This is a genomic window from Neptuniibacter sp. 1_MG-2023 (assembly GCF_030547185.1).
In the GTDB taxonomy this organism is placed as follows: Bacteria; Pseudomonadota; Gammaproteobacteria; order Pseudomonadales; family Balneatricaceae; genus Neptuniibacter.
In genome coordinates this window covers 57,672-115,342 of sequence record NZ_JAUOQR010000005.1, presented here as the reverse complement: position 1 = coordinate 115,342, position 57,671 = coordinate 57,672, and the positions used below count along the sequence as shown (strand labels likewise).

Below are 57,671 nucleotides of genomic sequence, written 5' to 3'. Positions count from 1 at the left end.
GCTGTACAGTCACTGTCATCTCTTCAGCGTTACTGGCTATTTGTGCTACCTCTTGCACTTGGTTGTCGAGCTGAGCTTTAAGAGTATCCGCCGAGAAGGATACCTCCGCGGCCGAAATTGCATTAGCATTTGCGCTGTTGGATAGTTTACCGCTGATATTTTCGGTATTTGCTAGCTTTGTAAAAAAGTCACCAAAAAAATAAGGTAGAAGTTTTAATTGATCAAATTTAGCCTCTTTTGCGTGCGTTATTTCATTTGCCATAGGCCCTAATAAAGTTTTGTGTATAACCAATATGGACGTTAGGGAGGCTAAAAGCGCGCTACAAGTTAAAGCTATTAACGATCGGTTATCCGCTCCTGTGGCAAAAGCAGCACCAGCAGCTAATCCAGTAATAACTAGAGCGGATAAAAAACTTTTAGTGTAAAAACCAAACAAGGAACCGTTCATGTACTTTCCTTAGTAGCTTAGTGGATAGATATTATTTATTGCTAATAAAACAATGACGTATATGGAATATAGCATTAGGCATTATCTGTAAATGCTCTACTTTGGTATTGGCTGTTTGGATCAGGAGTATTAGATAGAGGAAATGTCAGGCGCTTGTTTTAGATCGACTTTTTTAGAGATACTCGCTTAGTGATCGAATTCAAACCCTAATTGGGTTTCTTGACGAGCAACATGGCGAAATCCTTGGCTCTTGAGTTGTTTGCGAATTTCCCTGACGATCAGTCGTGCATCTTGATATGATGTACTAACTGTCTGGTTGCAGGCACTTGTATTCTCGGCGTTGTTGCCCCAGCTTTGGCTGACAACCCAATCGCCGATCAGGTCTTGGTACATTCTTACAATGTAATATTCCTGATGTTTTTTCCAACGAATGATCAAGTGCGTGAGATCCAATCAATATAAGTGGCTTGAGCCACTATTTTTGTTCATGTATGTAATTTAAAACCGCGAATTGAGCCTGAACTGAGCCTGTTTGTAAAGTCTGGAGATTGATAAATTGCGTAACAGAAAACTAAATATTTTAGCGGATGAAAATATGCCTCAAGCTGAGGCCATTTTTTCTCGTTTTGGTAAGGTTATTCTGAAGCCCGGCCGAGATTTATCGCCTAAAGATTTACATGATATTGATGTACTGCTTGTCCGTTCAATTACACAAGTTAACGAAGCGCTTTTAGCCTCAAGTCCGGTTAAGTTTGTCGGCACGGCAACTATAGGTACTGATCATATTGATCAGCAGTATCTGGAGAGTAAAGGTATAGCTTTTAGTAATGCGCCGGGCTGTAATGCTGATGCCGTCGTGGAATATGTGCTGAGTTGTTTGTTTCTTACTGCTGAATGGCAAGGCTTTGATCCTAAAGACAGAACTTATGGCATTGTTGGCGTAGGAAATGTCGGAGGACGTTTACAGCGACGTTTACAAGCACTGGGTTATAAAGTGCTTGTTAATGATCCTCCTAGAGCGAGTTCAGAAGAGGGCTTTATTCCTCTGCATAGTTTGTTAAAACAAGCGGATGTTATCTGTTTGCATACGCCGCTTACGCAAGAGGGCGAGCACCCAACAGAGCATTTGATTTCTGATCTTGAGCTAGGGATGATTCAAGATCATGCTATCGTTTTGAATGCAGGGCGTGGCCCCGTAATTGATAATCGAGCCTTGCTAGATATAGGGAAAAAGCGCCCAGGACTCACATTTATCCTTGATGTATGGGAACATGAGCCGGCAGTTAATGCCGCGTTAGCTGAGCGTTGCGCTATTGTGTCACCACATATTGCCGGTTATAGCTTTGATGGTAAAATTCGTGGCACATTTATGCTTTATCAAGCCTTGTGTGAGTATTTGGATCAGCCTTGCGAAGAATCACTCGAAGCGTTTTTACCTCAGTCTGAGTTAGCCTGTGTCGAGCAGGGGGATCTGAGCATATTGGAGTTGATGGAAAAAGTGTATGACCCGCGCATTGATGATTATATGCTGCGACATACTCTGACGTTACCCGAAGCGGAGCAAAAACAGGCCTTTGATCAATTGCGAAAACAGTACCGTGCAAGACGAGAGTTTTCTGCGCTTAATGTTGCGGGTGCAAAGGACCCAGATCAAATTGAGGCTATAGGTTTCAAGTTAGCCGCTAAAGGTTAACTCACTTAAGTTATTTACTTAACGTCCTCGTCATCTATTAGAGAGACTAAGAAACACTTTAATGACAAAAGCATTAGAATCACTTGATACATCGCGCTCGCTAGCTGAACTTAATCCACGTATAGGTGAGAAAGTTCAGATTGAAACCCGTGCGCCGCGTGCCCGCTATTCTGTTCAGTTATTAGGCTACCGTGAAAACGGTAGTTTAATGGTCTCAGCGCCGAAAAGCTCAGTCGTTAATGCCGGGGCACAAGTGACCGTTCGCTTGATGACCGGCAATTTTATCTGTGCATTTAGCGCTAGGATCCTGAAAATTCAAACCTCGCCTTTTGCTTATTGGCATTTAGAATATCCAAAAACGACGGAAGTTAGGCGTATCCGGAGTCACACACGGGTTCCCGTTAATTTGTTGGTTTCAATTGATGAATTTGAGCAAGGTAAAGGGCTAAGGCATGACTGGCCTATTAATGCTTATTGCACTGATATTAGCTTGAGTGGTGCTTGTGTTGATGCACCTGTAGCTTTAGGTAAGCAGGGCGATAAGCTGTTTATGACAACCCGTTTTTCTGTGGCGGGTGTAGATCAGGTTATTTTAACAACGGCGCTCATACGTAGTGTGCAACCCCAAGAGGGAAGTGTCAGTACAGTAGTAAGTCATGGACTAGAGTTTTTAGATTTGGATGATGATACCCATCTAATTTTAGCGGGTTTTGTGTACCAACAGTTTTTAATTGAAACGGGTAATTTGGAGATCTTAAGTGTTTAAGCTTGGCCTGATCATTAACCCTTTGGCCGGTGTCGGCGGTAGTGTCGCGTTAAAAGGTAGTGACGGTGAAGAAACCGCGCGTGAAGCCTTAGCTTTAGGTGCGGAACCTAAAGCGGGTTTAAGAACACTGCAAGCCCTTGAGGTACTCAAAGGTTTAGATATAGAGCTAGTGACCTATCCCGCTGAAATGGGCGAAACCGTTGCCCGTCAGGCGGGCTTCATTCCTCAAGTTATCGGTGAGATTCAATCGGGTAATACGTCTGCAGAGGACACTATCCAGGCCGCACAAGATCTTGTTAATCAGGGTGTGGATATTGTTCTATTTGCCGGTGGAGATGGCACCGCACGTAATATTTGTGCAGCGATTGCAGAGGACGTGCCTGTGTTAGGTATTCCCGCTGGCGTTAAGATCCATTCAGGGGTTTATGCGGTAACGCCGAAAGCAGCGGGCGAAATTATTGCCATGTTAGTTAAAGGTGAGTTAGTCACATTAGGTGACCAAGAGGTGCGCGATATAGATGAAGTGGCGTTCCGTGAAGGGCGTGTTCGCGCCAAATATTATGGTGATCTGTTGGTCCCTCAAGAGCATCGTTATCTGCAACAGGTCAAAAATGGCGGTAAGGAATCTGAAGAGTTAGTCCTTGATGATATAGCCGCTGATATTATTGAACGAATGGAGCCGGATACCTTTTATGTGATGGGGTCTGGTTCTACTGTTGCTGGGGTTATGGAGCAGTTAGGGTTGCCTAATACGCTTTTAGGTGTAGATCTTATTAAAGATAATCAACTTATAGCTGCTGACTGTACTGCAAATCAGTTATTAGAATTGACTCAAGGTCATCCCTGTCAGTTAGTGATTACGTTAATTGGTGGCCAAGGACATATTATTGGCCGCGGCAATCAACAATTAAGTCCTGCGCTGTTAAAGCGTTTAGGCAAACAAAATATCAATGTAATTGCGACTAAAACAAAACTTAAAGCCTTAGAGGGGCGTCCATTAATTGTGGATAGTGGTGATCCTGAGGTTAATAAATTACTGGCAGGTGTTATTCCGGTGAATACAGGTTATCACGACTCAGTTCTGTATAGAGTTGCTGATTATTAGTGAGCGGTTTACCTCCTCTGCTTGGCGGCTCAATGTTATTAGTTCGATTCCTTTTATTTAGTTTTTTAGCTGAATAAAAATGACATTATTTTGTAATATTTCCTAAGTAAAGTGCCTCTTAATTTTTATTGATCAATTAATGAGGCTCTCCATGAAAAAACTGATTGCTAGCGCAGTGTTTGCAACTGCAATGTTCTCCCTAACTGGTTGTCATACGCACCAAGTTCAACAGGAAGAAACTCAGTCTGCCGCGGCTACTCAGCTAAATAATGATGACTTGTATGAAGTAATGCATGAAGGTCGTTATTATGTTTTTGATGATTTCAAAACGTATCAACAGTTTTTGACTGTAGGTGAGACCTCTTTCCGTAAGGTTTTCATTGGTGGTGGGCCTAAAGGCGCAACCCTTGTTTATGGTTTAACCAGTGAAGACAAGAAAAAGTCATCAGGCATTGCTAGCATCGATATGTTTAATGGCAAGCTTGAAGCCGCAGATGATTTCTATGGCGAAATGCGCGGTGAAGATGGTCGTTTGTATGTGTTTAGCACATTACAAGATATGGAAGATGTTCGTCTTGTCGGCGAAGCGCCATACCGCTTTACACAAATCGCTGCTGGCCCACAAGGTCAAACTGTCGTTTATGTTTTAAATAAAAGCAATAAGAGTGAACAGCCTGTTGAATTGATGGCTAAGTTCAAAGCAATGAACGGCATGATGTAAATAGAAAAATCACTCTCTTTCAGGGAACTAATATTCAGAGTGGCAGTCTATTGTTCCTCCTGAAAGACGGTAGACCTTACAATTAAGTTAGTGGAAATTGGGTTCTGTTGGTTGAAAGGTCTGTTTGAGCACTACTCTCTAATTAGAAAGTGGTGCTTTTTTTTGCCTGTCATAAATCAAATCCTTTGATATGACGTAATATGATGGGGCAGAGCTGGTTTAGTTGTTTATTTATTGAAAAGTATTGGTTTATAAAAAGCCCGCAGATCAACTATCAGTGATGTGCGGGCGTTTTTTTAGGTCCGAATAATGGGCCCTAGATAGACGAGATTAGGGCTATCCGTAGATCTCTACTTAAACTTCTGCGTTATGGTAGATGTTCTGTACATCATCCAGATCTTCTAGCATATCAATGAACTTTTCGAACATTGGCATATCATCTTCAGAAACGGGTGACATATTTTGTGGCACAAACTGAATCTCATCGACTTCTAGATCAAGTCCTTCGATATTATCTTGTAGCGCTTTTTTTGCCTTGAAGTAGTCAGTATGTGGTGCAAAGACAGTAATTTTTCCCTCTTCGCATTCAATGTCAGTTACATCAACATCTTCCATCATCAGTGCTTCAAGTACTGCATCTTCGTCATCACCGGCAAACACAAAAATAGCACTGTGATCGAACATGTGGCTAACGCTGCCTTGGCTACCAATTTTACATTTGGTTTTGTTAAAGCAGTTACGTACATCGCCAAAAGTACGGTTAGGATTATCCGTTAAGCATTCTACGATTACCATGCAGCCACCCGGGCCAAATCCTTCGTAGCGCGCAGGGGAGAAATCTTCACCACCGCCGCCTTTTGCTTTATCAAGTGCTTTATCAATTACATGAGCGGGTACTTGAGCTTTTTTGGCTCGTTCAATTAGACCCAATAACGCTAAGTTACCTTCTAACTCGACACCGCCAGATTTAGCACATACATAAATCTCACGGCTGAATTTACTGTAAACCTTAGCCTTGGCATCCGATGTTTTCGCCATTGACTCTTTACGGTTTTGATAAGCACGACCCATTGCGATATTCCATACACTGATAAAAAGAACAAAATTTTACAGATAAGCGCCGCGTTATTAAACCACCAATTAAGATTTGATGGAGGTGATTGCCTAAATGGCGGAATGAATTGTACGAATTTTGTTCTGTTTGGGGTGGTTGTTACCTTATCTAGACTCTTTCTAAGGGAGCTTTCTCTTTTCGAGGATCTATTGTAAAGGGCTCTAGTGAAAGGATTATCTGTTATATTTCTGTTCAGATTATTTCACCTCATACCAACCGTTAAACGGATTTAACGTAAAGGACGACTGATATGGATTTACAACCAGCTTTACAGCAATATTTTGCCTTTGATTCTTTTCGAGAGGGACAAGAGCAAACGATTAAGCAGCTTCTCTCAGGTCATTCTACGCTCTCTATTTTTCCGACTGGGGCAGGGAAATCCCTGTGCTACCAGTTTAGTGCGGTCCATCTTCCCCATCTGACACTGGTGGTCTCACCCCTACTTGCTTTAATGAAAGACCAATTGGCATTTCTTAAATCGAAAGGAATTGCTGCTGCGAGTATTGATTCCACCTTAACACCGCAAGAAAACCAAACGGTTATGCGCGATATTCGTCAAGGTAAGATTAAAATTTTGATGGTATCTGTTGAGCGTTTTAAAAATGAGCGTTTTCGCGAGTTTATCGCTTCTATCGACATCTCAATGCTGGTGGTTGATGAGGCGCACTGTATCTCTGAATGGGGTCATAACTTTCGCCCCGACTATTTGAAGCTTCCACAATATCGACAGGAGCTAAATATCCCCTTAGTACTTTTGCTGACAGCAACGGCAACGAGAAAAGTCAAAAAAGATATGGCGCAACGTTTTGCTATTGCACCTGAGCATATAGTCCAAACTGGTTTTTATCGGAATAATCTTGATTTAACGGTGTTGCCGGTGGCAAGCCAAGATAAAGATAAGCAATTGGTTGATCTAATTAAGCAGCAGAAAGGCCCCGGCATTGTGTATGTTACTTTGCAGCAGAGTGCTGAGCAGGTTGCTAAGTATTTAGCGACCCAACAGATCTCGGCTACAGCCTATCATGCGGGTTTAGATAACGATCTTCGGCATCAGATTCAATCTGACTTTATGGCGGGTCAATGCCAAGTTGTAGTTGCAACGATCGCTTTTGGTATGGGTATAGACAAAGCGGATGTACGTTTTGTTATCCATTATGATCTACCTAAGTCCATTGAAAACTACAGTCAAGAGATCGGTCGAGCCGGGCGTGATGGGCTCGCGTCGAACTGCATTACCTTAGCGAATTTGGATGGGATCAATACTGTAGAAAACTTTGTATATGGTGATACCCCAGAACCTGAAGGGATTGCGGTAGTGGTGGATAATATCCGTAAAGAGGTCTCAAACGGGCAGTGGGAACTGCAAATTCTAAGTTTATCTAATGATGCCAATATTAGACAGCTTCCCTTAAAAACCTTACTCGTTCAGTTAGAGCTCAATAAAGTTATTAAGCCGCTGTATGCTTATTTTGCTGAATATCGTTATAAATTTATGACCGACCAAAGGGAGCTGTTAAAACAATTTAATGGTGAAAGGTTGGAGTTTTTAAAGGCTATTTTTGATCATACTCAGTTTAAAAAAATCTGGGGTAGCTTAGATATAGAGAGTCTCTATCAACATTATGGTTGTGAGCGCAGCCGTGTTGTCGCAGCGTTGGATTATCTACAAGAGCAGGGACATATTGTACTGGAGAGCAAAAAGATCACTGAAGTGTTCTCTGTTGATGAAGAGGCCCTGTCTCAACCGGAACTTGTGCACGTTTTAAGTGATTACTTTTTAGATAAAGAGCAAAAAGAGATACAGCGGATTGCTGCTTTAGTCAGGTTTTTTGAATTAGATCGATGCCTTACCGCTAATTTAGCTCGATATTTTGATGATCAGAACGCACCTGAACAGTGTGGTCACTGCTCAGTTTGTCGAGGCCAAGTTGCAAAATTAGCCTATTCACATCAGCCTCAACTGCCAGAAGATCGACGTTTGCAAAGCGTCTTGAATGGATTTAAACAACATATTGAAACAAAGACGAAACGATCACCGAGTGTTGGAACGTACTGCCGTTTTCTGGCCGGGATCAGTATTCCGCTATTTAGTCGTAATAAAGTTAGGCAGTTGGATGGATTTGGTTGCTGTGAACAGGTTCGCTTTCAAAGCATCAAAGATAAAGTGGTAGAGCTTATTTGAAATAGAGTGGATTTAACGGCAGAGCCCCACCCATGAGGATGAAGCTCTGTCGTTAGTTGGTTATGCGTTTTCGTTAACCATAATGATTTTACGGTGTGGGAATGGAATCTCGATTCCGTTCTCATCGAGCGCTTTTTTGATCAGTTCAGGTACAGAATAAAGAACATCAAAGTAATGCTCACCTTTGCAGAAAGGACGTACCAAAAAGTCCACAGAACTGTCATTCAAGGTTTCTACTTCAACAAAAGGTGCCGGATCTTTCAAAATATGAGGGTGATTAGCTAATACACTGTCAATCACTGCGCGAGCAGCATCGGTGCTTTCGCCATAAGCTACGCCAAAGTGCATATCAACACCGCGCACATCATAGTGAGAGTGGTTAATGATCTTCTCGCCCCAGATCTGGCTATTAGGGATAATGACCTGCTGTTGATCAAATGTTTGTAGAATCGTAGTAAACATATCGATCTCAGTTACATTACCAAAACAACCGGCCGCATCGATAAAATCACCTACTTTATAAGGTCTAAAGATGAGGAGCATGACACCGGCCGCTAAGTTTGACATAGCGCCCTGTAAGGCTAAACCAACAGCTAAACCCGCCGCACCTAATAAGGCAACGATAGAAGCGGTTTGCACACCGAAACGGTTTAGAACAGCAATAAAAACAAAAGCGAGTATTAAGTAGCGAGCAAAGCTACCTAAAAAACGGAAAAGCGTATCATCTAAATGTTTGCCTTTACCTATGTTAATAATCAGTTTGTTTACACTGCCTGCTATCCAAAAACCAATAATCAGAATGACTATTGCTAATAAGATATTGGTTGCCCAAGCGATCGCCGCTGGCAGGTGTTGATTTATATCGATACTGTCGAGAAATTCCATTTTTTATGCCTTGTTATTAGTTATGGTGCTTAGGGTAAATTTTTGTAGCTTAATAAGGGATTAAGAATAGTTGTCAGTGTAGTTGAAAACTCAAATTCTTATCTGTGTTGTTTTCGTACATCTGAGAGTGCAGATGCAACAATGCCTGTAGGAACTGCAATTAAGCCAAGACCTATCATAAGGATAACAAATGTGAATATGCGCCCGCCGATAGTGATTGGATAAATATCACCATATCCGACGGTAGTTAATGTTGCCACTGCCCACCATAAGCAATCAAAGATCGAGCGGAATACTGCGGGCTGTGCACTATTTTCGAAATGGTAGATACCTACAGCTGAAAGATAAAGCAAGACTAAACTGGCTATAGAAAAGATAATGAGTTCTTCTTTGACTAAAAATAACGCTTTGCTAAATCGTAATAAGGCTTGGTTGTACCTAGCCAGTTTTAAAAGTCTAGCTAATCTTAAGAGCCGCATCAGCCGTAAAGTGCGCAGATCTATGGCGGTAGCCACATAAAATGGCAGAATAGCTAAGAGATCAATTAAGCCATAAAAGCTAAAAATAAATTTAGTCTTATTTTCTGCAAGGTATAGGCGATACAAATATTCAACTGTAAAAATTGATACAACAATTATTTCTGAATAGTACAAAAATGTAGTCGTAGATTCATCTAAATCAGGAAGAGTATCTATTGAAAAACAAATGACTGAATAGATTATAAGTAAGGTAATTGACCATGCAACGATCGGTTGGTTAAAGAAAGTTTTTTGATCATCTTTAGCTACTTGCATTGTATCGGCCTATTGTTATTTTCTATGGTTGATACCTGATTCATTTAACCAATGTGTTTCTGTGATTATAGAGATAGGGATACCAGAATCACGATATTCGATAGCTTTCTCTATTTTTCGCCCAAAGCTTTCATGTATCCAACTATCGGTAACATAAGTTCCAATGACGAGGTAATCTAGAGTTTTAGTGACTGTTTTTGCGTTAATCCCGCCGAGAGTTTGAATTGCCGATTGGCAGTCTTTTCGTGTCCCGTAAGCACAAGTACCCGTAAATAAGAATGTTTTTTCATGGAATTTAATAATAGGTGGCGGTGAACAAAGGGGAAGGGTAGATGTTTTTGAAAGCTCACCCAGTTCTGATTTGTTGCCAGAGATACTATGTAGTATTGAAAAAAGCTCAGAAGATTCTTCGTTATCTAAAATACCATCTTCCAGCATATCGCTGACCTTTGAGAGCAGGTTTAATATTATTGGGTTATCGGAGTGACTGTTTTGTATAAGCCATGTTTGTAGAAATTCTGCTTCAGGTAAATCAACAACACCATTGGCGGTAATTCCTTTACTTAGACCGATTAAAGTATCTATTTGACGGTCTTGAATGTTTTTTCTATTAAATTTGGTAAATATATCCATATCATCATCCCTGTTTGTCCTAATTGCTAATTATTCCTATATAAACATTATATCGAATTGAGGCCATTGGTAAAAACCTCAGAGTACTTATCGTTAGCTGGTAGGTTTTAACCTAATTTTAAAGTTGCAGTATTCATAACAAATAGGGAAAGTTTTTCCTATAATTGGGCAGAATTTGAGAGTAGGTTTCGTGTATGCTTCTGCTTGCTCTACCTTTTTTAAACCTGTTCTTAATATCAATTTTCATGGGACACTTCACATTAACCCACTGCACTTATGCGGTAGGTTATTTATTTAAAGTCCTTTGAGTGCTTCGCGTATGTGCCCAACCATGGTGTCTGTCCTAAAAAATGAGGTTTTTTGTGACTAAAGATTTCGGAACTGATCGCCGTACCAACTTGATCGGTAGTTTCTGGATGGTAACTGCGATGGCTATCTTTGCTGCTGAAGATGCTTTTATAAAAATAGTTGCAGAGACTCTACCGATCGCACAAATTCTGGTGATTTTTGGGTTAAGTGGTGCTTTTCTATTTGCCGGTGTAACCCTAGTTAGAGGGGAGGGTTTGTTTCATTTAGATGTGATCTCCTGCCCGATGAGGTTTCGGGTACTGTTCGAGATTATAGGGCGGTTGTTTTACGTACTGGCTATTACTTTAACCCCCTTATCATCAGCTACAGTGATTCTTCAGGCGAGTCCCATTGTTGTAGTGGCAGGGGCGGCATTTATCTTTCGTGAAAAAGTAGGGTTAAAACGATGGGTGGCCATTTTTGTTGGTTTACTTGGCGTTATTATTATCATTCGCCCAGGAACGGATAATTTCTCTTTCTTGTCAATTTTTGCCATTTTAGGGATGCTCGGTTTTGCCTGTCGTGATTTAGCCAGTCGGGCGGCTCCGGCATCGATCAGTACATCCATTTTAGGTTTGTATGGGTTTCTTGCGGTTGTTGTGGCAGGCATGCTCTTCTCGGTGTGGGAAGCGATACCTTTTTTAGTCCCCGATTTTAAAACATCAATCTACCTAGTAGGTGCGGTATTAGCCGGTGTTACAGCTTATTCCTGTTTGATGAAGGCGATGCGAACAGGAGAGGTCTCTGCAGTGACACCGTTTAGATACTCGCGGTTGTTGTTTGGTATAGGTTTAGGCGTGTTGCTGTTTAATGAAGAGATAAGTTTTCCAATGTTGATTGGCTGCAGCTTTATCGTTGTTTCGGGGCTGTTTATTCTTTGGCAAGGTAAACAGACTGCACGTTATAAAATAAGCCAGTCACGGTGACTTATTTTTTATAGGGTTTAAGAGCCAAATTACTTAATGGCTCTTAAACGCTAATTGTAGTGATTGCACCCAGCGGTTGATCATAGCTTGCTAACCGCCTAGAAAAGGGGGGTAAATATGACGAAGAGTCTAGTGAGTCTTCTGTTTAATTTTTTTCATAAATGCTGAAAAGTGCGGAAACAGGCTTACAAATAGATCATCATTTTTATTAGCTAACATTAGGCCACCGAATAGTTTGATCCCTAGCGTTAAAGGGGCTGCTTTTGCTGGGCCTATATCTGTCCTAGCTTTGAGCTTTTCTATGATAGTAAAAAGTTCATCATGGCTGGAAAATTCGAAGGCTAGGCTGCTGTCTTCAGGCACTGAACCATCAGCATTTTTTAGATGCTCAATGTTTACTTTGTACAAATGCTGTTTCTTCATAGTCGTTATCTCAATCAATTAGCGTGTATGTTAGGGGAGTTATTAACTTTTCAGAAAAAGCTCAAGCTTAGGTTTAATTGTCATCGACATAATGACCATGAAAGTTAGTCCTAAAGGCAGAGCTGCTAGAGTGCTCGTTAGCCAAGCAGATAAAAACTCGGTCGAGGTTGAATATCCAATATTCGTTGTGGTTGTACTGAAAGCCATTATGGACTCCATCACGCAAGCCATAATCGCGCCTACAATAAGGTTACGTTTGTGCTCATTTGTATTAGGCATCTGTTGTTCAACAAACTTGGTAATCAAGCCCATAAGCAGTAAGCCTATAGGCATTAGGATGAAAGCAGATAGAAATGAGCTGAGCCAATCAGTTAAAAAAGTATTGGAGTAACCGACATTCATATAGGTCATAACCCCTGTTAATGAACCCGCTATAACACTCATTATGCTCAATATGATTAATACCTTATAAACCAAAGGTGTTTTCCTGCCGCTTTGACTCGGTAATGGCAGTTCAGTAGGGGTGTTCATAATGGCTTTCCTGTTTTGAAGCAAATTGCTGTATAGTTGACAATAGCAACTATATTTCTTAATGGTTGATATTGTCAACTATATTTAAAAGAGTAGTCGAGATGTCTAATCAAAAATCGTTAGAGAACTTATTTCGCTTAGTCCATGGATTAAAGCGCCAAATGTATAAAAAAACAGAGCAACTAAGTTTAGATCTCACGCCTATGCATATTCGAGCGCTGAAGATTGTTGATAGGAAAAAACCGTGCACAGCGGTGGATATAGCGGGTATTCTTGGACGCGATAAAGGGCAGGTGACACGATTAATTAACACTTTGATTGATAAAGGTTTAATCGAAAGAGAACCCAACCCTAATGATAAGCGAAGCCATTACCTAAGTATCACTGATGCGGGTATGACTGTAGTTGAGGAGGTGATGAAGATTGATGCTGATACGGTCAATAAGATGACACAAAACCTAAAGCGAGAAGAGCTAGCGGAATTTGAGCGTATTTCTGAGTTAATGGCAAATAACCTTTATGAGGAGAATAATTAATCCAGTGAGATTGGATCCTGTGTAAGACAAATATTCACCATAGCCCTTCGTTCACGGGGTGAACTCCTACAGGAATCGGTAGTGTAGGAAGCCAACCTTTGGCCTATTGTGTAGATAAGTTGAGTGTTGTCGGCGCGTATGTCTTGCCACTTTATGTCCACCGTTTAGCTGCCTTAATTATTTTTCTATTCGAATAAGTAAAATGGCTTTCTTTGCTGTCAAATGGAAATAACTTACCACGCTCGTTATTCTGTACGCGTGTAATGAGCAATGCTAACAGGAGCTATATTGTGAAATGGATCATTATAATACTCGCTGTCACTTTGTCGCTGAATGTAAATGCTTCCCGCTTTAAAGGGAAAGATGGTAATTACATTGTACGGGGCGATACGGCGACAAAGCTATTTCTTGCAGCAGGTGAACCACTTCGGAAAAGAAGCGAGAGGGTTTGCTTAGATAAAAAGCGAGATTATTGTAAACGCTGGGGTCGTACAGAGTACTGGTACTATCAAGATCGCGAGGAGAGTAGTGTGATCTGGACCATTAAAATTGTCGATGACAAAGTCGTTGAATTTAGCTGGAGCCGTTGAAGGATTATAGGGTTAGAAGGTTTAGCTTCGAGCTTTATACGCTCAGGGCAAGGTATAGTCGGTAAGCAAAATAACTAGCGCCAGCTAAAACGATGACGGTCATAATATGATTATTGAAGCGACTGAAAGAGTTGCGGCGCTCTTGTTTAGTTTGTTCGATAAATTGTCTGTATTCAGCAATGTTTATAGGTTTAATCGGTGTATAAGTTTCATCTTCTAAGGCTTTAAATGCACATTGACCTTGAGAATCAATCTCTGCCCATATCGTGTAGCTGTCAGCAAAAGGGGGCATTCCAGATGTTGGCCCTGTATTCTCGCTGCCGATAAAGATCGGTATACCTAAGCCTTCTAGTCGGTATTTAATGGAGATAGCTTCATCTTTGTCGGCAATTTTTGCGATTAATTTCATAATAATAAACTGAAATACGGGTTGTATTTGTCCTTGTTTAATTGGGCCTATTGATCAATTTTGCTCAGGTTAATGACTTTGCTAAACAGATGTTTTTTGGGGTAATTAATTGTGAGCTCAAAGCTATCAACTGTATTAAATATTAATTTATAGTGATTGTCTGATAGTTCTATAACGTCTTGTAAATGGTAGCTATTGTAGGCTGCGTTAAAGCTATAGTGAGCAACCCTTTTATGTTGTTTATTGAGCACTATAATTTCACAACCTTCCTCAAAAGGGCAATCCCAACTTAAAAATAGGAGAAAGTATTGGGTAAATTCAAACTGTTTATCAATAATATAGCCGGGGACTTTTATACCTAGTGCTCGACCCTTGTAATATAGCAACGATTTTAAAGGGCGGTTTTCGTATTTACCTTCATGTTTTTGTAATGAAAATTTATCGATAAAGTTCACAAATATCCCTATTTGTTGATAACGCTAAGGTTTAGCTGTTGGCTTAGGCAAGATGCTTAATGAGCGTTTTTATCCGATCCGTTTCAGCATCGGTTGTGTTGTCTGGTAGTGGTTCATTCGCTCTGCTATACCAGTATTGAGCATTTGAAATATCACCTTCAATTCTATGTAGTAGGCCGTGTATAAGGTAGTAATATTTATTATTACCATCTTGCACTAAGTTGTGAGCTTGATCCCATTCATCCTGCTCTATAAGGTCGATTGCACGCTGTAATTTATCCATTATTGAGCTTCATCTAATTGATAGATCCACTACTTTACCATTTAGATATAGGAAGGTCTGTGCCTAAGCTATATGAGAAGCTGATCTATAATCTATCGTCTCTCTATAGATTAAAGTGCAGTGGGCTGTAGCAATTGCTTCTGGAGCGCAGGCCGTTAAAAGGGTTTCTTGCAACGGTTGTAGGAACAGCGCATAAGGGTTCAGTGTGTACTTTAACGGCTTAATGTTTTTATATTGCGATAAACCGTTTTGTGTTTCTCTATTTCCAAGTAAAATAGCGCTATTCAGCAGTGACTCTTCTCTGCTTATCATCTAAAGAGATATCCCTTTGCTAAGTTATAGACACTCCTTTCATGCAGGTAACTTTGCCGACATTCTCAAGCATATTGTTGCGGTTGAGGTGTTAGAACATCTGACTAAAAAAGATAAACCCTTTGAATATATTGATACCCATTCTGGGGCAGGGCTTTTCAACTTTAAGTCGGCACATGCCCGTAAATTAGAGGAGCATGTGAATGGTATCGGTAAGCTGAAGGAAGCCGATTATCCAGAACTTGCGAGCTATTTTAAGGTGATTAAATCTTATAACGAAGCGGGAAAGAGTAATCTTTATCCAGGTTCGCCCTTGTTAGCGAAATACTTTTTACGACCACAAGATCGTGCTTGGCTGTTTGAGTTACATCCAGAAGATTTCCAATATCTCTGTCTGAATACCAGTCGACAGCGGAAGATTAAAGTGACCTGTAGTGACGGCTTAAAAGGGATGGATGCGCTTATGCCTCCTGCAAGTCGTCGAGGCTTTATTTTAATTGATCCATCTTATGAGGTTAAAACTGAATATGATGAGGTGGTTAAAGCCATAGTAAAGGCACATAAAAAGTTTGCTACAGGAACGTATGCTCTCTGGTATCCGGTGGTCGATCGGGCAACGATTAATAAGATGAAGAACAAGTTTATCCGCAGTGGGATTAAAAATATCCAGTGCTTTGAGCTAGGTGTTTCACCTGATTCGGATGAGCATGGCATGACCTCATCGGGCATGATTGTAGTGAATCCACCTTGGGGACTCTTTGATAAAATGACCAAGTTACTACCGAAGTTAGCGCGGACTTTAGGTGAAACTGATGAGCCCATTTTCCAGTGTGATCAGTTAGTCGAAGAGTAGCTTGAGCAAGCTCTATATTATCAATATAAGGAAACGGTTTTGTCTGTATTAGATGCCTGCTCTAGAACTGATCCTGCGCTGAAAAGTCAGTTTGATGCGTTGACCTCAGAGTTACAAGCTCACCTTGATCATGGGGCTAAGCTAATTGATTGTCCTCAATGTGGCTATCATGCGGCGGTCGAAGAACAAGGCTTTGCGCCCATCTATTTTAGTCACTGTCTGCTGTGTCGAACACGGGTACGTTTTGTACGTATGCTTTGTCAGTGTGGCACTGTGAGTGCCTATGATGGAGCTAAGTATCAGCACTGTATTAGTTGTTCACATCCTTTCACTTATACTGAGGTAGTTAAGCAGAATGAGCCGAAAGTGTGTGGAGAGGAGCCCGCTGATCATTATGAAGGCGCACAGGCTTTATGCCATATCTGTTGTAAAAGCCATGACACGGTGTTTGAATTTGATGAACAGTGGTTATGTTTAGGCTGTTTAGAGGAGCATCGCCCCCCCGGTCGCTGTGAAACATGTGAAACGGTACAGACCGGTGATCTTGAAGATAGCTTTGAGAAAGGTTGTATGCTGTGTGCTGGCCGTATAACCTGGGATTAAAGCGCTATAGGGTTAAGAGCAACCTACAGCCCTTTAGGCGTGTAGGTTGCTGATTTCGGCTATTGATTAGGTTTTAAACAGGTTCACAACACGCTGTAGTTCTTTACCCGCATTATCTAATTCGTAGATCGCATTGGCCATCTGTTGACTTGATTGAGCGGTTTCCATCGCGATGTTACTAATATTTTCAACGTTGCGACTGATATCTTCACTCACGGCAGTTTGCTCTTCAGCGGCCGATGCGATCTGCATACTCGAATCTGAAATATTGGTAACTGAGGCGGTAATAGCGGTCAGTGCTTCCCCAGCTTGAGAGGTCATATCAACACTGCACTTAACTTTATCGTTGCTTAGCTCCATTCGCTCTACAGCATTACGAGTGTTGCCTTGTAGACGCTCGATCATCTCTCTGATTTCGGTAGTGGAGTTGGCTGTTTGCTGGGCAAGGTTACGCACTTCATCAGCAACAACCGAGAAACCACGTCCAGCATCACCTGCTCGTGCTGCTTCAATCGCCGCATTTAGGGCCAGTAAATTGGTTTGTTCAGCTATATTCTGAATCACATCCATCACTGTGCCGATTGCGTTACTATTAGATTCAACTTGCTCAATCATGCCGGTAAGTTCATTCACTTCACTAGAGATGCTTTCGATTGAGCTAACGACCTGTTGTACTAACTGATCACCATTTTTAGCTTCGTTATTGGCTAGCTGTGTTTGTTGAGCAGCAGAGGCTGCATTACTTGCAACCTCTTCGGAGGTTGCTGTCATTTCAGATATAGCGGAGGCGACCATCTCTGTTTCTTGTTGTTGGCGATCTAAATCCCCATTTAAGCGGGTGATACCGCCTGACACTGTATTGAGGTGTGTCGTTATTGTCTGCATAGTGTTGTTTAACTGTTGAGTAACATTACGTAACCCTGCAACGGTGGCTTTGGCGCTGCGGCTGAGTAAGTGGATCTCATTTTGACTGTTTTCGGAACCCATATCTGTACTGATAACAGTGGTTAGATCCCCTTTACCAATCGCCTGCATGTAGTTGCATATTTGAGCGATAGGTTGAAGACGAGTACGTAAGGTAATAAGTAGAAGTAGGGTGATCACAATGGCGCTGATAACCGAGATAACGGTCATTTCTACCAGTAAAATGTCTTTAGCTTGAGTTAACTCGGCGGTGTCACTTTGAACAACCACGCCCCAATTCCACTGTGTGTTTTGTGTAAAAGCGATCAGTTGATTTTGTATTGTTCCATCAGGGGCTTTTACTGAGAACTGTCGAGTACCACGTGGGTTATTTTTTATGATCTCTAGCAGTTCATTACCATGTTCAGAGATCTCAGATATTTTGTTTACTTTATTGTTCGGATGTAAAACTAGCTCACCAAAGTGTTCGCCTTCTTCTAGATTAACAATGTAAGCGTAACCTTTTTTACCAATACTAAGTTGAGTAATAGATTCTTTAAGAGCATCTAAATGTGAGGTGTAATCTAAACCGACATAAAAAAGACCCGCTACGTCGCCATTCTCATTTTTAAAGGGGACATACTTGGTCATGTAGTGACGGCCGAAAATATATGCAGGGCCTATATATTCATCGCCGCTAATAAGTTGTTTATATCCAGGGTGAGTCTTATCGAGCATCGTGCCTATGGCGCGTTTTCCATCAGCCGTACGAAGAGAGGTGCTCACTCTCAAAAAGTCATCACCTACACGCATAAATATAGTCGCAGTAGCACCGGTCAGTTCGCTAAATTGGTCCGCTTTGCTGAAATCGTTGCTAATAACCTCTCCATTATTTACCAATAGAGGTACTTCGTATTGACCTACATAGTCTTTAAGAAAGTCATCTGTAGTGATTTCACCGGGGAACATACTGATAAAAGCTGAGCCAAGTTCAGCGGTTTGTTGGCGCAGAGTTTGATTAAAAAAATCAATATTATGAGATAGGTGGTCCACCTGCTGCTCGACTGATCGCTCAACGGTTTCCATGAAAGCATTATCAACTTCACGGTTTATAAATACGTTTAATGTTGTAAATATAACTACAACGATGACTAACATTATGTAGGTAAGCTGTTTAACTATAGAGGAATCACGGAAAAATGAGGGCATTGTAAAGACAACCTAAAGTGATGAACTTTTATTTTACGATGTAGCGAAACTACTTAACTACATTATGAAAAGCAATATTAAAATCAGTAAAATCATATGCTTGATACTTAAGTTCTGCTTATTTGATCTAAAACAATACATATTGATAAGTTTCTGTAGGTTCGGTCTAGTGAAATTTGCTAATTCGAGATGAGTTATAGTCCTGTGAAGGGAAGGCTTTTTGTGCGGCTGTACCTCGATATTTAAGATAATAAACCTTGGTAGATTACACACTAGAAAAATACGCGAAGGCTTTGGTTGGTGGTGGGCTAAGCTTATTGTTTTTTAGGGATGTAAAACAAAAAAACCAATTCCCATCTCGGAAATTGGTTTTTTATTATTCTCTCTTTGTATTTATTTGTTCTTTTTGGATTCTTCAAGAAGATAAGCAATAAAATTCTTAATGCTATTCAAATTGAACTCCGCACTGCTCATGTGGTGCTCTAAATCTTTGATCTCATGCTCTTGTTTGAGATGTTCACGACGAATCACTTCTTGCTTTAACTCTTGCAGTGTTAGCTGTGTTTCATCGATTAATTTGTTTAGTCTCTCAGTGGACAATATTTGTAAATTGCTCATAGGATTCCCCTTAATTAAAGTTGGCTGCTAATGCCCAAACAAAGGGCTGGGGCGACAAAGAACACGCCTAAAATATAACCTAGCGCGGCAAGTTTATTTTCAGCCGCTATTCCACCTAATGCTTCCGCACATTTAACCGGTATATTTCTTAGTAGTGGTAGACCATAAATTAGCACGACACCTAGAATATTATAAACAAGGTGAATAAAGGCGATTTGTAGTGCCGCTTGTGCGTTACCTGTCACAGCGGTGGCTGCAAGTACGGCTGTCACACAAGTACCAATATTTGCGCCCAACGTGAATGGATAAATATCCTTCAATTTGAATGCGCCAGAGCCTGCAAGTGGCACCATTAAGGATGTGGTTGTAGATGATGATTGGACAAAAATAGTGACTAAAGTACCTGATGCAATACCCGATAAAGGTCCGCGACCAATCGCTGTGTGCATAATATCTTTAGCTTTGCCTACCATCAGCTTTTTCAACAACTTACCGACCATGGTAATGGCAATAAAGATGAGACCAATACCAATTAAGATCAACGCAATACCGCCAAGTTGGTCGCCGAAAGAATGGGTTACATCTTTAACTGTATTAACGACTGGGGCTGTTGCTGTTTTTACAAAGTTAAAGCTCTTAATCGATGAGTCACCAGAACCGTAAAATAGGCTTGATAACCAACTGCCTATTTTCTCTAAAAGACCAAAGGCGATTTCCAATGGTAAGAAAATCATTACAGACAGTAAATTAAAGAAGTCGTGTACGGTTGCGGCTGAAAAAGCGCGCTTGAATTCTTCTTTCGCACGGACGTGACCAAGGGAGACGATCGTGTTCGTGATAGATGTACCTACGTTGGCCCCCATAATCATAGGAACCGCAAGCTCTACAGGAAGGCCACCAGCCACAAGCCCCACAATAATGGAGGAGACGGTAGACGATGACTGAATTAATGCTGTGGCTATGATACCAACGACAAGCCCTGCAAAAGGATTGCTAGCGAAAGAAAAGAGTTCACTCGCATGACCGGCTGAGGCCATTTTAAATCCACTACCTATCATGCCAACAGCACAGATCAATAAGTAGACTAAAAAGCTAACCATTATCCATTGTAGATAGTTTTGATACTCGTTTTGCTTGGGAAGTACCGCTTGATTATTTTCCATGTTGGGGTTCTACCTAATAGTTGAGAGGCAAATGGATAGTACCTCTGGAACTTTGCAGAAATATGACTAACGATAAGTTAAGAAGAAAGCTCCCCCCTCAAAAAATAGAGTAGGAAAAGGGGCGTGTTCAAAAGATATGCGTGTTACCTAAAGAGAAGTAAGGCGTGAAAAGCATTTCTTGAGTAGTACGTCTATAAAGGCGCTCTATTGTTAATCTAATGGTTTTTAGTGCAGTACTAGCGACATGTTATTTATGACCTAATTATCTGACTCTATATAAAGTGGATCAAAGGTATAAGTTGCTCAGTGAATTCATCATCCCTGCTTCTTTCACTTAAAACGGAGCAGAGTGATTGTTTTTCACAAATATAAAGCATAAATATTTAATAATAGGGGAGGCCCGCCGGCAATTTTTATACGTATAATTGTGTGTTTCTTGTACGATTTACCTCGACATTTCGGGCATAAATCTTTATAGTGCGCCTCCCATATTTAGGCCTTTTGTAGGGGCCTGTGTTCTTCATATTATCTCTTAGGTACCTCTCTTTTGATTTCTACCGCAAACATCACCATGCAGTTTGGCTCTAAGCCTTTGTTCGAAAACATTTCAGCCAAATTTGGTAATGGTAACCGTTACGGTCTTATCGGTGCGAATGGCTGTGGTAAGTCAACGTTTATGAAGATCCTCAGTGGGGAGCTGGTACCCACATCCGGTAACGTCTCCATTACACCGGGTTATACCGTTGGCACACTGAGCCAAGATCAGTTCGCTTTTGAAGAGTACAGCGTTATTGATGCCGTTATCATGGGCGATGCTCCTCTATGGAAGGTTAAGCAAGAGCGTGATCGTATCTATTCTTTACCTGAGATGTCTGAAGAAGATGGAATGAAGGTCGCCCACCTTGAAGGTGAGTTTGCTGAAATGGATGGCTATACCGCAGAAAGTCGTGCTGGAGAGATTCTTCTTTCAGCTGGTATTGCAGAAGAGTTGCATTGGGGCCCAATGAGCCAAGTTGCTCCCGGTTGGAAACTACGTGTTCTTTTGGCGCAGGCGTTGTTTGCTAATCCAGATATCCTGTTATTGGATGAGCCGACCAACAACTTGGATATTCATACGATTACCTGGCTTGAAGAGCTATTGAACCAGCGTAAATGTACAATGATTATCATCTCCCATGACCGTCATTTCTTGAATTCAGTTTGTACCCATATGGCTGATATAGATTATGGTGAGTTGCGTATATTCCCAGGTAACTACGAAGACTTTGTTGCAGCATCTACGCTTATTCGTGAACAGCTTCATGCGGACAATGCTAAGAAAGCGGCTGAAATAGACGATCTTCAGCAGTTTGTAAACCGCTTCTCTGCCAATGCATCAAAAGCTAAACAGGCAACATCCCGTGCTAAACGCATGGAAAAAATAAAACTAGATGAAGTTAAACCATCCAGTCGTGTTGCGCCTTATATTACGATGAAACAGCATCAAAAATTGCACCGCCAAGCGTTAGTTATTGAAGATATTTCCCATGGATTTGATGGCGAAGTACTTTTTTCTGGCGGCCATATGATTCTTGAAGCGGGTGCTAAGTTAGCGGTGATCGGTGAGAACGGTGTTGGTAAAACAACCTTATTACGTTGCTTGCTTAACGAACTTAACGTGAATCATGGTGAAATAAAATGGGCAGAAAATGCAGAGATCGGTTACTGCCCACAAGATAGTAGTGATGAATTTGATAATGACCTGACTTTGTTTGAGTGGATGTCGCAATGGCGTACACCAAAACATGATGATCTAGCGGTACGTGGTATGTTGGGGCGTTTGCTCTTCACAGCAGATGATGCCAACAAAAAAGCAAAAGTATGTTCAGGTGGAGAGAAAAACCGTCTATTGTTTGGCAAACTGATGATGTCAGATACAAACGTTTTGATCTTAGATGAGCCAACCAACCATTTAGATATGGAATCTATCGAGGCGTTGAATAATGGTTTAGCGAATTATGATGGTACGATTATATTTGTTAGCCATGACCGTGAATTTGTATCATCACTTGCGACGCGTATTCTTGAGATAAAGGATCATAAAGTGATCGACTTCCAAGGTACCTATGATGAGTACTTAACGGATCAAGAGAAAGCCAGCAAGGTTGCTTAGTTACAACGACTAAGGGCATTGTTGAAGGAGGCCATTAGGTTGGCCACCTTTTAAAATAAAGCTGAACAGCTGTTTGTTGACGATAGTGGGACCGCTTAAATGGGGTTGAGTCTATCTATTCACAGGGTTCAGCTTTTTTTATGTGTGTTTTTCGGCAGAGAGGATATATCTAACACCGCATTATTTGCATTAGTTTATAAATTGATCCCTCACTTCCCTGCATTTATCCGGCGTCATATCTAAGTCAACGGTAGGAAGTCTATCGGTTACGCGCCGACCTTCTGGATTAATACGTCTTGAATAGATGAGTTCCATATCGGGTGAGCTGGATTTATAAGCTCGTCTACGACGGTCTGTTGTCGATTTTCGTCGCTCGGTGTTTTGATATTTTTTAGCTTGGTAGTCAACTAACCATTCACTTGCATGCAGTAAGGTTGGCAGATTAGGGCTGATTTGGCCGCTATGAGGGCAAGCCCAGTAATAGATGAATTTAAAATCATCTAAATCTTTAATGAGTTTTAAGGATACGCTGGACATAACTTTCTACATTCCTTGTAGAGGAAAGGTTATCAATAACAGCTAAATATTGAGTTAACAGGATAGGCCCAATCATACGGTTAATTAGCGATGGTAAATATAAGAAAAAGTCTTAATTTAACCTTAGCACTGTAGGAGTTTTTTATCGGCTGAGCTGGCCGCCTAGTTGGCGGCGCGTTTTTTGGTGTAGCTGTGTTATTTATTCGTTGGGGGCGTAAAGGTGAGCTCCTAAATAGAACCCCAACCTTTGGCCGAAGGTTTTATAAAATCACAGCGGCGAGCCCTAAGAATATTAAAAAGCCCAATGTATCGGTAGTACCTGTGATGATAACGCTGCTGCCTAAGGCGGGATCTTGTCCAAGACGTTTTAATGCAATGGGGATCGCTACTCCGATAAGGGAGGCAAACAACATAGTGCTTAACATAGCGAGCATCATGACTAAAGAAAGGTAAATATTGCTATAGAGAAGATAGGTAATAAAAGCGGTAATGCAGCCCCACATAAGGCCATTCATAAGGGAGATGGAAAGCTCTTTTCTTAGTAGTTGCAGCGTGTTGCTTGCAGTTAATTGTTTTGTAGCTAAACCGCGTATAACTAACGCAACCACTTGATTTCCTGCATTACCGCCAATATTAGCGGTGATAGGGAGTAGGGCTGCTAGTGCGACGACTTGGGTAATTACAGTTTCAAACTGATCAATAATACGTGAAGCAATAAAGACAATTAAAAGGTTCAGGGCGATCCAAGGCCAGCGGTTTTTTGCGGACTTTGATATAGGATCAAATAGGTTTTCCTCTTTATTCAAACCCGCATTAAGGAGTAGTTTTTTATGGGCCTGTTCCGCTATTAAATCCATTAAGGCGGTGACACGCAGTATACCTACGAGCTTGTTATGGGCGTTAACAACCGGTGCGACAATTAACTCGTAGCGCTCAAAGCTGCGAGCAGCCTCTTCGGCAGAACTATTCGTGTGAAACGTAATGGGCTTATCGTCGAGAACATCGGCTATAGGTAGGTCGCCACTATGGGTTAATAGATCCTCTAATGCGAGGGTTCCTTTTAGATGCCCATAATCATCAATGACCATGATCTGACCCGAGTTATCAGGCAGAGATCCTTGGCGTCGAAAAAACCTTAGTACGACATCGAGTGATATATCATCACGGACAACGGGCATATCAAACTCCATCCAAGCGCCAACGCACTCTTCAGGAAAACTCATAGCGGAACGGACGCGGTCACGCTCTTCGCTTGATAGGGAGAAGAGTAAATCAGGGGCCACATCTTTTGGCAGATCTTGTACTAAATCGGCGATCTCATCACTTTCAAGGTGCTGGGCAGCGGCGGTTAGAATCTGAGTGTCAGAGTGGTTAATGAGCTCATGTTTTACTGAATCAGACAGCTCAAGTAATACAGCACCTGCTTTCTCTTCATCAATTAAATGCCAGATCAAAGGGCGCTGTTCTGGTGGAATAGATTCAAGGAGTAGAGCGGTATCTGCAGGGTGTAACCGATTAATGAGCTGGCCAAGTTCGGTTAAATGCTGTCTGTGGGTTAATGATTCCACGAGCGAATGTTTAGGCTGTTTGTTCTGGCTATGCAACCAAGCTTCAATTACCTCTTTTCGATTGATAAGTAACTGAATACGCTGGATCGATTGTGATAAATGTTGAGAGTGAGAGTCGGACAAGGTCTTGCTCCAGCTATAGATATTTAAGCATTATGTTTGCACATTGTTACAGGCGATACGCGGTTTGCTTTAAAGGGGATAGCTACATAAGTATTTAAAGGAGGAGGTAGCTATCCTTAATCATAGGGTCAATAAACAGCCGTTTTATGATTAGTATTATTCTGCTGTTGTTAGTTTACTAGGGATAATTGCTTTAATGGCCTGAACAAGGATAAGAACAAGTGCACCAGCAATAACACCACTTAATGCCTCTAATAGTGTGGAGACAATGACCATTAATATAGCGTCGGAACCGTCCGTTACCTGCTCGATAAAATGATGCAAGAAAGGTAAACCATGAACAAGTATTCCACCACCCACCATAAACATGGCGATAGTGCCGATAATTGAAAGCGCTTTCATCAATTTTGGCGCGGCGGATAAGATTCCTCGACCTAAGGCTTTCTGAAAACGGCCGCTATCAGGGTTACGAATTAAATAGAGCCCCATATCATCTAACCTAACAATACCCGCCACTATGCCATATACACCTACGGTAATAATAAAAGAAAGACCAATTAATACGGAGAGTTGGGTGAGTAGTGCAGCGCCCGCCACTGTGCCTAAAGTAATAACGATTATCTCTGCGGATAAGATAAAATCAGTTCTAATAGCGCCTTTTATTTTCTGTTTCTCAAATTCAACAATGTCTACATCTGTATTTTCAATCGCCGATTTAAGTTCTTTATGATGGGCTTCTTTTGATTCTTTCGAGTGGAATAGGGCGTGGAATACTTTCTCAAACCCTTCAAAGCATAAAAACAGTCCGCCGAGCATCAATAAAGGGGTGATCAGCCAAGGAATAAAGTAACTAATGGCCAGAGCAGCAGGCACAAGAATCATTTTATTCAGCAAAGAGCCTTTTGCTACCGCCCAGATAACGGGTAGCTCCCTATCAGCTTTAACACCGGAGACTTGCTCAGCATTTAAAGCTAAATCATCACCTAATACGCCTGCGGTTTTTCGTGCGGCGACTTTTGTCATACTCGCTACGTCATCCAGCAGGGTTGCAATATCATCAATTAGCGCGAAAAAGCTGGAGCCAGCCATGTTATATATCCTTAATAAGCTGTTGATTTAGGAGCGAGTAGTATAACGAGTTTATATGAATATGCTCTGACTCGTCGTTGATCAGATTTAGAATCGAGCCTGTTATTCAATCTTACTTACAGTGATAATAGATGCCAAATCTTAGGAGCATGTATGGCGAAGAAATTAAAGGTATCGGATGAAGTGGTTGCTGAAGCGATGCAAGTGGCGAAGGCGACACAAAAGCCAGGCCAGACAAAAGAGCAAACCAAGTTGATCGCCCAAGGTATTCAAAAAGGGATTGAGGAGTATAAAAAACGCAATAAGGAAAAAGCGCGCGCTTTAGATAAACAGAAACGTAAGTTGAATGAAAAAGCGAGCAGCCTGACTGCGCAGCAAGCGGACGACAGCGCCCTTACACCAGACGTTATCTATCAGCAAAGCAAACTCCCTTGGGCGCTTTTACTCCTGAGTTGGGTGGCGTTTATTGCGTATATTTATCTGGTGGCATAGCCAACGACTCATTCGTTTTTTGGTCTGTTTTTTCGACATGAGAGCACTAAAGCCCAAAATTCAGAGAAGTCATTTACAACGACATCAGGTTTGTATGGGTAACGTTCAGTACCGGGGAAAATCTTATTTAACCAAGGTAGATCCCATTGAGCACCGTTAAAAAACACACTAGTAATCCCCGCTGATTTGGCGGCAATCACGTCAGTGGTACTGTCGCCTACATACCAAATGTCGGCGCCGAGGGGGATATTTAAGTTCTCGGCTGCTTTTAGTATTTGGTCGGTGTGGGGTTTACGCTCAACCGTATCATCGCCACAGATCTCGGTATCAAATAGATGGGCCCAACCGCCATCGACGGTGTTGAGTTCATGGACAAAAAATTCACGATCTCTATTGGTGATAACACCAACAATAAGGCCTAATTTACGCAACCCTTCGAGCATGTTTTTTACTTTAGCTTCAAAGGGAAGGGCGGTTCCATAGTATTTACGGTAATGCTCTGTGAAGCCCTTGTGAGCTAAGGTTTTTGCCACATGGTTATCAGCAAAGAGAATCTCAAAAATATCAGTACGGGATATTTTACGGTCGATTTTTATTTTCGGGTGAAGGCTTAAATTATCACGGACATATTCGACGAGGCGTTGATCATCAGGGGATTTGCACTTAGCGGTATCAACCAGGTGCTCTAATAACCCCAGCTCTTTTAACTCTTTCAACATATCATCTACGGCGTGGTACATCGCATCTAAGGTATCCACCAGTGTGGCATGCCAATCAAAGAGGATCACTTTAGGGTAGGTCAGTTTTGCAACCGCAGGGTGCCAGTCAGGTTTTTTGTGTTCCGCTTTAGGTTGGCGGGGCGGTAATCGAGCAGGGCGTTCAGAAAGTAGCGTTGGAGATAGCTCGGTTTTCTTACTAGCTAACACTAGATCGAGTAGTTCATCAAAATCATCAATAATAATATCTGGATCGTAGCGATGGTGGGCGTGCTCGGCAAAAACCTGCTCAAACCAATGGGGTGCCCAGAGTGCGCCGTTATAGAAAACACGAGTGACGCCGGCTTTAGTCGCGGTCATCATATCGGTGACGCTATCCCCTACATACCATAAGTGCTCATCAGCCTTTAAATTAAGCTGTTTTGCGGCTTGTAGCATAGCATCCGGCGCAGGCTTGTAGCGCTGCATCTCATCGCCGCATAAGGTTACATCGAAGAAATCTTTCCATCGACCATCCTCAACTAGGGCTAATTCAGGGTCGAGAAATTCACGACTACGGTTGGTGACCACCCCAATTTTTATCCCAAGCTTTTTAAGATAGATGAGATATTCGTACATTCCATCTTGGAACGGTTTTACGCTGCCATAGTGATGACGGTAGCAATCGTTATAGGCTTTGTGAGCGATCTGGTTGGCTTCATCATTATCACCAAATATGGCATCGAAAACGTCTGTTCTAGAGATGCGCTGTTCAGCTAATACACGGGGATGAAGGTGGCGATAGATACGTATATAACGGATCAGTTTTTCATCATCTTCTGTTTTGGCATCTTCTTCAGGTAGGAGGTGACGTACTAAGTCCAACTCATCAAGTTTAGCTAGCATCTCTTCAATGGCTTGATACATCGCTTGGTGAGTATCAACTAGCGTACCGTGCCAGTCGAATAACATCAGATTAGGGCAGGGGAGTAGAACGCTGTTTTCAATGCGCGCCTGTGTTGTATTAGGCATACCGGATCTCCTTATACATCATGAACTATGTAGAGAACAGTCATGAACCATATGAATATCAGTATAGACAGGAAACGGGAGTATTTTTTCTTAACCCTTCGGCCAAAGGTTGGCCTCCTACATGCAAGGCCTTTTCTGTAGGAGCTCACCTTTATGCTCGGAACGAGTGCCAGAGCGAATATGCCAGAGCCGATAAATATGAAAAACGCCCATGAAAAACAGCAGGGAAAATAAAACGCTATAAAAAAGGCTAACCTTCAGAAAAGGTTAGCCTTTTAATGCTCACCGCCGGTTAGAGGCGATGGGATATAGCGCATCGCGTTTAGATCTTTGCCAACAGTTGTTCTAGCTTAACTTGGTCTGCGGCAAAACTGCGAATACCTTGGGCTAGTTTTTCTGTGGCCATTGGATCTTCATTCATCATCCAACGGAACTCCGCTTCGCTCAGGGATAACTTACCCTGCTCAGATGTGGCATTAGCGGCTGAGAGTTTAGTGGGCAGTGCTGCATTGTTATCTTCTAGTTCTTGCATCAGCGCTGGGGCAATCGTTAAACGATCACAGCCTGCAAGTTCTTGAATCTCGCCAATATTACGGAAGCTCGCACCCATCACGATAGTGTTGTAGCCATTGGCTTTGTAATAGTTATAGATATTCGTAACGGACAGAACACCGGGGTCATTTGCACCGCTATAGTCACCCTCTTCATTGGCTTTATACCAATCAAGAATACGGCCTACAAAAGGGGAGATAAGGAAAACACCCGCATCCGCACAGGCCGCAGCTTGGGCAAAACTAAACAACAAGGTTAAGTTACAGTTGATACCTTCCTGCTCTAGCTGACGCGCCGCTTGGATACCTTCCCAAGTTGAGGCGATCTTAATCAAAATGCGCTCTTTACCTATGCCTGCTTCAGCGTAAAGGCTGATCAGTTTACGTGCACGCTCAAGGGTTGCTTCGGTATTAAAAGATAAACGTGCATCAACTTCGGTAGAGATACGGCCGGGAATGATATTAAGAATCTCACGACCAATTTCAACCGCTAAGCGGTCAGTCATATTGTCCAGCTGTTCCTGTTCAGAACCGCCTTTACCTGTTGCCCACTCCTTAGCGGTAACAAGCAGTGATTTATACTGCGGTAACTCGGCTGCTTTTAGCATAAGAGAGGGGTTAGTCGTTGCGTCCACTGGCGTAAAACGAGCAATGGCTTCAATATCGCCCGTATCGGCTACGACGGTCGTGATCTGTTTAAGCTGTTCTAACTGCGTTGTCATAATATCTAATAATCCGTTTTCTAATCGGGTACACGTTCCAGTGCTGCTAAGAGTACCTCAATTGAGGCTCCAGGTTTATGGGCATTTTCGCTAATAAAGCGTCGGAACTGTTTACCGCCCCGTTGAGCATGAAAAAGCCCCAACATGTGGCGCACTATATGGTTTAAGCTGACACCTTGTTCTAATTGGCCCTCAATATAAGGGATCATAGCTAACGCAGCTTCTTTGCGGCCAATGATTGGCGCAGTGCTGCCATAAAAAGCTTGATCGACCTCTGCTAATAAATAAGGGTTTTGATAAGCTTCGCGCCCTAACATTACACCATCAACATGTTGCAGATGTGTGTGACATTGTTCAATGGTTTTAATCCCACCGTTAATATGGACTTCAAGCTCTGGACATTCTTGTTTAATGCGATAGACCCAGTCGTATTTTAACGGTGGCACATCGCGGTTCTCTTTTGGGCTCAGTCCCTGCAAAATCGCTTTTCGAGCGTGGATAATAAAGACTTTACAGCCTGATTGACGGACAACGTCGACAAACTCTTTTAGCTCATCATAGCTGTCCATATCATCAATCCCTAAACGATGCTTGATCGTAACAGGAATATCGACAGCCGCTTGCATCTGTTCAAGACAATCAGATACCCGTTGTGGGTGCTCCATTAGGCAGGCACCGATCATATTGTTTTGCACACGATCACTTGGGCAGCCCACATTAAGGTTCACTTCATTGTAACCATAATCTTCAGCCATCTTGCTACACTGCGCCAGTTCTGCGGCATTACTGCCACCGAGCTGAAGTGCAACCGGTTGTTCCTCTTTGTTGTAACGAAGAAAACGGTCGGCTTCTGCATGAATAAGTGCGCCGGTCGTCACCATCTCTGTATAGAGAACCGCTTCTTTACTGAGTAAACGATGGAAATAACGACAGTGTTTATCTGTCCAATCCATCATGGGTGCAACCGTGAAACGACGGTTTAGCGTATCTTTAGCTATGGTCATTAATGTGTAGGGCTTATCGTATTAAGTGGGTGCATTAAAGGTGATGTTAGATCTCGGACGAGATTATATACTGTCTGATTTTTTTGCGCTGCATAAAGCTTGATAATGGTTGGGTATCTTTAGGGTAAATGTTAGCCTAAGGCCTTAATCGGAGCATCGTCTATTTAAAGGTTTTAAAGCGATATGGCTGAGAAAGAAAACGGGTTTACAACAAAAAACACAGGGTTTAAACGTTTTTATTATGCGTCGATATACTCATGGCAAGGGCTCAAAGCCGCGTACGCACAAGAGCCGGCTTTTCGTTATGAAACTTGGGCAAGCGCTGTTTTAATCCCTTTATCTTTTGTAGTTGCAGAGACGCCAATACAGTTAGCAGCCTTAATTTGTACCTGCTTGTTGGTACTGGCATTTGAGCTAGTCAATACTGCTATTGAGGCAGTTGTTGATCGTGCGGGAACAGAGTTTCATGCCTTGGCCGGCTTAGCAAAAGATTTAGGGTCTGCTGTTGTGATGGTTGCACTCGGGATGGGGGCGTTGATCTGGTGGGCCATTCTATGGACTAATTATTCATAGTTTGCCACATATTGAACATTTTTCTTGTCAAGATAGCGTACTGATACATTTCTTAGTGGCTCATAATGGGCCGCTAAGTATATAATTCCCTCCCATAAAATTTCTTTAAATTTATCGACTCCAAGGACACCAATGACGACTGTTCGTACTCGTGTTGCACCTTCTCCAACAGGTGACCCCCATGTAGGCACCGCCTATATTGCGCTGTTTAACTTAGCTTTTGCCCGTCAGCATGGCGGTCAGTTCATCTTGCGTATTGAAGATACCGATCAAACGCGTAGCACGGATGAGTCAGAACAGAAGATTCTTGATTCTCTACGCTGGTTAGGTTTGGAGTGGGATGAAGGTCCCGATGTAGGTGGCCCACACGGTCCCTATCGTCAAAGCGAGCGTAAAGACAGTTATGTAAAATATGCGATGCAGCTGGTTGATGAAGGCAAAGCCTTTCTCTGCTACCGCACCGGTGAAGAGCTAGATGAATTACGTACCGCACGTCGTGCTGCGGGTGGCCATACGGCGCTAAAACAGAGCGACCTTGCACTACCTGAAGAGGAGGTGGCAAAGCGTAAAGCGGCAGGTGCTCCTTATGTTGTGCGTATGTGTGTACCTGAAGGCGAAGGTGTGTGTGTTGTTGAGGATATGCTACGTGGCCCGATCGAACTAGAGTGGGGCATGGTCGATGCGCAGATCCTACTTAAATCCGATGGGATGCCAACCTATCATTTAGCGAACGTGGTTGATGATCACCTGATGGAGATCACCCATGTTATCCGTGGTGAAGAGTGGATCAACTCAGCACCTAAACATCAGCTGCTTTACCAATATTTTGGTTGGGATATGCCTAAGCTTTGTCATATGCCATTGCTGCGTAACCCTGATAAGTCAAAACTATCTAAACGTAAAAACCCAACCAGTATTCTGTATTACCAACGTATGGGCTTTTTGCCAGAAGCCTTGCTGAACTATTTAGCACGTATGGGTTGGTCAATGCCGGATGAAAGCGAGAAATTTACGCGTCAGGCGATGTTCGATAATTTTGATATTCAACGAGTATCTTTAGGCGGCCCAATCTTTGACCAGACCAAGCTGAGCTGGTTAAACGGCCTATGGTTACGTGAAGATCTAACTACCGAGCAATTTGCTGCCAAATATCAGGAGTGGGCACTCAACCCTGAATACCTGATGCAGATCGTTCCTTTGATTCAACAGCGGGTTGAAACCCTGTCCGACGTTGCGCCTTTAGCGAGTTTCTTCCTAGCGGGCATGTTAGATATTAGCGAAGGGGATTTTGAACATAAGTCCCTCGAAAAAGACGACATCCGCCGTATGCTGCAATATGCAGTTTGGCTATTAGATACTGAAAGCCAGTGGGATAAAGACCGTCTATTCAGCCAACTAAAACAGTTGGCTGATGCAATGGGCTTTAAGATCCGTGACTTCCTATTCCCGCTATTTATAGCGATTGCAGGTACAAACCAAACCGTATCGGTAATGGACTCTATGGCAATTCTAGGCCCAGATATGACCCGCGCCCGTTTACGTCATGGGGTGAACGTACTGGGTGGCCCCTCTAAGAAAGAAGCCAAGCGTTGGGAAAAAGAGTACAGAGACCTAAGCAGCCAGATCGAAGGCTAAAGGTTTTACAGAGATAAAGGCCGGCGCCTACAAGCAGCTAGGTTGTAGGCGGCCATCCTTTACGTCGGCACGGGTGTCTGGCCGAAAGCTCTGAATAAAGCCACCTCGGGTAAGGTATTGAACTAATTGAATTTCACCCCTTCAATTTGCTTGACAGGCCAAACACCCCTCATTACTATAACGCCCACTCAATATGGGGCCTTAGCTCAGCTGGGAGAGCGGTTCGCTGGCAGCGAACAGGTCAGGAGTTCGATCCTCCTAGGCTCCACCATCTTGTTTTAATAATCTACGTCTTAATCCATCCAAGACTGTCCTGAAACCAGCGTCATTGCTGGTTTTTTTTGTTTTTATACTATCCAGTCATACGCAGAAGTTTCTTTCTATGCCAATAGATGGCAGAGGAACTCTTCTGTGTATTAATAGCAGTCTATTAGATACGGGGCCTAGTGGCCCCGTATCAGTATGCTTAACGATCTATGCGGTAGATTTTTTCTGGGTTTGGCTTGCTACCCCAAGGTAGGCCAGAGTTCTGCCAGCCGTTTTGGATACGGAAGCCGGTTTTTTCGCCTGCTTTAGCGCTGTCACCTTGGAAGCCGTTAATCATGTAGGTTGCATTAGGGAAACCGTGTTTGCGTAGAAATTCTGCGCTTGGTAGGCCTCGTTCACTACCAGAGCGACACATAGTGATAACGGTCGCTTGTTTGTCTAAGCCGCGTTCAAGCAGGGCTTGTTCAACTTGAGTGGCGAAATCTGGATTTTGGTAAAGGCGAAAGCGGTTTTTCTTAGCATCCCATTGGCTACGATCTACCATTAGGTAGGGGATATTTAGATCCACCTCATCGGTAAAGCCAATAAACATGATTTCAATCGGGTCACGCACATCAATAAACAGCACCTCATCCGGTTTTTGTTGTACTAGGTCATAGGTCGCCTTGGGAGTGATACCGCTAATATCGCTTGCCTGGGCCGTGCTTAGTGGTAGCGTCATTACTACACTAAGGAATAGTGGGGTTAGATATTTCTTCATCGGATGTCCTCTCTTTTAAAAACTAAATCGGTAGGGTTACCGCTATCTGCTGGTATTAAGATAAATATAATGTAATAACCTATTTTATATTAGTATTTTCTAATATAAAATAGGTTATTACAATAGGGTTGTAACTTTTCAGTCTGCTTTTGCTGAGAATATGATTTAGCTCTAAGCTTGTTAGTCGACTGCAATCCTTCACTTTATAATTATCAAAGATAAGGAGATTACTGATGTTAAGACGAGACCCTGAGCAGCCTTGGCATCCCAGCTATTGGTTGGCAGCACTGGGTGCTGGTGGACTTTCTATCTCATTTTTTATGTATTTAATGTGGTTGGTACCTCATCAGGGTTTTCCTATGCCGACTTGGCAGCATCTGTCAGCTTTGTTGAGCGGTACTACGCCGCTATCTACAGGAGTCCGCCCACTGGCTATTTTGGCGACCCTTTTTATGTTGTTGCTGGCTTTGTTGCACTTTACGCTGCTGATCTGGAATATTCGTGAATATAGTGCGGCACGCAGTACAGAAGCCTACCAGCGATTATTGGGTTCTCCCAGCGAAGTGCAGTTGATGGCCCAGCCGCTGACATTTGCGATGACTGTTAATGTTTGTTTTGCACTAGGTGCGCTCTGTGTGCCCGGTTTATGGTCTATTGTGGAATACCTTTTTCCTTTCGCTTTGTTGGCGTTTACTGCTATAGGCGTTTGGTCACTCAAACTCTATGGCCGTTATTTGAGCCGGATGCTTGTTAGCGGTGGGTATCGCCATGAAGAACACAATCATCTCTCTCCATTGATGGCTGTTTTTACCTTTTCTATGTTGTCTGTTGGTTTTGCCGCACCGGCGGCTATGTCGCACTTAGCATTTGTGGCGGCGTTGGCAGCAACCTTATCGATTCTGTTTTTGGTAATCGCCGTGGTCTCCGGTGTATTGATTTTAATATCGGGCCTGCAAGCGATGTTGCAGTATGGTTTACAAAAACAGGCTACGCCTAGTATTTGGATGCTGATCCCGATTATGACGTTGCTTGGGATTGAATGGGTGAGGATGCAACATGGCTTGAGCCATCACTTTGCAACTCCTGTTGAGCAGGGCAGGTTGTTTGTTGTTTTGACAGCCATTTTTATGTTGCAGCTGGGCATTATGCTGCTGGGGTATCGTGTGATGCAGCTTAATGGTTATTTGACTGATCATCTTATCGGTGACCAGCGTAATCCCGTTAGTTTTGGCCTGATCTGTCCCGGTGTAGCTCTGTTTGTGATGGGTATGTTCTGGTGGCACTTGGTGTGGGTACAAGGGGGTATAGTCACTGCGTTTGGCGTGGTTTACTGGTTGGGGATTGCAGGGCTTGCGGTGGTTCAGTTTTTAACGCTAGGGGCATTACTACGTTTGAGTCATCGTTTGTTGCTACACAAACCTGTTGAGATTGCGTTAATGGAGTAAATACACTGTGGCTATTAAGGTCATAGTTAAATTTAAACGGCGTGAAGAAGACAAGCGACGCAATTTTATTTAATATTAGATATATCTAATATTTGTGAGCAGGAGATATACCATGAGTGAAGTCCAAACTTCCCCGTGTGTGCCTCAGGTGAAAGCCTTTTTTGATGAGCCAACGAATACTTTTAGTTATGTAGTACGGGATCCTGACTCTAATGCTTGTGCCATTATTGATTCGGTGTTGGATTTTGATTATGCCAGTGGTTCTACCGATGTGCGCTCGGCGGATGAGATCATTGCTTATGTGCGTGATAACGATCTGTCGGTTGAGTGGATTCTTGAAACCCATGTTCATGCTGATCATCTGTCGGCAGCACCTTATTTACATCAAGCCTTAGGTGGTAAGACAGGTATTGGTGCTTTCATTACAGTGGTACAGGATACTTTTGGTAAAGCATTCAATGCCGGTAGTGAATTTGCTCGTGATGGCAGTCAGTTTGATCATCTATTTGAGGAAGGTGATCGTTTTAATATTGGCAACCTTGAAGGCTATGTGTTGCATACGCCAGGGCATACTCCGGCCTGTTTAACTTATGTGATCGGTAATGCTGCGTTTGTGGGTGATACGTTGTTTATGCCTGATTATGGAACGGCTCGTTGTGATTTTCCCGGTGGTGATGCACGTACCTTGTTTCGTTCGATCAAGAAGGTGCTCAGCTTACCCAATGAAACTCGAATCTTTCTTTGCCATGATTATAAGGCGCCGAATAGAGACGAGTATTGCCATGAAACTAGTGTTTTGGAACAGCGTCAGCACAACGTGCACGTCCATGAAGGTATTACGGAAGATGAGTTTGTACGTATGCGCACTGAGCGTGATGATACGTTGGAAATGCCTAGGCTAATTCTGCCATCGGTTCAGGTCAATATGCGAGCGGGTGAGATGCCGCCAGCAGAAGACAATGGCCAAGTGTACCTAAAAGTGCCCATTAATCTGTTTAAATAACATCGAGGAATTTATGGATATTAAAGAACTAGAACCGGGCTTTTCTATCAGCCATGCGATCTATCCCAGTGATATTGAAGAGCTGAAAACCCTTGGCTTTCGCGCGATTATCTGTCATCGCCAGCCAGGTGAAGCGGACGACCATATCGACGACTCCCTGCTACGCCAAGCAGCAGAAGCGGCGGGAATTGAATGGGTCGAGATTCCTGTGACACCGGGTGAATATACAACGGAAGCGATTGAGGCCTTTGGTGCCGCAATTGATAGGTTGCCGACGCCTATTTTGGGTTTTTGCCGCAGTGGTCGCCGCGCGGTATCTCTTTGGGTTCACAATCAAGTGCAGCAGGAAAGCTGTGATTTAGGGCAGTTGTTGAAGGCCGCCCATGCTGCGGGTCATGATTTACATGCAGAGAAGGATAGCTTTATTCAATGCTGACCTCTGAGACTAGGCCTTGAATAGGGAGTAAAGTGCGTTAGAGGTTAAGAGAATAGGGCGTTAAGGGAATAGGTGGGCAGTGAATATTAAAAAATATCTCCCGATTTTGACATGGTTGCCAAATTACCGCTTGGCGATTTTTAATCAGGATCTGATGGCGGCTGTGATTGTAACCGTGATGCTTGTCCCTCAGTCATTGGCTTATGCCATGCTGGCGGGATTGCCACCTGAAGTAGGGCTTTATGCCAGTATCGCCCCGTTATTGATTTATGCGGTGTTGGGCACAAGTAGTGCGTTATCGGTTGGCCCTGTTGCGGTAATTGCGCTGATGACGGTGACCACGGCCGGTAATATTGTTTCTCCCGACGGTGAGGCTTATCTAGCAACGGTTATCCTGCTTACATTTATCTCCGGTATTATGCTGACGTTGATGGGGCTATTTCGTCTGGGTTTTTTGGCCAACTTTCTAAGTCATCCGGTTATTTCTGGTTTTATCACGGCTTCTGCGGTGATTATCTCTCTTAGCCAGCTCAAACATATATTGGGCGTTTCGGTGAGTGGCCACAATCTGCCCGAACTGCTGATGGCTTTGATTCAAGCGTTGCCACAATTGAATTTGGCAACGCTGTTGATGGGTAGTGGAACTTTACTCTTTCTTTATGCCACTAGACGCTGGCTGGGTAAGCTTCTGGCTCGGTTGGGTTTCAGTCGATCAATCACTGGTAGTGTAGGCCGCTTGGCCCCTATTTTGGCGGTTGTGGTAACGACTTGGATAGCCGCTCAGTTTGGTTTAGTCGAGCAGGGGGTTGCCGTTGTCGGTGAAGTGCCTGCAGGCTTACCGCCTTTAGCGATGCCGTCTACGGATGTCGGCCTTTGGCAGCAACTGTGGGTTGGTGCTTTGCTGATTAGTATTGTTGGTTTTGTGGAGTCGGTGTCAGTGGGGCAGACGTTGGCGGCAAAGCGTCGTGAACGTATCGATCCAGATCAGGAGTTAATTGGCCTTGGTTGTGCCAATCTTGGCGCTGCGGTCAGCACGGGTATGCCGGTAACGGGTGGTTTTTCTCGCTCGGTGGTAAATTTTGATGCGGGTGCTCGAACCCCCGCCGCTGGGGCATTTACTGCCTTGGGCATTTTAGTGGTTATTCTTTGGTTTACGCCCTTATTGCAGACGTTACCGATTGCCACGTTGGCGGCGACAATTATTATTGCGGTACTGTCGCTCATTGATATTCATGCTATTAAGCATACTTGGCGCTATTCTAAAGCTGATTTCTCGGCGATGTTGCTAACGGTTGTGATTACTCTACTGCAAGGGGTCGAAGCGGGTATTCTCGCTGGGGTTGGTTTGTCTCTAGCGCTACATATTTATCGCACAAGTCGTCCACATACCGCAGTGGTTGGACGGGTGGCTGACAGTGAGCATTTCCGTAATATAGAGCGACATGTAGTAGAAACCAGTCCTAATCTGTTGATTATTCGGGTGGATGAGAGTCTCTATTTTGCCAACGCCCGTTATTTGGAGGATCAGATACAGGCGCTGGTTAGCCAAAACCCAGAACTTCAGCATTTAGTGATCAGTTGTCAGGCGGTCAATCTGATCGATGCTTCAGCATTGGATAGTTTGGAATCGATCAATGCGCGCCTGAAGGATACCGGAATTAAATTGCACTTGGCCGAAGTTAAAGGGCCGGTTATGGATCGTTTGGAGCGGGTTGAGTTTCCGGAGCATCTGAGCGGTGAGATATTTATCAGTACGTTTGCTGCTTGGCAGCGGTTGAAGAGCGGTGATAAAGATTAAAAACCTCGTTTGATGAGAGGTTGTAAGGATAGATGGCGATCATGCCATAAATTTCTACTATGAAGCCTATTGTTAGTATAAATTTCATTTGGTTATAAGCTTATAGTATTCTGTTATTAAGCAAGAGCAGCAATGCTCACTAAACTAAATTGTCACAACGAAAGTAAGATAACTGGAGAAATGAAAGATGGCACTTCGAATCAATGACATCGTACCTAACCTCGATTTGAAAACCGATCTAGGCGACTTCAAACTGCATGATTTTATCGGTGATAGCTGGGCTATCCTGTTCAGTCACCCGAAAGACTTCACACCTGTTTGTACCACTGAATTCGGTGCAGTCGCGCAGCTGGCGGCTGAGTGGGAAAAGCGTGGTACTAAAGTGATTGGCCTGTCTGTTGACGGTGTTGATGAGCATGTTGAATGGAAGTCAGATATAGAGAAATATTCAGGCGCGCCAGCAAAATTCCCAATTATTGCTGACGAGGATATGGCGGTTGCCAAGGCACTGGATATGCTACCGGCCGATGCTTACTTGCCAGATGGCCGCACTGCCGCAGATTCCGCTAGTGTACGTGTAGTATTTATCTTCAGCCCAGATAAAAAACTGCAGCTGTCGATGACCTACCCAATGTCTGTTGGCCGTAACTTTGCCGAGGTTCTACGTGCGTTGGATGCATTACAAGCAACCGCTGGAGCACCTATCGCAACGCCTGCTAACTGGGAAGTAGGGCAGGATGTTATTGTTGGTTTGTCTTTAAATGATGACGAAGCGAAAGCAAAATTTGGTGATGTTGATATAAAACTACCTTACCTGCGTACGACTAAGCAGCCATAATGAGGGTTTGATCCTCATTGCAGGATGATACGCCTTGTCCACAGTTTCGGCTTGTCGACAGGGCGTTTTTGTATCTGTACTCCCAGTCCCCAGTTTTAATTTATTTAAGCCTGTTTTAAAACAAGGTAACTTCTATTTTTGGTATACAAACTCCGTTGGTTTTTTACCGTCCCGCCCTGATTTTACTTAACTTTACTTTTTCCTAACTCAAGTTTACCTAGCTAGCTGTCACTATAGCCTCATTAATTGAATAGGAGATAGCAGCATGAAAAAAGCGCTTTTTGGATTCGTAGTGGTAGGGATTCTAATCGCAAATGCAGGGAGCGTTAATGCTGCGCCCGGCGGCCATCATTCGCGACCTCATGGGCCAGTAGATTTTTTACCTGCAACGGCAGCTCACCTGATTATTGAAGGGGTTAAGTATTGGTTATCCGATGGGGTGTATTACCGTAAAGCGGGTGAGCATTATGTGGTGGTTGAAAAACCACCCGGTAGTTTGCGCCATTTACCTAATGGCGCAGTCGTCGTTAAGCGGGGTGGTCATGATTATTTCCGGCATGGAGGTGTTTTGTATCGTTGGGTGCCAGCGGTACGTGAATACCAAGTGGTGGAGGTGATAAAAACATCAGTGCCGGCTAGGTATCAGTTGGGTAGTGTTTTAGACACCCTGCCTAATGGGGCTTACGCACAATTAGTTAATGGGGTGCAGTATTTTACGTTGAACGGACAGTTTTTTATGCCTTCTGAGGTCAATGGTAAAGCGGTTTATGTAGTGGTTGATATTCATGCGAATTAGGCCGCCATTATTGGATTAGGGCTTTAAGTACAACGGAAAGCTGTAAAGGTTTGATGGGCTTGGTTTAGAACAAATTTTCAGTGAAAAGTAGTTTTTAAATGAGTGCCTTATACAAAATGTTGTTCTGTCTAAGGCTCCTTAAATAGTTAGTGATACGAAAGAGAAAGAGGGTTAACCATGAAAAAAGCGGTACTTTTATTAGCGACGGTTATTATGTCTTCGACCGTCTTACCTGTGCAGGCAAAGGGTGATCGTCCAGCGCCACCTTCCTTTGAGGAGCTTGATGTTAATGGTGATGGTGGATTGAGCAAAGATGAAGTTAAAGGGCCTCTTTTGGAGGATTTCGATAAGTTTGATGCGGATGGTAATGGAATTTTAAGTAAATCCGAATTGCCTGAGCGACCAAAACACAAAAGATAGGTTGTTTAGCTGCATCTAAAATCTGGCCAATGCCTCAATATAAATCAACATGAAGGGCCATCTTCAGTTAAAAATTGGGCATTGGTCAGCTTGTTTTTCAGTCATGTTTAATAAGTTTGGTCGTTTTTATCTCTTAGCTATTATTCCTTTATATATGCATAGTTAAACTGTGTTGTTGCTGCCATAAGTGCTTGATCTAATATAGATAGTGACTGTTGTAGTTGCTCTTGGGTAATGATGAGAGGCGGTGAGAGTTGCAATACATTGCCTTGGGATACTTTAAACGATAGGCCCAACTCTAAACATGTGTACATCACCACTTCTGCTTCTTCACAGGCACGTTCTTTACTTATAGGGTCTTTGACCAAATCGATTCCCCACAATAAGCCACGGCCCCGAATATCACCAATAAGAGAATATTTGTCTTTTAAATCCTCTAACTGTTTCTTCATCCATTTTCCGTGGGTTTGGGTTTTACACAATAGGTCTTCCCGCTCTATAACTTCGAGTGTTGCAAGTGCTGCAGCGCTGCCTAGCGGGCTTTTCTCGTGGGTATAATGGCCGAGGGATACATCTTCAGCGATATTAAACTTATCGCGAGTAATCATTGCGGCAAAAGGCACGATGCCGCCGCCAAGCCCTTTGCCAAGGCAGAGGAAATCCGGTTCGATTTCATAATGTTCAAAAGCGAACATATAGCCAGTACGTCCTAAAGCGATAGGTATTTCATCTAAGATCAGTAATACACCATATTGATCACATAGTTCCCGTACCCGCTTCCAATAGGCTTTACTAGGGAATTGGGCATCAGTATTACGGACCGTTTCAGCAATAAAAACACCGATGTCGGGATCATTCTGTAAAACGTATTCAAGATAATCCGCATAAGCAAGGTCGTCCTCATCCTCTTTTGTGAATACTCCTCTATAAGTTGTCGGTGGTGGTATATGCTCAACTCCAGGCATGAGTGGGCCTAAGCCTTTATTGAAGGAATGGGTTCCGCCAACAGAGATCGCATCCATAGAAGCGCCATGGAAAGAATCCCAGAGAGAGATAACTTTCTGTTTTCCACTGACGATACGCGCTAGTTTGAGCGCCATTCCGACTACTGAGGTGCCACCTGGTGCAAACAGCACACGGTTTAGATCGCTAGGTGTTAAGGCGGCTAATTTACGTGCGCAATCTATCGCTGTTTGGTTGGTATAACGGCGGGTGGAGAAGGGCAGAGTATCTAACTGCTCTTTTAGTTTGTTAATCAGATAGGGATGACCAAAACCGATTTGGTGGACGTTATTACCATGGAAGTCCATATATTTTCTGCCCTGTGTATCTTGCAGATAGATTCCTTCAGCGGCTTCTAACGGGGCAAGACAGGGAGTGGACATCGCTTGATGTAGGAAATAGCGACTGTCTTGTTCTAGCATTGCTTGTGCAGCAGAGTCGAGATTGTCCTGCTGCCAGATTTGACGTTGGGTGCTCTGATTAATATCACCCTCTTTGCGTAGATTATTATTACTCATTATTAATCTCATATTGGTATAGACCAGATGAGTGATTACAGAGTTTTATACCCTAAGTTGTCAATGGGGTATGATAGTTTTAATAAAAACTTAGCAAAATTGTCATATGTGATTTTTCTGCACTTGGGGTAGCATTAGGCACTTCTATTAGGTTTGATCACATTAGCCTACACACAAGGATTTTCTGTTCGATGACCATCCGTAAATCGGTTTCAAGCGCTTCCGTTGTCACTTACCTGCGAAACTGTATAAAAAAGGGCGACCTTAATCCGGATGACAAACTGCCATCTGAACGTGAAATTAGTGAGCGTTTAAAAACCACTCGAGTAACAACCCGTGAAGGGCTTAAACAGTTAGAGGCGCAAGGCCTTATTTATCGTTCTAATCGTCGGGGTTGGTTCGTGACACCGGAACGTATCAACTATGATCCAAGTCGTGCGATCTATTTTATGGATTATGTCTCTGAGCAGGGACAGATACCTTTTAGCCGAGAAATTCTTAAACGTAAGATCGTTGCCGATGCGTTTTTAGCTGAGGCGATGAAGATCGATCTAGGAGAGCCTGTAGTTGAGTTACACCGTTTGCGTGGAGCGAATAACCGACCGGTTTATTTTGAGCGTATCTATCTACGTGAAGCTATATTGCCAGGCGTTTTTGATAAACCATTGGAGCGTTCAGTAAGTCGAGTTGTTCGTGATGAGTATCAAACGGATTATGACAAAGTTGATCTAAATATTATTGTAGGTTCATTGGATGAGTATGAGGCCGAGTTGTTGCAAGCACCTGCAGGTTATACCTCTATTGAAATTCAACGATTATCTTATGATCAGGACGGCCATGTTATTGAGTTTGATGTAGAGCATTGGCGTCATGATGCTTTGCAATTGAAAGTTAATCTTAGTGCGCATTAATTGTTTGTCCGTCTGTCTGTAAATTTAGTTAATCCGCTTTAGATTAAGTGATCTATATAAATATTTTCAAATTATTTTTTTGCCATATACCCTGTTATTTCAAGGCTCTTAGCCGATTGAAGCGTGGTAATCTCATTTAAGTTTACTAGAAACATAATTACGTAATAAAACCGTCAAAAACCTTGTTTATTATATTCCCTAATCAAACTGGTATATACCAGAAAATTTAATAGGGTTAAGGAGATGACGGTGAAATTAGTAAACAAACTTAGCATTGCGCTAATGACTGCGGGTGTTGCTCTGACAGGTTCTGTTCAAGCTGCTACTGAATTGACGGTATACACGGCGTTAGAAGCGGATGACCTTAAACGTTATGCTTCTGAATTTAACAAGCAATACCCTGATATTAAAATTAAGTGGGTTCGCGATTCTACAGGTATTGTGACTGCAAAATTATTAGCTGAAAAAGAGAATCCACAAGCGGATGCTGTTTGGGGATTAGCAGCAACCTCTTTATTAGTTTTAAAAGGGCAAGCGATGTTGAGCCCTTATGCGCCTCAAGGCGTAGAAAACCTATCAAGCAAGTTCCGTGATGCCGACCAAGTTCCTTCATGGGTGGGTATGAATGCGTGGATGGCTTCTATCTGCTTTAACACTATTGAAGCTAAAAAGCATAACCTACCAAAACCTACATCTTGGGAAGATTTAACTAAGCCTGTTTATAAAGGCCATGTCATCATGCCTAACCCTAACTCATCTGGTACAGGGTTCTTAGATGTTTCGTCTTGGTTGCAGATCTTTGGTGAAGATAAAGGCTGGTCTTTTATGGATGGCTTGCACCAGAACATCAGCCGTTATACGCATTCTGGCTCTAAACCTTGTAAATTAGCCGCTTCTGGTGAAACGCCAATCGGTGTTTCTTTCGCATTCCGTGGCGCTAAATTGAAGAATAAAGGTGCACCAATTGATCTTGTCTTCCCTCGAGAAGGTCTAGGTTGGGATATGGAAGCTGCCGCCATAATTAAAGGTACAAAAAATCTTTCAGCGGCGAAGAAACTACTAGATTTTGCTGTATCTAAAGATGCTAACCAGATGTACAACAAGGGCTTTGCGGTTGTTGCAATGCCTGGTGTTGCTAAACCTGTACAGTATTTCCCTGCCGATGCTGAATCTTTGATGATTGATAACAACTTTGCTTGGGCTGCGAATAACCGTAAGGAAATTCTTGCTAAATGGCAAAACCGTTACGACGGTAAATCTGAGCCAAAATAAGTATTTTTTTATTCGAGTGTTTTCGAACTGGCATGAGGGGCTCTAGCTCCTCATGTTTTTATGCCATATCTATCATCCCATCAGGAAAAAAAGATGAGTGATTCCTACCTTAAAATTATAGAACTAGATAAGTTCTTCGGTGATTTTGCCGCGTTAAAGAATATTTCACTGGATATTAATGAGGGGGAATTTGTCTGTTTCCTGGGGCCGTCAGGTTGTGGAAAGACCACACTGTTACGGGCGATTGCTGGATTAGATATCCAAAGTAATGGTCGGATCATTCAGGATGGTAAAGACGTATCTTGGTTGTCACCGGACAGTCGTGATTTTGGTATTGTTTTTCAGTCGTATGCACTTTTTCCAAACCTAAGCGTTGCTGACAATATTGCGTATGGCCTACGAAATCGCAAAGTTAAACGCGTTGATCAGAAGGAACGTGTGAAGGAGTTGTTGGATATTATCGGTTTGCCAGATTCAGGTTCAAAATTTCCTGGTCAGCTATCCGGTGGTCAACAACAGCGTGTTGCCTTGGCCCGCGCCATAGCAACATCGCCCGGTTTGTTATTGTTGGATGAGCCTTTGTCTGCTCTTGATGCACGAGTGAGGCATCATCTTCGTCATGAAATTAAAGAGCTGCAACGTAAGCTTGGTGTCACTACCGTTATGGTGACCCATGATCAAGAAGAAGCACTCTCAATGGCTGATCGCATTGTGGTGATGAATCATGGTGTTATTGAGCAGGTAGGCACACCAGAAGAGATCTACAGCTATCCTAAAACACCTTTTGTCGCTCAGTTTGTGGGAACCATGAACTTTGTTCCTTGTTCTGTCGTTGATAAGGGGACGATCAATGTGGGTGGTAACTCGGTATGTTGTCCACAGGCTGCATCAATGATAGATCAAACAGGGGTCAGTTTAGCTATTCGTCCTGAAGATATTCGTATACGTAATACTGAACAGGCCGATAATCGACTTTTAGCACAAGTTACTTCAATGGAGTTTTTAGGCTCTTTTGTGCGCTCTAAGTTGAGTGTAGAGGGGATGAACGATCTTATCATTGCCGATTTTTCTATGAATGATATTCGTGATTTTAATATCTCTCATGGCGATCAATTAGCATTAGATCTTCCGGAGGAGCGCTTGCATTTGTTTGCAGGAGAGGTGCTATGAGTATTTTTGAAAACCTCCCGGTATCTCTGACGCAGGAGACCGTTTTAAATACACCTAAGGCCACTTTATCTCGCGATCAAATTCTGCAAGCAAGCGGATTATTAATTGCTAGTATTATTCTGTTAATCACGTTGGTTTTACCGCTTTACACTATTTTGTCAAAAAGCGTAGAAGACCAGCAGGGTGGTTTTATTGGATTGGCTAATTATATTGATTATTTCTCGACACCGGCACTGTCGATGTCGATCAGTCATACCTTAACCATCGCTTTCATCACAACGTTTATAGTGATTGGGTTAGCGCTGTTAACCGCTTATGCTTTGACTCGAACCTGTATGCCTGGGCGTGGTTTTTTTAAAGTTTTTCTTATGGCGCCGATCTTTGCACCTTCGCTGCTGCCGGCGATCTCTTTGGTATACCTATTTGGTAATCAAGGTGTGTTGAAAGGGTTGATGTTTGGCGAGACTATTTATGGCCCCATTGGGATTGTGATTGGTTTGGCGTTTTGGTGTTTTCCACACGCGTTGATGATTCTTGTGACAGCGTTAAGCAATACTGATGCTCGTTTATATGAGTCGGCAAAAGTACTTCGCACATCAGGTTTTCGAACCTTTATGACGATTACCTTGCCATCAATAAAATATGGTTTGATCAGCGCTTCATTTGTTGTCTTTACTTTAGTGATTACTGACTTTGGTGTGCCTAAGGTGATTGGTGGTCAGTATAATATGTTGGCAACCGATATTTATAAGCAGGTAATCGGGCAGCAGAATTTTTCAATGGGTGCTGTCGTCTCTGTTGTCTTACTACTGCCTGCATTATTTGCTTTCGCGATTGATCGTTGGGTGCAACGTAAGCAGGTGGCGCTGTTATCAGCGCGTGCAGCGCCTTTAATCCCTAAGAAAAATCCAGTTAAAGATTGGACTATGTTAGCGCTTTGCTTACCTGTTCCAATTATTATTTTGACGGTTTTAGGTATGGCTGTATACGCTTCATTAGTAAGTTTCTGGCCTTATAACTTGTCACTATCTTTTGCTAATTATCAATTTGATCTTATGGATGGCGGTGGTTGGGAAGCCTATTACAACTCTTTAGAGATGGCATGCTGGACTGCGCTTATAGGTACATTATTTATTTTTTATAACGCTTATCTAGTAGAAAAAATAAAGGGTCTCAAAACGCTGAGGATGCTATATCACTTGGCAGCGATGATCCCTTTAGCTGTGCCTGGCATGGTGTTAGGTTTAGCCTATGTTTTCTTTTTTAATGCACCTAATAATCCGCTAAATTTTGTTTATGGCACTATGGCAATTCTTGTGATCTGCACGGTTGCCCACTATTACACGGTCTGTCATCTGACCGCGGTAACAGCGTTGAAGCAAATTGATAATGAATTCGAAGCGGTTTCTGCATCATTAAAAATTCCATTCTATGTCACTTTCTGGCGTGTGATTATGCCCGTATCTCTACCCGCATTATTGGAGATAGGTAGTTATCTTTTCATGAATGCGATGACCACTGTTTCGGCGGTCGTCTTTATCTATTCGGCCGATACTATGCTGGCATCGGTCGCTGTTCTAAATATGGATGATGCTGGTGATATTGCCCCAGCCGCAGCGATGGGGGTTCTGATTATGGGGACCTGTATTCTGGCTAAGTTAATCCATTGGGTCTTTTCACATTACCTTTTAGCTAGGACTCAGCGTTGGCGTGCGGGCACTTAATTAGTCAGCTGGGAATACCGGAGAGCGAATTATAACCTAACAGTTTTGTAGGCGTAATTTAACAAAACTGTCACCCTTTTGGGGTGTTATTGTCTGGTCTATACCAGATAGAATGTAAGCAATATATCAAGAATGATTTCACTTTAAATAGGTTCACTTTTTAGTGGGCAGTGTCATGAGCGAATAGAAATGAGTAACCGAACGCAACCCTATCTTTTAACACCCGGTCCTATCACGACTAGCATGAGCACTAAAGAAGCGATGCTCTGTGATTGGGGATCTTGGGATCAAGATTTCAATAAAATTACAGCTGAAGTATGTGAGCGCATCTTAGATCTTGCAAATGCTAAAGGGACCCATGTATGCGTTCCTGTGCAGGGCAGCGGATCCTTTGCGGTGGAAGCTACTTTAGGAACAATGGTGCCTAAAGATGGCAAAGTTCTAGTGCTGATGAATGGCGCTTATGGCCAGCGAATTGGTAAATCGTTGCAGTATATGGGACGTGAATACTGCTTTATAGATATGGGAGATTATGAGCCGCCTAAGCCAGAAGAGGTTGCGAAAAAGCTGGCTGAAGATTCCATGATTACTCATGTGGCTGTTGTCTATTGTGAGACAAGCTCTGGTATTTTAAATCCGGTAGCTGAAATTGCAGAGGTTGTTAAGCAAGCCGGGCGTGGTCTGATTATTGATGCCATGAGTGCGTTTGGTGCCTTACCTATAGATGCACAAAAATTACCTTTTGACGCACTGATCTCAGCGGCTAATAAATGTATAGAGGGTGTACCTGGTTTTGGTTATGCGATTGTCCGTGAGGATATTATGCAAGGGAGCCAAGGTAATGCTCATTCCCTGTGTCTGGATTTATATGAGCAATGGGTTTACATGGCCAAGACTGGCCAATGGCGCTTTACACCACCAACCCATGTGGTAGCTGCTTTTTTACAGGCACTTAAAGAGCACGAAGCTGAAGGTGGTGTTCAAGGTCGTTATGCCCGTTACGCACGTAATCGTGATCGCATGGTGATGGGTATGCGTGCTCTGGGCTTTAAAACTTTATTAGAGGATCAGTGGCTATCTCCCATTATTACTACCTTCTTCAGCCCTACAGATAAAAACTTTGAGTTTACTGATTTTTATAACCGCCTAAAGGTACACAACTTTATTATTTATCCAGGCAAGCTAACCGAAGCAGAGAGCTTTCGTTTAGGCCATATAGGTCAATTATATGATCAGCAGGTTGATCAATTGTTAGACGCTGTAGCGGTAGTATTGGATGAGATGCAGGTCTCTTTATAAACGATAATGACGATAGGAAATAAATAATGAGTTTTTCTTACAAACGCGCTTACACAGGGCCTGTTACTGCTGCAATTTTTGATTGGGCAGGCACAACCATTGATTTTGGTTCCCTAGCACCGATTAAAGCGTTTAGTGCTCTGTTTGAGCAGAACCAAGTAGCCATAACCTTGGCTGAAGCGCGTGCACCCATGGGTGCCGAAAAGCGTGAACATATTCGTCAGATATTGGCGATGCCACGTGTTAAAGATGCTTGGCTTGCCGCACAAGGTAAAGAAGCCGACCAAACGGATATAGATCGTCTTTATAACGATTTTGTGCCTTTGCAGATTGGCACGATTGCGGACCGCTCGACATTAATTCCGGGTGCTTTAGAGACATTTGAATATCTGCAAGAGCATGGGATTAAGATTGGTGCTAATACAGGTTATGCAGAAGAGATGATTGTTGATCTACTGCCCAAAGCTGCAGAGCAAGGTTATGTGCCTCTCTCTAATGTGTGTGCCCCCCAAGTGCCGAAAGGGCGACCTTATCCACATATGACGTTAAAAAATATGTTGGAGCTTGAGATTGAAACGGTACAGTCGGTAATTAAAGTGGATGACACACTGATCGGTATTGAAGAAGGGCTTAATGCAGGTTGCTGGACGGTCGGTGTTGCCGTCAGTGGTAATGAAGTGGGGTTAGACCTTGAGGAGTGGTTGGCATTGAGTGCAGAGGAACAGAACAAACTACGTGGAAACGCTTATGCGCGTTTTCGTGCTTGTGGTGCCCATTATGTAATTGATTCTATCGCTGATCTTCCAGAGGTTGTTGAAGATATTAATCTTCGTTTGGCCTGCGGTGAACAGCCCTAAATGTTTTATAAGGTGATGAGTATTGATGGCTTATCACTGATTCGTTTCATGTAGAGAGGGAGGTTTTTGGCGTTAATTGCAGAGCGCATTTTAGTTGCTTGAACTTCCATTTATAACCCATAACAGTTTGCTGTTATGGGTTCTTTTTTGCTTATTTTAGGGTTTATCATGAGTTGGTTAGCAGTTTCCTTAGTTATTTTTTCTGCGTTATTACATGCATCATGGAACCTGTTAGGTAAGAAAGTCAGTCCTACCGTTGCATTTTTCTCCTTAGCTTTTTTAGCCGGCACGCTTCCGTTGACACCTATAGTTTTGCCTTTTGTTTGGGATCAGGGCGCGGTGTTGTTCCATTTGCTTCCTTTACTCCTGCTTTCTGGCTTTTGTCAGGCGATCTATTGCAGTGCATTGGCATTATCTTATGCAGAAGGAGCAATGTCAGTGGCTTATCCTCTCGCACGATCAATCCCCGTGATGCTGGTCGCGGTGATCAGTAGTGTCTTAGGGATGCAAGCTCTTCTTAGCCTGGAGGCCTATATCGGAGTGTTTCTCGTGCTACTGGGAGCAGTATTGTTACCTATGCAGCATCTTAGGGATTTTAAGGTAGGTAATTATTTTAGCCGCTGCATGTTACTTGCCTTATTAGCGGCTAGTGCAACGGCTGGATATAGCATTGCCGATAAAATAGCGATAGACCAATTGGCTGATCACTTACCTCAGTCAGGGTTGATTGTTGCAGTGATCTATATTTGGTTGGAGGGCATTGCTGCGTGCATTTTCCTTTTTACTGTCCAATTAGTTAGAGCCGATGATCGGCATAAGTTAAAAACGGTTTTAGCCAGCCAGAAAAAAAGCATTGCTCTAACGGGCGCGATGATTACGCTCACCTATTTATTAGTGCTTTGGGCGATGCAGTTATCAGAAAATATTAGTGCGATTGTTGCCTTAAGGCAGGTCAGTATACCTATAGGTGCTTTGCTTGGGGTGCTGTTATTTAAAGAGCAGCTGGGGTGGGTTAAGTCGGTCGCTTTAATTCTGTTGTGTGCGGGTGTCTTTTTAATTTTATCGCCGGTGTAGTGGTTAAATCTGCTTACTCAGACGAGGGGAGGTTAGCTTGTTCGTCTGAGTAATAGATCTATCTAGATTATTTATCAGATTTCCCTGCTGATGCTGCCAATTTAGCCAGTTGTTTATCAAACCACCAAGGGGACTTATTTGTATCTTCAGCTGCTTCTTTTCGTCGTATGGCGTTGCGAACAGTCATTGCCCCGATCCAACGAATAGGTTCTGGAGGGAATTGTCCTCTTGGGCCTTGAGCTAGCCCCGAACGACTCCATTCATCATCTTCTTCCAATACTAATGAGCGGATAATGTTGGCGCCTAGGTAAGTTTGCACAACACCGTTACCAGAATAACCGAGCCCATAGATAATATTAGGGTTTTCTCTGAGATAACCGAAGAAAGGAAAGCCACTGACGGAACGGTCAGAGGGGCCAGTCCAGGTGGTATCTACTTTATGCCAAGGAATGCTTGGAAAAAACTTATTAAGTGCTGATTGCAGAATAGGTTGATAGCGGCTGGGTTGGTCAAATGCAGGGCTTACTTTATTGGCAAAAGCAAACATATTACCGCCTTTACCCATCATTAGACGACCATCTTCTGTTGTACGGTAATAGTGGACAAAGGTGCGGGAATCAACAACAGCGCAGCCTGTTTCTAGACCAATAGTTTTTAGTAAAGCCGGGATCGGTTGAGTAATAAGCATGTCAGAAGACACTAAGGTGACACTGCGGGCAAACTCACGAAACTGTGAGGGCATCCAGGCATTGGTTGCTAAAACGACTTTGCTTGCGTTAACACGGCCTTTACTCGTTACCACTGTCGCGGGTTGCCCCTCGATCAGGGTGCTCATCGGACTGTTTTCAAATATTGTGATGCCCAACTTTTCTGCGGTAGTTTTTAAGCCTCTGACTAATTTTCCCGGTTGGACGCTTCCTGCGGCGGGAGAATATAAACCTTCAAGATGGGCATAGGAGCCCGTTGCCCGTTGGACTTTTTCTAAGGGTTGCTTTGTCCAACTATTAAGCTTCTTAGCGGTTAGCTGACTGACAATGCTATCCATACTACCGATCTGTGCATTATTACTGGCAGTATAATAAGTACCGTCAACGCGTAGTTCACATTCTATTTTATGTTCTTTACAGAAGGCATCCATCTCATACACTGCATTTTCTGAAGCCGTTACTAATCGGCCCGCTTCCTCCTCGCCAAATAAACGGGCGAGAGATGGATACTTGGTTGACCATGTCAGCATACAGCCCCCATTGCGACCTGAGGCGCCGCTACCACACAGCTTGGCTTCTACAATGACGATCCTTAGGTCCGGCTTGGACTGTTTGAGTTTGATCGCACTCCAGAGACCAGTATAACCGCCACCCACAATGCATATATCTGCAGTGACTGCTTGGGTTAGCTCAATTGGAGTGTATTCTGCTTCAAGGGAGAGTGCTTGTTGTTGCCAAAATGGCATATGAATTGGTTGCATTAGTATTTTCTCTGGTATATACCAGTTGATTGTATGCAGTTAAAACCAAAGAGTACATATTTCTATAGCGGGTTTAACTAAAGCTTCATCGCGTAGTCATATAGTCACGAGAGTAATCTTAGATATTGGCTTAAGTGACAATACCTATCATGAGCCTCTGTGTATTTATCACTTAAGCATAGGGTTAACTATTTTGGAGAACGGGTAATGGCTCTGGCAATTTTTGATTTAGATGAAACGTTGATAGCAGGGGATAGCTGTTCTCTATTTTGTGAGTATCTGCTTGAAAAAGGCATAGTCGATCAGTCTTTTGTTGAACGTGATGCTGAATTGATGAGGTTGTATACGCAAGGTCAACTTGATCAACACGATTACATTGAGTTTTTTATTGGCGAACTGAAGCATTTGTCCATCGAGCAGATCCATGCATTAATGCCTGTATTTATTGAATCTTATATAAAACCGGTGATATATCCGCAGGCGGTTTCTTTGTTGAAAGCGCTTACCGAACAAAACCTGCGGCTTTTGATTATCTCTGCAACATCTTCCTTTATTGTTGAAAAGGTTGCAGAACTGTTAAACGTAAATGATTTTATCGCCATTGAATTAGAAGTTAGCGGCTCTTACTACACCGGCAAAATTCAGGGGACGCCCTCTTTTGGGAAGGGAAAAGTTACACGCTTAAAATCATGGCTAGAGGAGCAAGAGGAATCATTGGAAGGTGCATCGTTCTTTTCTGATTCAATCAATGATCGTCCACTGCTCGAAGTTGTGTCCTTTCCTGTGGCAACTAATCCAGATCAGGCACTTACGCAGTTAGCTAGACAAAATAGCTGGCCAGTATTGCAGTGGCATTTAAAAGAGGAGGGTTTGAGGTAAATAGGTAGTACCTAAGGAACGGTCGGCGGATGAGTCCCGTTACGATTTTAATAACGCCCCCTATTCATCAATATGAAGGGCCATCTTCAGTTAAACGTTGGGGTGTTGGTTAGTGTGTTTTACGACCCTATCAGATGGATGCTATTACTCTAAGATAGTCGCTGTCAGGGCGGCTTTACTTCCATTTATCTCAAGCACAAACACGCTATCACTCTGATAAAGAGCGTCAGGGGGCGGTCGCTTTTATTCCTTTTAGTCGTTGTACCCATTGCTGTTCCCAACAGCAGTTATGTGTAACGCCATCGATGACATAGATAGAAACCTTATGTTTTAAATGGCGAAACTTGTCGTGAAATTTTTGTAATAAAATTGGCGGCGTATTTTTATCCTTGGCACCGACAAAGTGATGTTGCTCGATCTGTGAAAGCTGATTGATGTAATGGGCTGGATTCAGAGAGTCTGCTAGCGGTGAGACATGATGGTAATGGGACCACTCTGTATGGTCGAGGTTTGCTGAAAGGGTAATGACTTTGTTGATATCATTCCTTCTGAGTGCGATCAGTGTCGCCACCGTTCCACCTCCTGAAAACCCAATGAGGTTTATGTGTTTGGCTTCAGTGTCTTGGACCGCTTTATCTATGGCTTGATTCATGGCTTGAATAACCTCTTCAGCGTACCTTGCTGAGGTCCAGTAGCGGTTATTGCAATGAGGTTGTGTTGGGATATATTGACAGGGTCTCGCTAGGTAAAGGCTATCATTTTCATGTGCGGCAAGTGCAAGCTTCAGCGCAACTGGATTTTTAGGTGTCGGATCTGATGAGGGTTTTGTTCGGGATGACCAAGCGAAACCATCACCTTCTATATAGATGGTTAACAGGTCAGATTTTACTTTGTCGGCGGGTTGATAGCTCCGAAGCGTGAATTGTGATGTTGTTATATCTACTGCCACCCAGTGTTTAGTGGCGGCTAACGTTTCTGCTGTTGGATAGGTATTGTAGGAGCAGGCTGTTAACGTCAGTGTTAGGATAAGGGTTAACTTTATTAAGGCTGAAGTGTATTGCATTGGCTAACGCGTCCTTTTTAGGGTGGCTTCCCTACATGGATGTTCCCCTTCTTAAATTAATTTTACAAGAGTGAGCTATGTATAGGCGAAGGTTCTTAGGGCTTTTGTGTGAAGCGGCAGTGATCGCACCTTTAGTGTTTCAAATTAGAACGGCTTCAGCCTCATTAGATAAAGTGGGGGTGAATAGCGAAACATTGTCTGCTTTTCTTGATGTTCTTATACCTAAAGATGAGACACCCTCTGCGAGTGAGCTAAATATCCATAAAAAAATCATATCGCATGCCTATCGAATTGAGAACTACATTGTTTTATTGGAGCAAGGGCTAGCGTGGTTGGACCTGCAATCTGAGACTTATTTTATGAAGCCTTATGCGGCGCTTGGAGCTAGGGAGAAGGAGCGGGTGACCTATCTTGCTTCAACACAAGATGCGCCGAGTATTGTTCAGCTATTTTTTAGTCGAATTAAAAATGATGCACTATTTATTTACTACACTCAACCGGAAAGCTGGAAGGGCATGATCGAGTCGCCTCCTCAGCCCTATGGTTATCCTGATTTTCAAGAGATCGGCTAATGGGCTTTTTACACGAAGATTATGATGTCGTCATTGTAGGGGCCGGTGCTGGCGGTGGTGCGATGGCTTGGGCGTTGGCACAGGAAAATATAAAGGTTTTAGTTTTAGATGCTGGGCCTGCTTATGCGCCTGAGGTGGATTTTAAATTAACAACTCAGCACTGGGAGGATAGCTTTCCCGCTAAATATAAAAGCCCTGCTGTTCAGTTTGCCTCCCATCAACCATTAAAAAAACAGTATAAAGGGCTGAGATCGTGGAATCACCTTCGTGGACTGTTAAATACCAGTAATGAACGCATATCCTTTGGTTATCATCGTGTTCAAGGGATAGGGGGGAGTTCGCTGCATTATAGTGCTGAAGCCCATCGAATGAATCCACATGCCATGAAAATGCATAGCCGGTTTGGTGTGGCAGCTGATTGGCCTTTGACCTATGAGGAGCTGGAACCCTTTTATGCGCAGGCTGAAGAGATGATGGGGGTTGCCGGGAATTCTGCTCACCCACCTCGATCGCGTTGGCGCAGTACGCCATTTCCGCAAAAAGCCCACCCGCTGTGTGCACATAGCCAGATTTTGAGTCGAGGTTTTAATCAATTAGGTCTTAATCTAGAACATAATTCATTAGCGATTTTGTCGACACCAACGGATGGGCGTCCTTCATGTAATTATTGTGGTTGTTGTTTGAAAGGTTGTTCACGGATGGACAAAGGCACTGTTGACCTTACCTATATTAAACACGCTGTAGCGACCGGGTTTTGTACGGTTGTGCCCAATGTATCGGTCAAAAGAATTGAAACGGGAGATAAGGATAAAGTCACGGGTGTTCAGTTGGTACACGAAGGGAAAGAGATGCACCTCCGGTGTGATTTATTAGTGGTTGCTGGCGGTGCAATTGAGACACCACGTTTGTTACTTGCGTCAAAGAGTGCTCAATCGCCCGATGGGTTATGTAATGAGTCTGGGCAAGTCGGAAAAAACTTTATGGAGACGCTTCTTTGGACGAGTAGCTGTTTTTATCCACAAGCGCTGGGTAGCTATAAAGGGACCGCGGTTGACGCTATCTGTTGGGATTTTAATGACCCTGATGCTATCCCCGGTGTGATTGGTGGATGTCGATTTAGCACATCGGTTGCTGAGTCTGACTTGCTTGGCCCGCGCGCGTATGCAACACGCGTAGTAGACGGTTGGGGGCTTGATCATAAAAAGAAAATGAGAGCCTTATTTGGCTCTGTTTTGTCGGTGTCGGGTATTTGTGAAAGCCTCCCCCATGAAAAATCTTTTGTAAGCTTATCCATAGATAAAGATGAGTCGGGAATGCCGTTACCAGTTATTAGTAGTTACCTAGACGAGGAAGCCATTAATCGCATCGCGTTTATGTCAGACAAATGTAGAGAGGTCCTTCGTGCAGCGGGTGGAGGTGAGATTTTTGAGGAGTTTAGCTCCTACGATATATTCAGTTCGACTCACGTTTTTGGGACATGTCGAATGGGTAATGATAGAGGACGCTCGGTGGTTAACCGTTTTTGCCAGAGTCACCGCTGGGCTAATCTTTATCTTGTTGATGCAAGTGTGTTCCCTAGCTCCGGTGGGGGGGAATCGCCGAGCCTTACTATTCAAGCATTAGCCATACGAGCGGCGAAGCATATTATAAATAAATCAGGTTAGGTGATCATTTTTAAGAGAGAGAAGGGGTATTTGTGAAGGTGTAAGCGCTCTGTTAGTGGTCGATAATAAGGCTTTTCCTGTTTAATGGTTTTTTATTTTTAAAACAAAAAAATAGTATTAAGTCTGTTTGTTTTTTATGTGGGCTTTTATAAATATCAAGTAAATATGGGGTATTCAGGTTAAGTTAATCTTAATTAATTGCCTATTAATTAACCTTTTTTTAAACATTGTACCTTAATTTCCTGTTTATTATCCTGTTTGAATATAAATCCTTGCTGTTGAATCAACAGTGGCTATACTGATGAGTCTCTTCAAGTTTTTAATAGGAACTATATGTCTCTCATTAGACGTTTTTTGACACTGATCGTGTTGCTGGGAAGTATGCAGGCTAATGCGGGGCATCTGTTTACACAGAATGTTATTAATACGCCTATTAATCTTACCACTGGTACCGGAATAACTATTACACAGAAAACCTACGAAGGTGGCGGCACTGATGGATTAGTCACTGTCTTTTTTGGTGGGGACTGGGATGCCGGTGATGTGATGACCATCACTATAGGTACTTATACCCAAACCTTTTCATATGATGACCCGCTAGCAGGAACGACTCAAGATCTGTCGAACCTCAACGTTAATGATCCGACCTTAGATGCACTTGATCTTGGTGGAACCTTTCCTGCCGATCAAGAGTGGTCTTTTGCCGCTGTGCAGGGTGATTTTACCTTAGAAGGTTACCGTATTTACCTCGAAGGCCAGACCTTTAATGGAACCGGTGCTGGTTTGATTGACCAATCACAGGTTGTAGTTGTTGGATCAACAGGGGTCTTTGAGCCGGTATCAACCGGTAATACAACGGGTACGGGGGAGATGTTAGACCAGCTAAATGGTAATGTGACCGGTGAAATGGCGACGATCATTGCTGATATGGCAGCGTTGTCTGATGATGATAGACAAGCGGCAGTACAAAAAGTGTCTCCAGAAACCGGAGCTGCCTTATCGCAAGCGGCTACCCAAACAATCACGGGTGCACTGGATACTGTGCAGGTTAGGTTAAACACCCTTCGTTCTCAAAACTTTTCAACAACTGCACTAAATTATGATGCCGAAACCGGTTTGTCAGCAGGTGATGAGCAGTACCGTCAATCAATGTGGCTAAAAGCATTTGGTGCGTCTGCGCACCAAGGTAGTAACGATGGCTATGCGGGTTACGGAAGTGATATCCATGGTATTGCTGCGGGTGGTGATACCTTATTGGAAAATGATTGGGTTTTAGGGGGGGCATTTACCTATGCCAATACGGACGTGGAACTTGGCGATTACCGAGACGGTGATGGCTCAGATATAGAAACGTGGCAATTTACGGCTTATGCTTCACGTGATTTTGGTAAGTGGTACCTAGAGTCAATGCTAGCGTATGCCTATCAGGATTACGAAACACAACGTGATACGGGTGTGTCAGGCATCGCGAGTGGTGACTTTTCCGGTGATATGTACGCTTTGCGTGTGACCGCTGGAATGCCTTTTCAGCAAGGGTCTGGCATGACTATTACCCCTTATGCGGGTCTTGAATACTCTTACATGACCCTAGATGGTTATACAGAGACAGGGGCCGGTGTGATGTCCTTGAACGTTGCAGAACAGGATGTAGATCGGGGCTGGTTATTGTTAGGTGCTAAAATCAGTAAAGACTTAGTGCTAACGAGCGGGGCTGAAGTAACCCCCTCTGTTCAGTTTGGTTTACGTCACGCGTTAAATA

56 protein-coding genes and 1 tRNA gene (2 of these 57 cut by a window edge) are annotated in these 57,671 nt (G+C 43.1%); 33 read left to right on the top strand and 24 right to left on the bottom strand.

Going from position 1 to position 57,671, the window contains the following annotated elements; genetic code table 11:
• Both Q4492_RS07895 and Q4492_RS07890 read right to left on the bottom strand, forming a co-directional pair.
• Positions 1–448: the start of a methyl-accepting chemotaxis protein gene (locus Q4492_RS07895; protein ID WP_303416718.1), read on the bottom strand. Its footprint begins 1,202 nt before the window's first position; 448 of the gene's 1,650 nt are visible here — the first part of the coding sequence; the start codon lies at positions 446–448; its stop codon lies off the left edge, out of view.
• A 186-nt stretch (positions 449–634) separates the two neighbouring features.
• Positions 635–886, bottom strand: a complete 252-nt coding sequence (locus tag Q4492_RS07890; RefSeq protein WP_231867945.1) for a hypothetical protein — start codon at positions 884–886, stop codon at positions 635–637.
• A 118-nt stretch (positions 887–1,004) separates the two neighbouring features.
• On the opposite strand from Q4492_RS07890, the gene pdxB reads away from it, so the two are divergent.
• The 4 genes from pdxB to Q4492_RS07870 all read left to right on the top strand — a co-directional run bounded on the left by pdxB (position 1,005) and on the right by Q4492_RS07870 (position 4,733).
• On the top strand, positions 1,005–2,141 hold the full coding sequence (pdxB, locus tag Q4492_RS07885; protein ID WP_303416696.1) for a 4-phosphoerythronate dehydrogenase PdxB: 1,137 nt from the start codon (positions 1,005–1,007) through the stop codon (positions 2,139–2,141).
• 61 nt (positions 2,142–2,202) lie between these two features.
• Positions 2,203–2,907 carry a flagellar brake protein gene (locus Q4492_RS07880; RefSeq protein ID WP_303416695.1) on the top strand — a complete coding sequence of 235 codons (705 nt, stop codon included), beginning with the start codon at positions 2,203–2,205 and terminating at the stop codon, positions 2,905–2,907.
• Complete coding sequence (locus Q4492_RS07875) at positions 2,900–4,012, top strand: ATP-NAD kinase family protein (protein ID WP_303416694.1); 1,113 nt, start codon at positions 2,900–2,902, stop codon at positions 4,010–4,012. The genes Q4492_RS07880 and Q4492_RS07875 overlap by 8 nt, the downstream gene beginning before the upstream one ends.
• Before the next feature lie 151 nt (positions 4,013–4,163).
• Complete coding sequence (locus Q4492_RS07870; protein WP_303416693.1) at positions 4,164–4,733, top strand: hypothetical protein; 570 nt, start codon at positions 4,164–4,166, stop codon at positions 4,731–4,733.
• A gap of 354 nt (positions 4,734–5,087) precedes the next feature.
• On the opposite strand, the gene Q4492_RS07865 is transcribed toward Q4492_RS07870, so the two are convergent.
• The gene (locus Q4492_RS07865; RefSeq protein ID WP_303416692.1) at positions 5,088–5,804 is read right to left on the bottom strand and encodes a YebC/PmpR family DNA-binding transcriptional regulator; all 717 of its coding nucleotides are present in this window, start codon (positions 5,802–5,804) and stop codon (positions 5,088–5,090) included.
• Between the two features lie 293 nt (positions 5,805–6,097).
• Between Q4492_RS07865 and Q4492_RS07860 the strand changes: the two genes are divergently transcribed.
• Positions 6,098–8,029 (top strand): ATP-dependent DNA helicase RecQ, encoded by a 1,932-nt coding sequence (locus tag Q4492_RS07860; protein WP_303416691.1) that lies wholly within the window; start codon positions 6,098–6,100, stop codon positions 8,027–8,029.
• A 60-nt stretch (positions 8,030–8,089) separates the two neighbouring features.
• Here Q4492_RS07860 and Q4492_RS07855 read toward each other — a convergent pair whose 3' ends face one another.
• From Q4492_RS07855 to Q4492_RS07845, 3 genes are all read right to left on the bottom strand, one after another.
• Positions 8,090–8,914, bottom strand: a complete 825-nt coding sequence (locus Q4492_RS07855) for a mechanosensitive ion channel family protein (protein ID WP_303416690.1) — start codon at positions 8,912–8,914, stop codon at positions 8,090–8,092.
• 98 nt (positions 8,915–9,012) lie between these two features.
• Entirely contained in the window at positions 9,013–9,708 is a 696-nt protein-coding gene (locus tag Q4492_RS07850) for an ion transporter (RefSeq protein WP_303416689.1), read from the bottom strand.
• 15 nt (positions 9,709–9,723) lie between these two features.
• Positions 9,724–10,341 carry a BRCT domain-containing protein gene (locus Q4492_RS07845; RefSeq protein ID WP_303416688.1) on the bottom strand — a complete coding sequence of 206 codons (618 nt, stop codon included), beginning with the start codon at positions 10,339–10,341 and terminating at the stop codon, positions 9,724–9,726.
• 362 nt (positions 10,342–10,703) lie between these two features.
• Between Q4492_RS07845 and Q4492_RS07840 the strand changes: the two genes are divergently transcribed.
• Positions 10,704–11,615, top strand: a complete 912-nt coding sequence (locus Q4492_RS07840) for a DMT family transporter (protein WP_303416687.1) — start codon at positions 10,704–10,706, stop codon at positions 11,613–11,615.
• 129 nt (positions 11,616–11,744) lie between these two features.
• Here the strand turns inward: Q4492_RS07840 and Q4492_RS07835 are convergent, their stop codons facing one another.
• The gene (locus Q4492_RS07835; RefSeq protein WP_303416686.1) at positions 11,745–12,038 is read right to left on the bottom strand and encodes a DUF3861 domain-containing protein; all 294 of its coding nucleotides are present in this window, start codon (positions 12,036–12,038) and stop codon (positions 11,745–11,747) included.
• Positions 12,039–12,080: 42 nt separating this feature from the next.
• The gene (locus Q4492_RS07830) at positions 12,081–12,569 is read right to left on the bottom strand and encodes a DUF2798 domain-containing protein (protein WP_303416685.1); all 489 of its coding nucleotides are present in this window, start codon (positions 12,567–12,569) and stop codon (positions 12,081–12,083) included.
• 101 nt (positions 12,570–12,670) lie between these two features.
• On the opposite strand from Q4492_RS07830, the gene Q4492_RS07825 reads away from it, so the two are divergent.
• Positions 12,671–13,105 (top strand): MarR family winged helix-turn-helix transcriptional regulator, encoded by a 435-nt coding sequence (locus Q4492_RS07825; protein ID WP_303416684.1) that lies wholly within the window; start codon positions 12,671–12,673, stop codon positions 13,103–13,105.
• Between the two features lie 290 nt (positions 13,106–13,395).
• The gene (locus tag Q4492_RS07820; protein ID WP_303416683.1) at positions 13,396–13,695 is read left to right on the top strand and encodes a hypothetical protein; all 300 of its coding nucleotides are present in this window, start codon (positions 13,396–13,398) and stop codon (positions 13,693–13,695) included.
• A 34-nt stretch (positions 13,696–13,729) separates the two neighbouring features.
• Here the strand turns inward: Q4492_RS07820 and Q4492_RS07815 are convergent, their stop codons facing one another.
• The 3 genes from Q4492_RS07815 to Q4492_RS07805 are packed head-to-tail and all read right to left on the bottom strand — an operon-like array spanning position 13,730 to position 14,842.
• A complete protein-coding gene (locus Q4492_RS07815; RefSeq protein ID WP_303416682.1) occupies positions 13,730–14,104 on the bottom strand; it encodes a hypothetical protein in 375 nt (124 codons plus the stop codon).
• 47 nt (positions 14,105–14,151) lie between these two features.
• Positions 14,152–14,559: a hypothetical protein gene (locus Q4492_RS07810; RefSeq protein WP_303416681.1), complete on the bottom strand. Its 408-nt coding sequence runs from the start codon at positions 14,557–14,559 to the stop codon at positions 14,152–14,154.
• A 43-nt stretch (positions 14,560–14,602) separates the two neighbouring features.
• On the bottom strand, positions 14,603–14,842 hold the full coding sequence (locus Q4492_RS07805; protein WP_303416680.1) for a hypothetical protein: 240 nt from the start codon (positions 14,840–14,842) through the stop codon (positions 14,603–14,605).
• A gap of 328 nt (positions 14,843–15,170) precedes the next feature.
• Between Q4492_RS07805 and Q4492_RS07800 the strand changes: the two genes are divergently transcribed.
• Both Q4492_RS07800 and Q4492_RS07795 read left to right on the top strand, forming a co-directional pair.
• Positions 15,171–16,007: a 23S rRNA (adenine(2030)-N(6))-methyltransferase RlmJ gene (locus Q4492_RS07800; protein ID WP_303416679.1), complete on the top strand. Its 837-nt coding sequence runs from the start codon at positions 15,171–15,173 to the stop codon at positions 16,005–16,007.
• A gap of 39 nt (positions 16,008–16,046) precedes the next feature.
• Positions 16,047–16,610 carry a hypothetical protein gene (locus Q4492_RS07795; RefSeq protein WP_303416678.1) on the top strand — a complete coding sequence of 188 codons (564 nt, stop codon included), beginning with the start codon at positions 16,047–16,049 and terminating at the stop codon, positions 16,608–16,610.
• Positions 16,611–16,676: 66 nt separating this feature from the next.
• Here Q4492_RS07795 and Q4492_RS07790 read toward each other — a convergent pair whose 3' ends face one another.
• The 3 genes from Q4492_RS07790 to Q4492_RS07780 all read right to left on the bottom strand — a co-directional run bounded on the left by Q4492_RS07790 (position 16,677) and on the right by Q4492_RS07780 (position 20,503).
• On the bottom strand, positions 16,677–18,722 hold the full coding sequence (locus Q4492_RS07790) for a methyl-accepting chemotaxis protein (RefSeq protein ID WP_303416677.1): 2,046 nt from the start codon (positions 18,720–18,722) through the stop codon (positions 16,677–16,679).
• 393 nt (positions 18,723–19,115) lie between these two features.
• A complete protein-coding gene (locus Q4492_RS07785) occupies positions 19,116–19,340 on the bottom strand; it encodes a hypothetical protein (RefSeq protein WP_067985494.1) in 225 nt (74 codons plus the stop codon).
• A gap of 14 nt (positions 19,341–19,354) precedes the next feature.
• On the bottom strand, positions 19,355–20,503 hold the full coding sequence (locus tag Q4492_RS07780; RefSeq protein ID WP_303416676.1) for a Na/Pi symporter: 1,149 nt from the start codon (positions 20,501–20,503) through the stop codon (positions 19,355–19,357).
• 547 nt (positions 20,504–21,050) lie between these two features.
• On the opposite strand from Q4492_RS07780, the gene Q4492_RS07775 reads away from it, so the two are divergent.
• Entirely contained in the window at positions 21,051–22,655 is a 1,605-nt protein-coding gene (locus Q4492_RS07775) for an ABC-F family ATPase (RefSeq protein ID WP_303416675.1), read from the top strand.
• A gap of 189 nt (positions 22,656–22,844) precedes the next feature.
• Here the strand turns inward: Q4492_RS07775 and Q4492_RS07770 are convergent, their stop codons facing one another.
• From Q4492_RS07770 to Q4492_RS07760, 3 genes are all read right to left on the bottom strand, one after another.
• Positions 22,845–23,192, bottom strand: coding sequence for a hypothetical protein (locus Q4492_RS07770; protein ID WP_303416674.1), 348 nt, complete (start codon positions 23,190–23,192; stop codon positions 22,845–22,847).
• 260 nt (positions 23,193–23,452) lie between these two features.
• Entirely contained in the window at positions 23,453–24,883 is a 1,431-nt protein-coding gene (gene mgtE / locus Q4492_RS07765) for a magnesium transporter (protein WP_303416673.1), read from the bottom strand.
• 156 nt (positions 24,884–25,039) lie between these two features.
• Positions 25,040–25,972 (bottom strand): DUF808 domain-containing protein, encoded by a 933-nt coding sequence (locus Q4492_RS07760; RefSeq protein ID WP_303416672.1) that lies wholly within the window; start codon positions 25,970–25,972, stop codon positions 25,040–25,042.
• Between the two features lie 153 nt (positions 25,973–26,125).
• On the opposite strand from Q4492_RS07760, the gene Q4492_RS07755 reads away from it, so the two are divergent.
• Entirely contained in the window at positions 26,126–26,464 is a 339-nt protein-coding gene (locus Q4492_RS07755; RefSeq protein WP_303416671.1) for a DUF2956 domain-containing protein, read from the top strand.
• A gap of 8 nt (positions 26,465–26,472) precedes the next feature.
• Here the strand turns inward: Q4492_RS07755 and Q4492_RS07750 are convergent, their stop codons facing one another.
• From Q4492_RS07750 to dusA, 3 genes are all read right to left on the bottom strand, one after another.
• Complete coding sequence (locus tag Q4492_RS07750) at positions 26,473–28,191, bottom strand: HAD family hydrolase (RefSeq protein WP_303416670.1); 1,719 nt, start codon at positions 28,189–28,191, stop codon at positions 26,473–26,475.
• A gap of 322 nt (positions 28,192–28,513) precedes the next feature.
• On the bottom strand, positions 28,514–29,464 hold the full coding sequence (gene tal, locus Q4492_RS07745) for a transaldolase (protein WP_303416669.1): 951 nt from the start codon (positions 29,462–29,464) through the stop codon (positions 28,514–28,516).
• A gap of 20 nt (positions 29,465–29,484) precedes the next feature.
• Positions 29,485–30,468, bottom strand: a complete 984-nt coding sequence (dusA, locus tag Q4492_RS07740) for a tRNA dihydrouridine(20/20a) synthase DusA (RefSeq protein ID WP_303416668.1) — start codon at positions 30,466–30,468, stop codon at positions 29,485–29,487.
• A gap of 183 nt (positions 30,469–30,651) precedes the next feature.
• Here dusA and Q4492_RS07735 point away from each other — a divergent pair, with 183 nt between their 5' ends.
• From Q4492_RS07735 to Q4492_RS07725, 3 genes are all read left to right on the top strand, one after another.
• Positions 30,652–31,041, top strand: a complete 390-nt coding sequence (locus tag Q4492_RS07735; RefSeq protein ID WP_067866797.1) for a diacylglycerol kinase — start codon at positions 30,652–30,654, stop codon at positions 31,039–31,041.
• 132 nt (positions 31,042–31,173) lie between these two features.
• Entirely contained in the window at positions 31,174–32,676 is a 1,503-nt protein-coding gene (gene gltX, locus Q4492_RS07730; protein ID WP_303416667.1) for a glutamate--tRNA ligase, read from the top strand.
• A gap of 195 nt (positions 32,677–32,871) precedes the next feature.
• Positions 32,872–32,947 (top strand) — tRNA-Ala (locus Q4492_RS07725).
• 195 nt (positions 32,948–33,142) lie between these two features.
• On the opposite strand, the gene Q4492_RS07720 is transcribed toward Q4492_RS07725, so the two are convergent.
• Positions 33,143–33,703, bottom strand: coding sequence for a rhodanese-like domain-containing protein (locus Q4492_RS07720; RefSeq protein ID WP_303416666.1), 561 nt, complete (start codon positions 33,701–33,703; stop codon positions 33,143–33,145).
• Between the two features lie 233 nt (positions 33,704–33,936).
• Between Q4492_RS07720 and Q4492_RS07715 the strand changes: the two genes are divergently transcribed.
• The 7 genes from Q4492_RS07715 to Q4492_RS07685 all read left to right on the top strand — a co-directional run bounded on the left by Q4492_RS07715 (position 33,937) and on the right by Q4492_RS07685 (position 40,439).
• Positions 33,937–35,148 (top strand): hypothetical protein, encoded by a 1,212-nt coding sequence (locus Q4492_RS07715; RefSeq protein ID WP_303416665.1) that lies wholly within the window; start codon positions 33,937–33,939, stop codon positions 35,146–35,148.
• A 112-nt stretch (positions 35,149–35,260) separates the two neighbouring features.
• Positions 35,261–36,151 carry an MBL fold metallo-hydrolase gene (locus Q4492_RS07710; protein WP_303416664.1) on the top strand — a complete coding sequence of 297 codons (891 nt, stop codon included), beginning with the start codon at positions 35,261–35,263 and terminating at the stop codon, positions 36,149–36,151.
• Positions 36,152–36,164: 13 nt separating this feature from the next.
• Positions 36,165–36,587 (top strand): TIGR01244 family sulfur transferase, encoded by a 423-nt coding sequence (locus Q4492_RS07705; RefSeq protein ID WP_067866840.1) that lies wholly within the window; start codon positions 36,165–36,167, stop codon positions 36,585–36,587.
• Between the two features lie 79 nt (positions 36,588–36,666).
• On the top strand, positions 36,667–38,385 hold the full coding sequence (locus tag Q4492_RS07700; RefSeq protein ID WP_303416663.1) for a SulP family inorganic anion transporter: 1,719 nt from the start codon (positions 36,667–36,669) through the stop codon (positions 38,383–38,385).
• Between the two features lie 187 nt (positions 38,386–38,572).
• Positions 38,573–39,223, top strand: a complete 651-nt coding sequence (locus Q4492_RS07695; RefSeq protein WP_067866844.1) for a peroxiredoxin — start codon at positions 38,573–38,575, stop codon at positions 39,221–39,223.
• Between the two features lie 265 nt (positions 39,224–39,488).
• Positions 39,489–40,019 (top strand): DUF6515 family protein, encoded by a 531-nt coding sequence (locus Q4492_RS07690; RefSeq protein WP_303416662.1) that lies wholly within the window; start codon positions 39,489–39,491, stop codon positions 40,017–40,019.
• 177 nt (positions 40,020–40,196) lie between these two features.
• A complete protein-coding gene (locus Q4492_RS07685; protein ID WP_303416661.1) occupies positions 40,197–40,439 on the top strand; it encodes a hypothetical protein in 243 nt (80 codons plus the stop codon).
• A 140-nt stretch (positions 40,440–40,579) separates the two neighbouring features.
• On the opposite strand, the gene Q4492_RS07680 is transcribed toward Q4492_RS07685, so the two are convergent.
• Positions 40,580–41,959, bottom strand: coding sequence for an aspartate aminotransferase family protein (locus Q4492_RS07680; protein ID WP_303416660.1), 1,380 nt, complete (start codon positions 41,957–41,959; stop codon positions 40,580–40,582).
• A 191-nt stretch (positions 41,960–42,150) separates the two neighbouring features.
• Here Q4492_RS07680 and Q4492_RS07675 point away from each other — a divergent pair, with 191 nt between their 5' ends.
• The 7 genes from Q4492_RS07675 to Q4492_RS07645 all read left to right on the top strand — a co-directional run bounded on the left by Q4492_RS07675 (position 42,151) and on the right by Q4492_RS07645 (position 50,266).
• On the top strand, positions 42,151–42,870 hold the full coding sequence (locus Q4492_RS07675; protein ID WP_303416659.1) for a UTRA domain-containing protein: 720 nt from the start codon (positions 42,151–42,153) through the stop codon (positions 42,868–42,870).
• Positions 42,871–43,113: 243 nt separating this feature from the next.
• Positions 43,114–44,142, top strand: coding sequence for a putative 2-aminoethylphosphonate ABC transporter substrate-binding protein (locus Q4492_RS07670; protein ID WP_303416658.1), 1,029 nt, complete (start codon positions 43,114–43,116; stop codon positions 44,140–44,142).
• Between the two features lie 93 nt (positions 44,143–44,235).
• Complete coding sequence (locus tag Q4492_RS07665) at positions 44,236–45,312, top strand: putative 2-aminoethylphosphonate ABC transporter ATP-binding protein (protein WP_303416657.1); 1,077 nt, start codon at positions 44,236–44,238, stop codon at positions 45,310–45,312.
• Positions 45,309–47,036 (top strand): putative 2-aminoethylphosphonate ABC transporter permease subunit, encoded by a 1,728-nt coding sequence (locus Q4492_RS07660; protein WP_303416656.1) that lies wholly within the window; start codon positions 45,309–45,311, stop codon positions 47,034–47,036. Before Q4492_RS07665 ends, Q4492_RS07660 begins: the two co-directional genes overlap by 4 nt.
• A gap of 189 nt (positions 47,037–47,225) precedes the next feature.
• Entirely contained in the window at positions 47,226–48,335 is a 1,110-nt protein-coding gene (locus Q4492_RS07655) for a 2-aminoethylphosphonate--pyruvate transaminase (RefSeq protein WP_303416655.1), read from the top strand.
• A gap of 26 nt (positions 48,336–48,361) precedes the next feature.
• On the top strand, positions 48,362–49,192 hold the full coding sequence (gene phnX, locus Q4492_RS07650) for a phosphonoacetaldehyde hydrolase (RefSeq protein ID WP_303416654.1): 831 nt from the start codon (positions 48,362–48,364) through the stop codon (positions 49,190–49,192).
• Between the two features lie 168 nt (positions 49,193–49,360).
• Positions 49,361–50,266, top strand: a complete 906-nt coding sequence (locus tag Q4492_RS07645; RefSeq protein ID WP_303416653.1) for an EamA family transporter — start codon at positions 49,361–49,363, stop codon at positions 50,264–50,266.
• A gap of 67 nt (positions 50,267–50,333) precedes the next feature.
• On the opposite strand, the gene Q4492_RS07640 is transcribed toward Q4492_RS07645, so the two are convergent.
• Complete coding sequence (locus Q4492_RS07640) at positions 50,334–51,734, bottom strand: FAD-dependent oxidoreductase (protein ID WP_303416652.1); 1,401 nt, start codon at positions 51,732–51,734, stop codon at positions 50,334–50,336.
• 207 nt (positions 51,735–51,941) lie between these two features.
• On the opposite strand from Q4492_RS07640, the gene Q4492_RS07635 reads away from it, so the two are divergent.
• On the top strand, positions 51,942–52,613 hold the full coding sequence (locus tag Q4492_RS07635; RefSeq protein ID WP_303416651.1) for an HAD family phosphatase: 672 nt from the start codon (positions 51,942–51,944) through the stop codon (positions 52,611–52,613).
• Positions 52,614–52,839: 226 nt separating this feature from the next.
• Here the strand turns inward: Q4492_RS07635 and Q4492_RS07630 are convergent, their stop codons facing one another.
• Positions 52,840–53,676, bottom strand: a complete 837-nt coding sequence (locus Q4492_RS07630; RefSeq protein ID WP_303416650.1) for an alpha/beta fold hydrolase — start codon at positions 53,674–53,676, stop codon at positions 52,840–52,842.
• A gap of 77 nt (positions 53,677–53,753) precedes the next feature.
• Here Q4492_RS07630 and Q4492_RS07625 point away from each other — a divergent pair, with 77 nt between their 5' ends.
• The 3 genes from Q4492_RS07625 to Q4492_RS07615 form a co-directional block, all read left to right on the top strand.
• Positions 53,754–54,248 (top strand): gluconate 2-dehydrogenase subunit 3 family protein, encoded by a 495-nt coding sequence (locus Q4492_RS07625; protein ID WP_303416649.1) that lies wholly within the window; start codon positions 53,754–53,756, stop codon positions 54,246–54,248.
• On the top strand, positions 54,248–55,912 hold the full coding sequence (locus tag Q4492_RS07620; RefSeq protein ID WP_303416648.1) for a GMC family oxidoreductase: 1,665 nt from the start codon (positions 54,248–54,250) through the stop codon (positions 55,910–55,912). The genes Q4492_RS07625 and Q4492_RS07620 overlap by 1 nt, the downstream gene beginning before the upstream one ends.
• A 333-nt stretch (positions 55,913–56,245) precedes the next feature.
• On the top strand, positions 56,246–57,671 hold the 5' portion of the coding sequence (locus tag Q4492_RS07615) for an autotransporter outer membrane beta-barrel domain-containing protein (protein ID WP_303416647.1). Its footprint extends 212 nt past the window's final position; 1,426 of the gene's 1,638 nt are visible here — the first part of the coding sequence; its start codon is at positions 56,246–56,248; its stop codon lies off the right edge, out of view.

Coding starts and splice junctions, on each gene's coding strand:
- Q4492_RS07690 (WP_303416662.1), top strand. CDS start 39,489: ATGAAAAAAGCGCTTTTTGGATTCGTAGTGGTAGGGATTCTAATCGCA.
- Q4492_RS07850 (WP_303416689.1), bottom strand. CDS start 9,708: ATGCAAGTAGCTAAAGATGATCAAAAAACTTTCTTTAACCAACCGATC.
- Q4492_RS07860 (WP_303416691.1), top strand. CDS start 6,098: ATGGATTTACAACCAGCTTTACAGCAATATTTTGCCTTTGATTCTTTT.
- Q4492_RS07865 (WP_303416692.1), bottom strand. CDS start 5,804: ATGGGTCGTGCTTATCAAAACCGTAAAGAGTCAATGGCGAAAACATCG.
- Q4492_RS07790 (WP_303416677.1), bottom strand. CDS start 18,722: ATGCCCTCATTTTTCCGTGATTCCTCTATAGTTAAACAGCTTACCTAC.
- dusA (WP_303416668.1), bottom strand. CDS start 30,468: ATGACCATAGCTAAAGATACGCTAAACCGTCGTTTCACGGTTGCACCC.
- Q4492_RS07695 (WP_067866844.1), top strand. CDS start 38,573: ATGGCACTTCGAATCAATGACATCGTACCTAACCTCGATTTGAAAACC.
- Q4492_RS07870 (WP_303416693.1), top strand. CDS start 4,164: ATGAAAAAACTGATTGCTAGCGCAGTGTTTGCAACTGCAATGTTCTCC.
- Q4492_RS07630 (WP_303416650.1), bottom strand. CDS start 53,676: ATGCAATACACTTCAGCCTTAATAAAGTTAACCCTTATCCTAACACTG.
- Q4492_RS07735 (WP_067866797.1), top strand. CDS start 30,652: ATGGCTGAGAAAGAAAACGGGTTTACAACAAAAAACACAGGGTTTAAA.
- tal (WP_303416669.1), bottom strand. CDS start 29,464: ATGACAACGCAGTTAGAACAGCTTAAACAGATCACGACCGTCGTAGCC.
- phnX (WP_303416654.1), top strand. CDS start 48,362: ATGAGTTTTTCTTACAAACGCGCTTACACAGGGCCTGTTACTGCTGCA.
- Q4492_RS07705 (WP_067866840.1), top strand. CDS start 36,165: ATGGATATTAAAGAACTAGAACCGGGCTTTTCTATCAGCCATGCGATC.
- Q4492_RS07845 (WP_303416688.1), bottom strand. CDS start 10,341: ATGGATATATTTACCAAATTTAATAGAAAAAACATTCAAGACCGTCAA.
- Q4492_RS07640 (WP_303416652.1), bottom strand. CDS start 51,734: ATGCAACCAATTCATATGCCATTTTGGCAACAACAAGCACTCTCCCTT.
- Q4492_RS07830 (WP_303416685.1), bottom strand. CDS start 12,569: ATGAACACCCCTACTGAACTGCCATTACCGAGTCAAAGCGGCAGGAAA.
- Q4492_RS07770 (WP_303416674.1), bottom strand. CDS start 23,192: ATGTCCAGCGTATCCTTAAAACTCATTAAAGATTTAGATGATTTTAAA.
- Q4492_RS07785 (WP_067985494.1), bottom strand. CDS start 19,340: ATGAGCAATTTACAAATATTGTCCACTGAGAGACTAAACAAATTAATC.
- Q4492_RS07805 (WP_303416680.1), bottom strand. CDS start 14,842: ATGGATAAATTACAGCGTGCAATCGACCTTATAGAGCAGGATGAATGG.
- Q4492_RS07675 (WP_303416659.1), top strand. CDS start 42,151: ATGACCATCCGTAAATCGGTTTCAAGCGCTTCCGTTGTCACTTACCTG.
- Q4492_RS07835 (WP_303416686.1), bottom strand. CDS start 12,038: ATGAAGAAACAGCATTTGTACAAAGTAAACATTGAGCATCTAAAAAAT.
- Q4492_RS07855 (WP_303416690.1), bottom strand. CDS start 8,914: ATGGAATTTCTCGACAGTATCGATATAAATCAACACCTGCCAGCGGCG.
- Q4492_RS07710 (WP_303416664.1), top strand. CDS start 35,261: ATGAGTGAAGTCCAAACTTCCCCGTGTGTGCCTCAGGTGAAAGCCTTT.
- Q4492_RS07755 (WP_303416671.1), top strand. CDS start 26,126: ATGGCGAAGAAATTAAAGGTATCGGATGAAGTGGTTGCTGAAGCGATG.
- Q4492_RS07680 (WP_303416660.1), bottom strand. CDS start 41,959: ATGAGTAATAATAATCTACGCAAAGAGGGTGATATTAATCAGAGCACC.
- Q4492_RS07655 (WP_303416655.1), top strand. CDS start 47,226: ATGAGTAACCGAACGCAACCCTATCTTTTAACACCCGGTCCTATCACG.
- Q4492_RS07620 (WP_303416648.1), top strand. CDS start 54,248: ATGGGCTTTTTACACGAAGATTATGATGTCGTCATTGTAGGGGCCGGT.
- gltX (WP_303416667.1), top strand. CDS start 31,174: ATGACGACTGTTCGTACTCGTGTTGCACCTTCTCCAACAGGTGACCCC.
- Q4492_RS07645 (WP_303416653.1), top strand. CDS start 49,361: ATGAGTTGGTTAGCAGTTTCCTTAGTTATTTTTTCTGCGTTATTACAT.
- Q4492_RS07780 (WP_303416676.1), bottom strand. CDS start 20,503: ATGGAAAATAATCAAGCGGTACTTCCCAAGCAAAACGAGTATCAAAAC.
- Q4492_RS07635 (WP_303416651.1), top strand. CDS start 51,942: ATGGCTCTGGCAATTTTTGATTTAGATGAAACGTTGATAGCAGGGGAT.
- Q4492_RS07815 (WP_303416682.1), bottom strand. CDS start 14,104: ATGAAATTAATCGCAAAAATTGCCGACAAAGATGAAGCTATCTCCATT.
- Q4492_RS07760 (WP_303416672.1), bottom strand. CDS start 25,972: ATGGCTGGCTCCAGCTTTTTCGCGCTAATTGATGATATTGCAACCCTG.
- Q4492_RS07670 (WP_303416658.1), top strand. CDS start 43,114: ATGACGGTGAAATTAGTAAACAAACTTAGCATTGCGCTAATGACTGCG.
- Q4492_RS07715 (WP_303416665.1), top strand. CDS start 33,937: ATGTTAAGACGAGACCCTGAGCAGCCTTGGCATCCCAGCTATTGGTTG.
- Q4492_RS07685 (WP_303416661.1), top strand. CDS start 40,197: ATGAAAAAAGCGGTACTTTTATTAGCGACGGTTATTATGTCTTCGACC.
- Q4492_RS07750 (WP_303416670.1), bottom strand. CDS start 28,191: ATGCCTAATACAACACAGGCGCGCATTGAAAACAGCGTTCTACTCCCC.
- Q4492_RS07880 (WP_303416695.1), top strand. CDS start 2,203: ATGACAAAAGCATTAGAATCACTTGATACATCGCGCTCGCTAGCTGAA.
- Q4492_RS07665 (WP_303416657.1), top strand. CDS start 44,236: ATGAGTGATTCCTACCTTAAAATTATAGAACTAGATAAGTTCTTCGGT.
- Q4492_RS07825 (WP_303416684.1), top strand. CDS start 12,671: ATGTCTAATCAAAAATCGTTAGAGAACTTATTTCGCTTAGTCCATGGA.
- Q4492_RS07660 (WP_303416656.1), top strand. CDS start 45,309: ATGAGTATTTTTGAAAACCTCCCGGTATCTCTGACGCAGGAGACCGTT.
- Q4492_RS07625 (WP_303416649.1), top strand. CDS start 53,754: ATGTATAGGCGAAGGTTCTTAGGGCTTTTGTGTGAAGCGGCAGTGATC.
- Q4492_RS07720 (WP_303416666.1), bottom strand. CDS start 33,703: ATGAAGAAATATCTAACCCCACTATTCCTTAGTGTAGTAATGACGCTA.